The organism is Mycobacterium sp. P2_H7 (assembly GCF_056403275.1).
In genome coordinates, this window is the sequence record NZ_JBFUFU010000010.1 from 333812 (window position 1) to 387723 (window position 53912).

Annotated in this window: 60 protein-coding genes, 2 tRNA genes and 3 pseudogenes (2 of these 65 running past the window's edge); 30 read left to right on the forward strand and 35 right to left on the reverse strand. The window is 67.4% G+C overall.

Annotated features, from left to right (window positions below; all coding sequences use genetic code 11):
* The 4 genes in view from AC1DY7_RS16930 to AC1DY7_RS16945 are tightly spaced (at most 55 nt apart) and all read left to right on the forward strand, a layout consistent with a single transcriptional unit that may run on beyond the window.
* Window positions 1–97, forward strand: the 3' end of a protein-coding gene (locus AC1DY7_RS16930) for a cation-translocating P-type ATPase (RefSeq protein ID WP_477495058.1). 2267 nt of this gene lie to the left of the window's left edge; the window shows 97 of its 2364 coding nt (coding positions 2268–2364); the start codon falls outside the window, past its left edge; its stop codon occupies window positions 95–97.
* 9 nt (window positions 98–106) lie between these two features.
* Window positions 107–289, forward strand: coding sequence for an antitoxin (locus AC1DY7_RS16935; RefSeq protein ID WP_477494856.1), 183 nt, complete (start codon window positions 107–109; stop codon window positions 287–289).
* A complete protein-coding gene (locus tag AC1DY7_RS16940) occupies window positions 290–721 on the forward strand; it encodes a type II toxin-antitoxin system Rv0910 family toxin (RefSeq protein ID WP_477494857.1) in 432 nt (143 codons plus the stop codon). It begins immediately after the preceding gene.
* A gap of 55 nt (window positions 722–776) precedes the next feature.
* The gene (locus tag AC1DY7_RS16945; RefSeq protein ID WP_477494858.1) at window positions 777–1532 is read left to right on the forward strand and encodes a VOC family protein; all 756 of its coding nucleotides are present in this window, start codon (window positions 777–779) and stop codon (window positions 1530–1532) included.
* Here the strand turns inward: AC1DY7_RS16945 and AC1DY7_RS16950 are convergent.
* Together AC1DY7_RS16950 and AC1DY7_RS16955 are read right to left on the reverse strand one after the other, a co-directional pair.
* The gene (locus tag AC1DY7_RS16950) at window positions 1513–3156 is read right to left on the reverse strand and encodes an NAD-binding protein (RefSeq protein WP_477494859.1); all 1644 of its coding nucleotides are present in this window, start codon (window positions 3154–3156) and stop codon (window positions 1513–1515) included. The two genes, AC1DY7_RS16945 and AC1DY7_RS16950, sit on opposite strands and share 20 nt — an antisense overlap.
* Window positions 3157–3166: 10 nt before the next feature.
* Window positions 3167–3613, reverse strand: a complete 447-nt coding sequence (locus AC1DY7_RS16955) for a cupin domain-containing protein (protein WP_477494860.1) — start codon at window positions 3611–3613, stop codon at window positions 3167–3169.
* Between the two features lie 42 nt (window positions 3614–3655).
* Between AC1DY7_RS16955 and AC1DY7_RS16960 the strand changes: the two genes are divergently transcribed.
* Together AC1DY7_RS16960 and AC1DY7_RS16965 are read left to right on the forward strand one after the other, a co-directional pair.
* Window positions 3656–4066 (forward strand): hypothetical protein, encoded by a 411-nt coding sequence (locus AC1DY7_RS16960; RefSeq protein ID WP_477494861.1) that lies wholly within the window; start codon window positions 3656–3658, stop codon window positions 4064–4066.
* Entirely contained in the window at window positions 4059–4634 is a 576-nt protein-coding gene (locus AC1DY7_RS16965; RefSeq protein WP_477494862.1) for a GNAT family N-acetyltransferase, read from the forward strand. The genes AC1DY7_RS16960 and AC1DY7_RS16965 overlap by 8 nt, the downstream gene beginning before the upstream one ends.
* A 245-nt stretch (window positions 4635–4879) precedes the next feature.
* Here the strand turns inward: AC1DY7_RS16965 and AC1DY7_RS16970 are convergent, their stop codons facing one another.
* The 3 genes from AC1DY7_RS16970 to AC1DY7_RS16980 are packed head-to-tail and all read right to left on the reverse strand — an operon-like array spanning window position 4880 to window position 8405.
* A complete protein-coding gene (locus tag AC1DY7_RS16970) occupies window positions 4880–5728 on the reverse strand; it encodes a winged helix-turn-helix transcriptional regulator (RefSeq protein ID WP_477495059.1) in 849 nt (282 codons plus the stop codon).
* Complete coding sequence (locus AC1DY7_RS16975) at window positions 5728–7215, reverse strand: carotenoid oxygenase family protein (RefSeq protein ID WP_477494863.1); 1488 nt, start codon at window positions 7213–7215, stop codon at window positions 5728–5730. Before AC1DY7_RS16975 ends, AC1DY7_RS16970 begins: the two co-directional genes overlap by 1 nt.
* Entirely contained in the window at window positions 7215–8405 is a 1191-nt protein-coding gene (locus AC1DY7_RS16980) for an acetyl-CoA acetyltransferase (protein WP_477494864.1), read from the reverse strand. Before AC1DY7_RS16980 ends, AC1DY7_RS16975 begins: the two co-directional genes overlap by 1 nt.
* Window positions 8406–8576: 171 nt before the next feature.
* On the opposite strand from AC1DY7_RS16980, the gene AC1DY7_RS16985 reads away from it, so the two are divergent.
* The 4 genes from AC1DY7_RS16985 (at window position 8577) to AC1DY7_RS17000 (ending at window position 11514) form a co-directional block, all read left to right on the forward strand.
* The gene (locus tag AC1DY7_RS16985; RefSeq protein WP_477494865.1) at window positions 8577–8702 is read left to right on the forward strand and encodes a hypothetical protein; all 126 of its coding nucleotides are present in this window, start codon (window positions 8577–8579) and stop codon (window positions 8700–8702) included.
* Window positions 8703–8764: 62 nt separating this feature from the next.
* On the forward strand, window positions 8765–9034 hold the full coding sequence (locus tag AC1DY7_RS16990) for a hypothetical protein (protein ID WP_477494866.1): 270 nt from the start codon (window positions 8765–8767) through the stop codon (window positions 9032–9034).
* Window positions 9035–9077: 43 nt separating this feature from the next.
* Window positions 9078–10181 (forward strand): glutamate--cysteine ligase 2, encoded by a 1104-nt coding sequence (locus AC1DY7_RS16995; RefSeq protein WP_477494867.1) that lies wholly within the window; start codon window positions 9078–9080, stop codon window positions 10179–10181.
* A 211-nt stretch (window positions 10182–10392) separates the two neighbouring features.
* Complete coding sequence (locus AC1DY7_RS17000) at window positions 10393–11514, forward strand: GGDEF domain-containing protein (RefSeq protein WP_477494868.1); 1122 nt, start codon at window positions 10393–10395, stop codon at window positions 11512–11514.
* Here the strand turns inward: AC1DY7_RS17000 and AC1DY7_RS17005 are convergent.
* The 15 genes and pseudogenes from AC1DY7_RS17005 to AC1DY7_RS17075 all read right to left on the reverse strand — a co-directional run bounded on the left by AC1DY7_RS17005 (window position 11508) and on the right by AC1DY7_RS17075 (window position 23722).
* Window positions 11508–12870, reverse strand: a pseudogene (locus AC1DY7_RS17005) (cytochrome P450). The gene AC1DY7_RS17000 and the pseudogene AC1DY7_RS17005 sit on opposite strands and share 7 nt — an antisense overlap.
* Before the next feature lie 100 nt (window positions 12871–12970).
* Window positions 12971–13198 carry a hypothetical protein gene (locus tag AC1DY7_RS17010; protein WP_477494869.1) on the reverse strand — a complete coding sequence of 76 codons (228 nt, stop codon included), beginning with the start codon at window positions 13196–13198 and terminating at the stop codon, window positions 12971–12973.
* A gap of 103 nt (window positions 13199–13301) precedes the next feature.
* Window positions 13302–13374, reverse strand: a tRNA-Arg gene (locus AC1DY7_RS17015).
* A 39-nt stretch (window positions 13375–13413) separates the two neighbouring features.
* The gene (locus tag AC1DY7_RS17020; protein ID WP_477494870.1) at window positions 13414–14115 is read right to left on the reverse strand and encodes an anti-sigma factor; all 702 of its coding nucleotides are present in this window, start codon (window positions 14113–14115) and stop codon (window positions 13414–13416) included.
* Window positions 14112–14696 carry a sigma-70 family RNA polymerase sigma factor gene (locus AC1DY7_RS17025; RefSeq protein ID WP_477494871.1) on the reverse strand — a complete coding sequence of 195 codons (585 nt, stop codon included), beginning with the start codon at window positions 14694–14696 and terminating at the stop codon, window positions 14112–14114. Before AC1DY7_RS17025 ends, AC1DY7_RS17020 begins: the two co-directional genes overlap by 4 nt.
* Window positions 14693–16018, reverse strand: coding sequence for a class I SAM-dependent methyltransferase (locus tag AC1DY7_RS17030; protein ID WP_477494872.1), 1326 nt, complete (start codon window positions 16016–16018; stop codon window positions 14693–14695). The genes AC1DY7_RS17025 and AC1DY7_RS17030 overlap by 4 nt, the downstream gene beginning before the upstream one ends.
* Window positions 16008–16742: a DUF1365 domain-containing protein gene (locus AC1DY7_RS17035; protein WP_477495060.1), complete on the reverse strand. Its 735-nt coding sequence runs from the start codon at window positions 16740–16742 to the stop codon at window positions 16008–16010. Before AC1DY7_RS17035 ends, AC1DY7_RS17030 begins: the two co-directional genes overlap by 11 nt.
* Window positions 16736–18025 carry an NAD(P)/FAD-dependent oxidoreductase gene (locus tag AC1DY7_RS17040; RefSeq protein ID WP_477495061.1) on the reverse strand — a complete coding sequence of 430 codons (1290 nt, stop codon included), beginning with the start codon at window positions 18023–18025 and terminating at the stop codon, window positions 16736–16738. The genes AC1DY7_RS17035 and AC1DY7_RS17040 overlap by 7 nt, the downstream gene beginning before the upstream one ends.
* A gap of 52 nt (window positions 18026–18077) precedes the next feature.
* The gene (locus AC1DY7_RS17045; RefSeq protein WP_477494873.1) at window positions 18078–18872 is read right to left on the reverse strand and encodes a TIGR03621 family F420-dependent LLM class oxidoreductase; all 795 of its coding nucleotides are present in this window, start codon (window positions 18870–18872) and stop codon (window positions 18078–18080) included.
* Window positions 18873–18911: 39 nt separating this feature from the next.
* Window positions 18912–19979, reverse strand: coding sequence for a poly-gamma-glutamate hydrolase family protein (locus tag AC1DY7_RS17050; RefSeq protein WP_477494874.1), 1068 nt, complete (start codon window positions 19977–19979; stop codon window positions 18912–18914).
* Complete coding sequence (locus AC1DY7_RS17055; RefSeq protein ID WP_477494875.1) at window positions 19980–21206, reverse strand: Nramp family divalent metal transporter; 1227 nt, start codon at window positions 21204–21206, stop codon at window positions 19980–19982. It abuts the gene before it with no gap.
* Window positions 21207–21287: 81 nt separating this feature from the next.
* Complete coding sequence (locus AC1DY7_RS17060; protein ID WP_477494876.1) at window positions 21288–21503, reverse strand: hypothetical protein; 216 nt, start codon at window positions 21501–21503, stop codon at window positions 21288–21290.
* 8 nt (window positions 21504–21511) lie between these two features.
* Window positions 21512–21811, reverse strand: coding sequence for a hypothetical protein (locus tag AC1DY7_RS17065; protein WP_477494877.1), 300 nt, complete (start codon window positions 21809–21811; stop codon window positions 21512–21514).
* Between the two features lie 29 nt (window positions 21812–21840).
* Window positions 21841–22917, reverse strand: coding sequence for an NAD(P)H-dependent amine dehydrogenase family protein (locus AC1DY7_RS17070; protein WP_477494878.1), 1077 nt, complete (start codon window positions 22915–22917; stop codon window positions 21841–21843).
* Between the two features lie 13 nt (window positions 22918–22930).
* Window positions 22931–23722: an SDR family oxidoreductase gene (locus AC1DY7_RS17075; RefSeq protein ID WP_477494879.1), complete on the reverse strand. Its 792-nt coding sequence runs from the start codon at window positions 23720–23722 to the stop codon at window positions 22931–22933.
* Between the two features lie 463 nt (window positions 23723–24185).
* Between AC1DY7_RS17075 and AC1DY7_RS17080 the strand changes: the two genes are divergently transcribed.
* Window positions 24186–24260: transfer RNA gene (locus tag AC1DY7_RS17080), tRNA-Arg, on the forward strand.
* 65 nt (window positions 24261–24325) lie between these two features.
* Entirely contained in the window at window positions 24326–24520 is a 195-nt protein-coding gene (locus AC1DY7_RS17085; RefSeq protein ID WP_477494880.1) for a hypothetical protein, read from the forward strand.
* 17 nt (window positions 24521–24537) lie between these two features.
* Here the strand turns inward: AC1DY7_RS17085 and ku are convergent, their stop codons facing one another.
* Both ku and AC1DY7_RS17095 read right to left on the reverse strand, forming a co-directional pair.
* Window positions 24538–25419, reverse strand: coding sequence for a non-homologous end joining protein Ku (gene ku, locus AC1DY7_RS17090; protein WP_477494881.1), 882 nt, complete (start codon window positions 25417–25419; stop codon window positions 24538–24540).
* Window positions 25420–25422: 3 nt separating this feature from the next.
* Window positions 25423–25653: a hypothetical protein gene (locus AC1DY7_RS17095; RefSeq protein ID WP_477494882.1), complete on the reverse strand. Its 231-nt coding sequence runs from the start codon at window positions 25651–25653 to the stop codon at window positions 25423–25425.
* Between the two features lie 34 nt (window positions 25654–25687).
* Here AC1DY7_RS17095 and AC1DY7_RS17100 point away from each other — a divergent pair, with 34 nt between their 5' ends.
* Window positions 25688–27949 (forward strand): ATP-dependent DNA ligase, encoded by a 2262-nt coding sequence (locus AC1DY7_RS17100; protein ID WP_477494883.1) that lies wholly within the window; start codon window positions 25688–25690, stop codon window positions 27947–27949.
* 2 nt (window positions 27950–27951) lie between these two features.
* Here the strand turns inward: AC1DY7_RS17100 and AC1DY7_RS17105 are convergent, their stop codons facing one another.
* The gene (locus AC1DY7_RS17105; RefSeq protein WP_477494884.1) at window positions 27952–28404 is read right to left on the reverse strand and encodes an OsmC family peroxiredoxin; all 453 of its coding nucleotides are present in this window, start codon (window positions 28402–28404) and stop codon (window positions 27952–27954) included.
* Window positions 28401–29243 (reverse strand): enoyl-CoA hydratase/isomerase family protein, encoded by an 843-nt coding sequence (locus tag AC1DY7_RS17110; protein WP_477494885.1) that lies wholly within the window; start codon window positions 29241–29243, stop codon window positions 28401–28403. Before AC1DY7_RS17110 ends, AC1DY7_RS17105 begins: the two co-directional genes overlap by 4 nt.
* A 168-nt stretch (window positions 29244–29411) precedes the next feature.
* Here AC1DY7_RS17110 and AC1DY7_RS17115 point away from each other — a divergent pair, with 168 nt between their 5' ends.
* Entirely contained in the window at window positions 29412–29861 is a 450-nt protein-coding gene (locus AC1DY7_RS17115; protein WP_477494886.1) for a winged helix-turn-helix transcriptional regulator, read from the forward strand.
* On the forward strand, window positions 29830–30303 hold the full coding sequence (locus tag AC1DY7_RS17120; protein ID WP_477494887.1) for a hypothetical protein: 474 nt from the start codon (window positions 29830–29832) through the stop codon (window positions 30301–30303). The genes AC1DY7_RS17115 and AC1DY7_RS17120 overlap by 32 nt, the downstream gene beginning before the upstream one ends.
* A 70-nt stretch (window positions 30304–30373) precedes the next feature.
* On the opposite strand, the gene AC1DY7_RS17125 is transcribed toward AC1DY7_RS17120, so the two are convergent.
* The 3 genes from AC1DY7_RS17125 to AC1DY7_RS17135 form a co-directional block, all read right to left on the reverse strand.
* On the reverse strand, window positions 30374–30574 hold the full coding sequence (locus AC1DY7_RS17125; protein WP_477494888.1) for a hypothetical protein: 201 nt from the start codon (window positions 30572–30574) through the stop codon (window positions 30374–30376).
* 311 nt (window positions 30575–30885) lie between these two features.
* Window positions 30886–31335 (reverse strand): ribonuclease HI, encoded by a 450-nt coding sequence (rnhA, locus tag AC1DY7_RS17130; protein ID WP_477494889.1) that lies wholly within the window; start codon window positions 31333–31335, stop codon window positions 30886–30888.
* 2 nt (window positions 31336–31337) lie between these two features.
* The gene (locus tag AC1DY7_RS17135) at window positions 31338–31982 is read right to left on the reverse strand and encodes a glyoxalase (RefSeq protein ID WP_477494890.1); all 645 of its coding nucleotides are present in this window, start codon (window positions 31980–31982) and stop codon (window positions 31338–31340) included.
* 51 nt (window positions 31983–32033) lie between these two features.
* On the opposite strand from AC1DY7_RS17135, the gene AC1DY7_RS17140 reads away from it, so the two are divergent.
* The 3 genes from AC1DY7_RS17140 to AC1DY7_RS17150 all read left to right on the forward strand — a co-directional run bounded on the left by AC1DY7_RS17140 (window position 32034) and on the right by AC1DY7_RS17150 (window position 34763).
* Entirely contained in the window at window positions 32034–32843 is an 810-nt protein-coding gene (locus AC1DY7_RS17140) for an alpha/beta fold hydrolase (RefSeq protein ID WP_477494891.1), read from the forward strand.
* Window positions 32830–34002: a PP2C family protein-serine/threonine phosphatase gene (locus AC1DY7_RS17145; protein ID WP_477494892.1), complete on the forward strand. Its 1173-nt coding sequence runs from the start codon at window positions 32830–32832 to the stop codon at window positions 34000–34002. Before AC1DY7_RS17140 ends, AC1DY7_RS17145 begins: the two co-directional genes overlap by 14 nt.
* 92 nt (window positions 34003–34094) lie before the next feature.
* A complete protein-coding gene (locus AC1DY7_RS17150) occupies window positions 34095–34763 on the forward strand; it encodes an MPT63 family protein (RefSeq protein WP_477494893.1) in 669 nt (222 codons plus the stop codon).
* Between the two features lie 5 nt (window positions 34764–34768).
* Here the strand turns inward: AC1DY7_RS17150 and AC1DY7_RS17155 are convergent, their stop codons facing one another.
* Complete coding sequence (locus AC1DY7_RS17155; protein ID WP_477494894.1) at window positions 34769–35908, reverse strand: fatty acid desaturase family protein; 1140 nt, start codon at window positions 35906–35908, stop codon at window positions 34769–34771.
* A gap of 26 nt (window positions 35909–35934) precedes the next feature.
* Entirely contained in the window at window positions 35935–37008 is a 1074-nt protein-coding gene (locus tag AC1DY7_RS17160; RefSeq protein ID WP_477494895.1) for a ferredoxin reductase, read from the reverse strand.
* A 99-nt stretch (window positions 37009–37107) separates the two neighbouring features.
* Between AC1DY7_RS17160 and AC1DY7_RS17165 the strand changes: the two genes are divergently transcribed.
* Together AC1DY7_RS17165 and AC1DY7_RS17170 are read left to right on the forward strand one after the other, a co-directional pair.
* Window positions 37108–38304 (forward strand): PucR family transcriptional regulator, encoded by a 1197-nt coding sequence (locus AC1DY7_RS17165; RefSeq protein WP_477494896.1) that lies wholly within the window; start codon window positions 37108–37110, stop codon window positions 38302–38304.
* Between the two features lie 25 nt (window positions 38305–38329).
* A complete protein-coding gene (locus tag AC1DY7_RS17170; RefSeq protein WP_477494897.1) occupies window positions 38330–38731 on the forward strand; it encodes a DUF5709 domain-containing protein in 402 nt (133 codons plus the stop codon).
* A gap of 65 nt (window positions 38732–38796) precedes the next feature.
* Here the strand turns inward: AC1DY7_RS17170 and AC1DY7_RS17175 are convergent, their stop codons facing one another.
* Window positions 38797–40023 carry an MFS transporter gene (locus AC1DY7_RS17175; RefSeq protein WP_477494898.1) on the reverse strand — a complete coding sequence of 409 codons (1227 nt, stop codon included), beginning with the start codon at window positions 40021–40023 and terminating at the stop codon, window positions 38797–38799.
* A gap of 98 nt (window positions 40024–40121) precedes the next feature.
* On the opposite strand from AC1DY7_RS17175, the gene AC1DY7_RS17180 reads away from it, so the two are divergent.
* Window positions 40122–41276: an ROK family protein gene (locus tag AC1DY7_RS17180; RefSeq protein ID WP_477495062.1), complete on the forward strand. Its 1155-nt coding sequence runs from the start codon at window positions 40122–40124 to the stop codon at window positions 41274–41276.
* On the opposite strand, the gene AC1DY7_RS17185 is transcribed toward AC1DY7_RS17180, so the two are convergent.
* The gene (locus AC1DY7_RS17185; RefSeq protein WP_477494899.1) at window positions 41273–42148 is read right to left on the reverse strand and encodes an LLM class flavin-dependent oxidoreductase; all 876 of its coding nucleotides are present in this window, start codon (window positions 42146–42148) and stop codon (window positions 41273–41275) included. The genes AC1DY7_RS17180 and AC1DY7_RS17185 overlap by 4 nt on opposite strands.
* A 50-nt stretch (window positions 42149–42198) precedes the next feature.
* Here AC1DY7_RS17185 and AC1DY7_RS17190 point away from each other — a divergent pair, with 50 nt between their 5' ends.
* Complete coding sequence (locus AC1DY7_RS17190; protein WP_477494900.1) at window positions 42199–43392, forward strand: MFS transporter; 1194 nt, start codon at window positions 42199–42201, stop codon at window positions 43390–43392.
* Here AC1DY7_RS17190 and AC1DY7_RS17195 read toward each other — a convergent pair.
* A complete protein-coding gene (locus AC1DY7_RS17195) occupies window positions 43350–44552 on the reverse strand; it encodes a diiron oxygenase (protein WP_477494901.1) in 1203 nt (400 codons plus the stop codon). The genes AC1DY7_RS17190 and AC1DY7_RS17195 overlap by 43 nt on opposite strands.
* A 101-nt stretch (window positions 44553–44653) precedes the next feature.
* On the opposite strand from AC1DY7_RS17195, the gene cobF reads away from it, so the two are divergent.
* Both cobF and AC1DY7_RS17205 read left to right on the forward strand, forming a co-directional pair.
* The gene (gene cobF, locus AC1DY7_RS17200; protein ID WP_477494902.1) at window positions 44654–45388 is read left to right on the forward strand and encodes a precorrin-6A synthase (deacetylating); all 735 of its coding nucleotides are present in this window, start codon (window positions 44654–44656) and stop codon (window positions 45386–45388) included.
* Window positions 45389–45406: 18 nt separating this feature from the next.
* The gene (locus AC1DY7_RS17205) at window positions 45407–45787 is read left to right on the forward strand and encodes a phage holin family protein (protein ID WP_477494903.1); all 381 of its coding nucleotides are present in this window, start codon (window positions 45407–45409) and stop codon (window positions 45785–45787) included.
* A 13-nt stretch (window positions 45788–45800) separates the two neighbouring features.
* Here AC1DY7_RS17205 and AC1DY7_RS17210 read toward each other — a convergent pair whose 3' ends face one another.
* Entirely contained in the window at window positions 45801–47372 is a 1572-nt protein-coding gene (locus AC1DY7_RS17210) for an FUSC family protein (RefSeq protein WP_477494904.1), read from the reverse strand.
* Between the two features lie 76 nt (window positions 47373–47448).
* On the opposite strand from AC1DY7_RS17210, the pseudogene AC1DY7_RS17215 reads away from it, so the two are divergent.
* From AC1DY7_RS17215 to AC1DY7_RS17225, 3 genes and pseudogenes are all read left to right on the forward strand, one after another.
* Window positions 47449–47694, forward strand: a pseudogene (locus tag AC1DY7_RS17215) (DNA-formamidopyrimidine glycosylase family protein); the annotation flags it as partial.
* 132 nt (window positions 47695–47826) lie between these two features.
* Window positions 47827–48300, forward strand: coding sequence for a zinc finger domain-containing protein (locus AC1DY7_RS17220; RefSeq protein ID WP_477495063.1), 474 nt, complete (start codon window positions 47827–47829; stop codon window positions 48298–48300).
* 43 nt (window positions 48301–48343) lie between these two features.
* Entirely contained in the window at window positions 48344–49093 is a 750-nt protein-coding gene (locus AC1DY7_RS17225; RefSeq protein ID WP_477494905.1) for an SDR family oxidoreductase, read from the forward strand.
* Window positions 49094–49500: 407 nt separating this feature from the next.
* On the opposite strand, the pseudogene pgi reads toward AC1DY7_RS17225, so the two are convergent.
* A pseudogene (pgi, locus tag AC1DY7_RS17230) lies at window positions 49501–51066 on the reverse strand (glucose-6-phosphate isomerase); the annotation flags it as partial.
* Between the two features lie 50 nt (window positions 51067–51116).
* Here pgi and AC1DY7_RS17235 point away from each other — a divergent pair.
* The 3 genes from AC1DY7_RS17235 to modA all read left to right on the forward strand — a co-directional run bounded on the left by AC1DY7_RS17235 (window position 51117) and on the right by modA (window position 53854).
* Complete coding sequence (locus AC1DY7_RS17235; RefSeq protein ID WP_477494906.1) at window positions 51117–52574, forward strand: NAD-dependent succinate-semialdehyde dehydrogenase; 1458 nt, start codon at window positions 51117–51119, stop codon at window positions 52572–52574.
* Window positions 52575–52640: 66 nt separating this feature from the next.
* Window positions 52641–53045: a TOBE domain-containing protein gene (locus tag AC1DY7_RS17240; RefSeq protein WP_477494907.1), complete on the forward strand. Its 405-nt coding sequence runs from the start codon at window positions 52641–52643 to the stop codon at window positions 53043–53045.
* A gap of 23 nt (window positions 53046–53068) precedes the next feature.
* Window positions 53069–53854: a molybdate ABC transporter substrate-binding protein gene (gene modA / locus AC1DY7_RS17245; RefSeq protein ID WP_477494908.1), complete on the forward strand. Its 786-nt coding sequence runs from the start codon at window positions 53069–53071 to the stop codon at window positions 53852–53854.
* A 52-nt stretch (window positions 53855–53906) separates the two neighbouring features.
* Here modA and AC1DY7_RS17250 read toward each other — a convergent pair whose 3' ends face one another.
* A protein-coding gene (locus AC1DY7_RS17250) for a chorismate mutase (protein WP_477494909.1) crosses the window boundary here: on the reverse strand, window positions 53907–53912 show its 3' end. 291 nt of this gene lie beyond the right edge of the window; only the last 6 of its 297 coding nucleotides appear in the window; the start codon falls outside the window, past its right edge — the gene reads right to left on this strand; its stop codon occupies window positions 53907–53909.

The window sequence follows — 53912 nt, forward strand, 5'->3', positions numbered from 1 at the left end:
GGCGCTGGGCATCGGGTTGGCCGCGGCCGCCGTCGTCGAGGTGTTGTGGTGGATCGAGGGCCGACGGTCCGGCGAGCCCCGCAAACTGTGGCGATAAGGTGACCCCATGAGTTTTCTGGATAAGGCGAAGAACCTGATCGCCGAGAACGCTGACAAGGTTGAGGCCGCGATCGACAAGGTCGGCGACGTCGTCGACGAGAAGACCGGCGAGAAGTACCAGGGCGTCGTCGACAAGGCGCAGGAAGCGGCCAAGAACGCGGCGCGCAACATCAACCCCAACCAGTCGTAGATGGCCAAGCTGTCGGTCTCCGTCGACGTGCCGTTGCCGCCGGAGAAGGCGTGGGACGCCGCCTCAGATCTGTCCCGGTTCAAGGAGTGGCTCAGCATCCACCGGGTGTGGCGCTCGACCCTGCCCGAGACGTTGGAAAAGGGCACCAAGATCGACTCCATCGTCGAGGTCAAGGGAATGGCCAACCGGGTCAACTGGACCATCGTCAGTTACAAGCCGCCGGAGTCGATGACGCTGAACGGTGACGGCAAGGGTGGCGTGAAGGTCAAGCTGATCGCCAAGGTGAAACCGGTGGCGGACGGCTCGACCGTGCAGCTGGACATCCACCTCGGTGGGCCAGCGCTGTTCGGGCCGATCGGCATGGTGGTGGCCGCCGCGTTGAAGAACGACATCCAGCAGTCGCTGAACAAGTTCAAGGCGCTCTACTCCTGAAACCGCACAAACCATGCCGCGATGAGTTTCGCCCGCGCCACCGGTCGGTACGGGCATGACTACTCCACTCGGCGCACCCTGCTGGATCGACCTGGCGACCTCGGACATCGAGGGCGCGCAACGCTTCTACGGCGACATCTTCGGCTGGACCTTCGAATCACCCGGCCCTGACTACGGCGGCTACATCAATGCCTACGTCGACGGAAAGCCCGTCGCCGGCCTGATGCCCAACGACCCGCAATGGGGCATGCCGGACCGGTGGAGCACCTACCTGCACACCGCCGACGTGGACGCCACCCTGGCGAAGGTGACCGCGGCCGGCGGGGCCAGCTGCGGCGGGTCCATGGACGTTCCCGCCAAAGGCCGGATGGCCGTGGTGTCCGATCCCAGCGGTGGCATGGTCGGGCTGTGGCAGCCCACCGGTCACACCGGCACCGAGATCACCGGGGTGGCCGGGACACCGGTGTGGCACCAGCTGACCACCCTCGACTTCGCCGCGGTGCTCGCCTTCTACACCGACGTGTTCGGCTGGCAGGTGCAAACCGAGAGCGACAGTGACGAATTCCGCTACAGCACGGCACTATTCGGGGGTGAGCAGCTGCTCGGCGTGATGGACGGCACCGCGTTCATGGCGGCCGGCGAACCGTCGAACTGGTTCTTCTTCCTGGGCGCCGACGATGTCGACAAGACCCAGCAGCTGATCGTCGACCACGGCGGGGCCATCGTGCGCGCGGCCGAGGACACCCCGTACGGCCGGCTGGCCTCGGTCACCGACCCGACCGGCGCCGGCTTCAACCTGTCGTCGCTCTAGTGCCCTTGCCCAAGGTGGCCAGCAGTTCGCGGTACGGCCCCACCAGATAGGCGGTGTCGCCCGCGGTCAGCTGGGTGTCGCGACGTGGATGCAGCCGCGTCGCGACACCTGGCCGGGTGATCGCGATGACGCGGGTCTGGGTGGACAGATCGGCCATCCGTACGCCGTCGAGTTCACTGCCCGGCTCCACGCGCACTCCGCCCAGCATGAACGAATGCTGCCCGACGGAGAACGTGCCGAACACCTGCAGGCCCAGGGCGGCGCCGATGAACCACGGCGCGGCCAGTTCCACCGTCGAGCGCACATTCTCGAACCCGAACCGTTGCGCCACGGCGGCGCCGAGCGACCTGTCGTAGACGCGTAGCACCACCGGCTTGTTCATGGCGTGCTCGCGCAGCACGATGCCGGTCTCGATGTTGACCATGTCGTTGGCGGTCAGCACGGCCACCGCGCGGGCCTGCCCGATGCGCGCCGACTCCAGCGTCCCGGGCAGGGTGGCGTCACCGAAGATCACCGGGACGTCGAGGCTGCGGGCGGTGGCCAGAAAGCGGTTGTCCTCATCGCTTTCGATGACGGCGACGTCGTAGCCGGCGTCCACGAGGTCGCTGACCACCCGGATGCCGAAGGACCCCAGGCCCACCACGATGATGTGGTCGCGCAGGTGCCGAGCCCGGCGCAGCCCTGCCGACTGGGCGAGGCGCCGGGACAGCAGCAGGTCGGCGATGAACGCCACCAGGATCGCGGTGGTGGTGACACCGGCGAACATCAGCCCGATACCCCAGATGCGCAGCCAGGACGGTTGATCGATGAAGCTGAAATCGCCGTAGCCGACCGTCGCGATGGTCTCGGTGCTGAAGTACAGGGCGTCGATCCAGCTCATCCCCGGCGGGCGCTGATAGGTGAACCGCAGCAGGATCGTCGAGCCGATCAGCAGCGTCATCGACGCCGCGAACGCACGGTAGAACATCGGGTTGATGTCGTCGCGCAGCACCCGCACCCCGTCGGTCACCCGTCGCCATGGCCTGCGTACCTTGTTGTGGCCCAGTGGTTTCGACACGGCAATATGTTGGGCCGCCAGCTCGTCGGCGGTGCCGATCATCGCAGTCCAGTCGCCTTCGCGGACGGTGACGTCGCGGCCGGGGCACGCGGTGATCGTCGAGTCGCGGTGGATCACCGCGACCGGGGCCAGGTCGCCGTAGATGTCGCGCAGGGTGGCATCGCGGGGGACATCGGCCCCGGAGACGACGAAGTCGATGCCGGCCACCGAGATGGTGTGGGTGGTGCGATCCAGGCAGGCCTCGACCACCGACGGGGCGGCGAGGTCGGCGACGTCCAGGATGGCGCCGGGTCCGTTGCCGAACGCGACGGCCTCGCGCAGCACGCCATTGGCCAGGCGGGCCACCACCCGCACGTCAGGGCTCAGCTGCCGTGCCAGCAGGGCTATTTCGAGGTTGACGGCATCGTCGTCGCCGACGCACACCACCGCGGTGGCCGCCGGGACATCGGCGTCGGCCAGGGTGCGCGGATCCTGCAGGGGGACCACGGATGCGCCAGCACCGCGCAGCTCACCGGCGATGCGCTCGGCCAGCGCATCCGTGCCGCACACGATGATGTGGCCCTGCATGCCGCACAGATTAAGGGCTCGGAGCGGACAGCGCGAAGTCTGCGAAGTCGAATCCCGGTACCACCACGCAGCTGACCAGGGTCGGCTCCCCGTCTCGGGGCTTGGCGCGCTGCCACTGCCCGGGCGGGACCAGCACCTGCGGCTGCTCGCCCGCTGCGATATCGGCACCCAACAGCAACTCGGCCGCGGTGTCCTGGGTGGGCCCGACCTCCAGGAGCAGCGGGCTGCCCCGGTGGTACATCCACAACTCGGCGCTGCGGACGGTGTGCCAGGCCGACTGCTGACCGGGCATCAGCAGGAACAGGATGGCTGTCCCCGCACTGCGCGGGCCGGTGTACTCCGGGGGTAGCGCCGACTGCGGCGTGGTCAGCGCGCTGCGCCACGTCTCGGCGTACCAGCCGCCCTCCGGATGCGGGGACAAGTCCAGTTGCCGGGCCCAATCGGGCAGATCGGTCATGGCAACCCAGACTACGGTGACCGACCCGATAACCTGGGCCGTATGGCACGTCTGCGCCCCGGCTGGCTCGTGGCTTTCTGCGCGCTCGTGCTGATCGTGAGTGCCTGGCTGCCCTGGCTCACCACGCACGGCGGCCGAGCGACTGCCATCGGCGGCAAAGCGGGTGTCATCGAGGTGCCCCCGCCCGGTTTCGGTGTCGGGCAGTTGACGGTGCTGCTGGCCTCGACGCTCATCGTGGCCGCCGCGATGGCCGCACAGCGCCTGTCGCCGCGGCTGGCTTCGTCTGCCGCCCTGTCGCTTTCGCTGATCATCGCCGCGCTGATCGGCTGGTACTTCCGGCTGTATGTGCACGCACCCATCGCCGCGGGGTACGGGCTCTTCGTCGCTGCCGGCGCGGTGGCCGTCGCTGCCGTGTTGTCGGTGCTGACCATGGTGGCGGCGTGGGGTGAGTGAGTTCGTGAAGCCGGTGGTGCTCACCGGGCAGCGCTGGGTGACGCTGGAACCGCTCACCACCGAGCACATCGACGAGATTGCCGATGCCTGCGCCGACGGTGGTGAGCTGTGGTTCACCAGCGCCCCGACACCCGCGACGGCGGCAGACTGGGTGCGGGCCCGCCTGTCCGATCGCGACCTGTTGGCGTTCGTGGTGCGCTCGTTGGATGGCACGCTGGCCGGGTCGTCGAGCTATCTGCACATCGACGGGCCGAACCGCCGCTTGGAGATTGGGCACACCTGGTACCGCGCCTCGGTGCGGCGCACCGGGGTGAACACCGAAGCCAAACTGCTGCTGCTCGGCCACGCCTTCGACGAGTTGAACTGTATGGCAGTCGAATTCCGCACGCACTTCTTCAACGCCACCAGCCGAGCCGCTATCGAGCGGCTCGGCGCCAAGCTCGACGGCATCCTGCGCAGCCACCAAGTACTGCCCGACGGGTCTCGGCGGGACACTGTCGTCTACTCGATCCTGGACATCGAATGGCCCGCGGTGCGCAACAACCTGCGATCCCGGCTGGACCGCTAGCAGCGGACATGGTGAATCCGGTGTGCGGGTGTCCGCACCGGCCTACCGTGGAACGATCAGCGCGCTCAAGGAGGCGACCATGCCAGGACGCGACCATCACGGTCGAGACCGTGATCCCCACCTCGAAGTCGATTTCGACCAGCCCGCCGCGCGGCCGGCGCCACAGGCCCGCGTTGCCTGCGGTTGCCATTGCGGGACGTGTAGCGGCAGCGGGCACTGCCACAACATGAGCAGCGGCTGCAACGTCAGGTGAGCACGCCGATATCCCTGCCGCGCAACGGCTCCCCGCACTGATCACAGGCCAGCGCGGCGTGAAATTCGCTGCCGCACACGGTATGCGTGATGTCGACTGCCGGGCCCTCGGATTCGGCGAGCCAGCGCAGCGCCCAATCCAGCGCCGTGACCAGGACGGGCAGCACCGCGCGCCCCTTCTCGGTCAGCCGGTAGCGGGCGTCGAGGACTTCGTTGGTCACCAAAATCTGCAGCCGATCGGACAGCGAACCGGGTGGGGCGCCGAGCTGTTCCGCGAAATCGGTGAATCGGTTGGTGCCGACGAAGGCCGCGACGATGACGGCGAAGGACCACCGGTTGCCGAGAATCATCATGGTCTGGGGGAACAGGGCCGCCCGGTGGCCGTGTGACCGCCGCCGGGTGGTGGCCACCGGCATGGAACGCGCCCACGATCCGCTCGGGCCCCAGCGGGCCTCCAATGTCTTCTCGGAGGTGGTTTCGCCGCACCCGTCGCAGGTCAGGACGGGGGCGAAGGCGGCGCCACATCCGTTGTGCCGCATGGCCGGCAAGGTGTGTTCGGGTACCCAGCGACGCTCCCACGCCCAGATGGACACCAGCACCGGCCATAGCGCCCGGCCGCGCGGGGTCAGCAGATACTGACGCCCAGAGCGTTCCAGCAGCGCGTCGGACGTCATGCTTCGCAGCCGCGCCGTCAGCACCGCGCTGGATATCGGCAGTCGCGCGGCGAATTCACTGAACCGGGACGCGCCCAACAACGCCTGCTGGGTGATCAACAACGTCCACTCGTCGCCGAGCAGCCCCAGCATCCTGCCAACGGCATTGACATCCGGGCCGGGCTCCATCAGTCCCGCCAACGCCGCAGCTCCGAGCCGGGTGCCCAGGTCGAATGGGTTCCGCTCGAAACCCGTTCCGGTAGTTCAAGTTTGCACACCGGACCGTCTGACAGGCGGGCGGCGTCGAACACCAGGCAATAGGACGCGTCGGCCGTCATGTCGGTGGTGATGGTGACGAGGTAACCGTCGTCCTCGGCGCTGCTACCGATTCGGGGCGCCATCGCCGTCTCGCTGCCGTACACGCCGTCGGCGAAGGTGTAGCGCTGCTCGGATCCGGTGTGCAGGTCATGTCGTACCAACCCGTCGAACAGGAACCAGCCCGGCTTGCCCGTCGCGGCGTAGGTGTAGCGGTAGTCCCTGGCCGCATAGGACGGATTGATCATGCCGAATTCGGTGAGGCTGTCGGACAATTGCTCTTCGCGCGTCTGCCCGGTGACCAGGTTGAACCGCCAGCGGTGCAGCCGGGTCTGCATCCCGTCCAGCGACAGGTACCGGAAGAACCGTTGCCACTTGCGGTCCATGCCGAAGTCGGCGTCGTCGACGGTGGGTTCCGGTGATCCCTGGAAGAACCCGTCCAGCACGATCTCGTCGCCGTCCTCGAAGGCATTGGTGAAGTGCAGGACATAGGTGGTGTCGGCCTCGAACCACCGGACAGGCCCACCACGCCTGGGCAACACAGCGAACCGCGACGGCAGATCCCGGTGCAGACGGGGGATGTGCGCGTTGTGCTTGAGCATCTCGGCATCCCAGAACAACGGGAAATCGTTGAGGATCACATAGTTCTCGGTGAACGCCATGTCGTGTGGCAGCCGTGGGCCGGGCAGCTCGACATCGACGTAATGCACCAGAGTGTTGGTCGCGTCGACCACGCCGTAGTGCATGTACGGGGACTGCTTGCCGTAGTTGAAGAACAGCAGTTCGTCACCATCGACCTTGGGATGCGCGGAGACGCCCATATCGGCAGGGAAGCCGCCGGAGAAGTCCTCCTTGCCCAGCGCCGCCCCGGTGTAGGGATCCACCCGGTACAGGTCACCGCACTGGTAGAAGCTGGTCAGCGCCACCCCGCGGCGCACGATGACATCGGTCGACGACGCGTCCTTCATCAAGGTCCTTGCGCCCCAACCGTACTCACGCTGCGCCAGCTCGACGGGCTCGGCGATGCCCGGCCACAGCGGGCCGCCCGCCACGTTCTCGGCCAGCAGGCCGTCGGTCTGGATGAAGCGGTTGCGGTAGAACGCCTTTCCGTCTCGGAAGCCGACGATGTGCAGCATGCCGTCACCGTCGAACGGGTGATAGGTCTTGAAGGCGGGATGCAGCGGATTCTCGGTGTTGCGCAGGTATATCCCGTCCAGATCGGTGGGGATCTCACCCTCGACGGCGCGGAGGTCCTCGGCATCCCATTCGGTGGTCTGCGGGCGCCAAGCACCGGTGCGGTATGGGTGGGTGTCGTCCTCGGGCAGGGTGGACAGATACTTGGCGACGACTTCTACGTTCATCAGACCCCCTGGGAGACCACAAAACTGACAGTGGTGGCGGTGCTGCCACCGAAGTTCAACGTGCCGAACGTCGTTGCGCCGTCGACCTGATAGTCCCCGGCGGTTCCGCTCACCTGCCTGGCGGCATCGAGCACCATCCTTACCCCGGTGGCGCCGACGGGGTGGCCGCCACCGATCAGTCCGCCGCTGGGGTTGATCGGCAGCCGGCCACCGATCTCGATCTCCCCGTTCTCGATGGCCTTCCACGATTCGCCCGGGCCCGTCAGTCCGATGTGGTCGATCGCGAGGTATTCACTGGGAGTGAAGCAGTCGTGCACCTCGAACCCGTCGACATCGTCCAGGGTGACCCGAGCGCGGGTGAATGCGTCCAAGACGGCACTCCGGACATGCGGCAGCACATAGGGATCCGCGGCGGCGCGGTCCAGCTTCTGCTGCAGTCCGAGTCCGACGGTGCGATGCCCCCAGCCGTCGATACGCCCGAGCGGACGCGCGTCGGGGTGCTCCCGCAGATAGCCGTCGGTCACCAGTACGACGCCGGCGCCGCCGTCGGTCATCTGGCTGCAGTCCATCCGCCGGATGCGGCCCTCGACCACCGGGTTGTCCGCATCGGGTGCCCAGTCCCGCGTCTGCGCGTTCGGATTGGCCTTCGCGTTGGCGTAGTTCAGCGTGGAGAGGGCGTCGAGGTGGATGTCGTCCAGGCCGTATCGGCTGTCGTACTCGTCGGCGATCCGGGAGAACATGTACGGCCACATGAAGGTGGCGTCCGCGCCTTCGCGTCCGGTCCACGCGGCCGCGCCGAGATACCGCGCGGCGGTGTCGCCGGGCACCGTTTTCTCCAGTTCGACGCCGAGCACCAAGGCGCTGTCGTAGTTCCCGGCCCGCAGGTCGGCGATCGCGGCGAGCACGGCGATGCTGCCCGACGCGCAGGCCGCTTCATGCCGGGACGCGGGGATGTCCCAGAGCCCATCGTCGACGGAGGCCGGCATGGCGCCGAGGTGCCCCTGTCCGGCGAACATCTCGCCGAAGGCGTTGGCGACGTGCACGACGCCGATGTCGACTGGTCGGGTTTTCGCGGCGGCCAGCGTTTCACGGACGACCTCGGCCGTCAGGGCAGCGACGTCGGCGCCCTCACGATGCAGGTTGCGCGCGAAGTCGCTCTGATAGCCGCCCAAGATCCAGACGCCGCCCATGACCGCGACGCTACTACAACTAACAGAGTTATTCGGGAAGATTCTTCGGCGAAAAGTGTCGACTTCCGAGGTCGCCGCAACTCATACCGTTGTGAAGACGACAGGATTGGGCGCGGGCGATTCGGGGAACCCACCCAGCAAATCGGTAGGGGGAGAGATCAGATGATGGAAATGGCGATCTTCGCCGCTGGCATGACCAGCGGCGTTGCGATGATCAAGCTGTTCGTCAGCATCAATCGGTCCGGCGAGCAGGCTATCGAGCGGATGCGTCAGCAATGGGAAGCCGGTTCCCGCTGACGCGTTTTTCGCGTACCCGACTACTCGCATCGCCGGCGGGATGACTTCATAGCCTCGGATACATGAGCACCGCGTCATTCGGGCACCACCACCTGCCCGTTCCTGCTGCGTCGGGGGCGCTTCTGGCCACCGTCGCGACGGTGGTTCTGCTGTTCGGCGGCGGGGCGCTGCTCACCCGGCACCCCGCCGCGGGTTCCGCGCCCGGCGGCGCCGCGTCCTATCACTCAGGTGCCCAGCCGGTGCCCGCCTGTTCCTCGGATGTCCTGCACGGCGCCGCAGATCCGCAGGTCTATCCGGCGGTCGCGCGCCCCATCCCACGGCGGGTGTGCTGACCGGTCCGGTTTGCGGGCACGCCACCTGGGGGAATCCCCGGACATGGCTGAACATCCGACGGTCGGCGTGGAAGAGGAATTCCTCCTCGTCGACCCCGGCACCGGTGAACCCGTGCCCCGCAACCGCGAGGTGGCGGCGCACGCCGAACGCCGCGGCATCGACTTGCAGCTGGAGCTGACCAGCTGCCAGGTCGAGACGACCTCCCCGGTGGCGCACAGGGCCGAGGAGTTGCGCAGCGCGCTGTCCGCCTTGCGCGGTGGCGCGGCGAGGGCGGCAGACGAATCCGGTGCGCGCCTGCTCGCGGTGGGGCTACCGCCAACTGTGCCGCGGGAGTTTCCGCTCACCGACAAGCCGCGGTACCGGGAGATCGGCGAGCGGTTCGGCATGATCGCCCATGAACAGGGCATCTGCGGCTGCCATGTGCACGTCGCCGTCCCCGACAAGGCGACCGGCATCGCGGTGAGCAACCGGCTGCGGCCGTGGTTGCCCACGCTGCTGGCGCTGTCGGCCAATTCCGCGGTGTACCGCAGCGCCGACACCGGGTACGCGAGCTGGCGCAGCGTGTTGTGGGCGCGCTGGCCCAGTGCCGGGCCGCCGCCGCATTTCGAGTCCGCCGCGGAGTACGACGCGCTGGTCGAGATCATGCTCGCATCCGGCGCCGCGCTCGATGACGGCATGGTCTATTGGGACGTGCGCCCGTCGGCGAAGTTCCCGACCGTCGAGGTCCGCGTCGCGGATGTGCCCGCGACGGTCGCCGACACCGTCCTGCTGGCGGCACTGGTGCGCGCCCTGGTGATGACGGCGCTCGACGACATCCAACAGGGCCGGCCGGAGAAGCCGCTGTCGTCCCACGCCCTGGCCGCCGCGTATTGGCGAGCGTCGCGAGATGGCTTGGGCGGCTTCGCCGTTGATCTGATCGACAGCCACGCGCTGGTGCCTGCACCGCACATGCTGAGAACGATGGTCGAGCGGGTGACGCCGGCGTTGGAGGCTGTCGGCGATCACGACACGGTGACCGCAGAGGTGCGGCGCGTGCTGGCCGAGGGCAATGGTGCCACCCGGCAACTGGCCGCGTGGCAGCGCCGCGGCGACGTGTCCGATGTCATCGACGACGCGGCCCGCGCGACGCTGGCCGGCGTCGGCTGAGTGGTGGCCGCACCGAAATTAGCTGCACCGGGACCCGTTCCCCTTGTCGCTACAATCGTCGCAGCCATGTTCGTCGCGCAATGCCACCTGAGCTTGCTGACCGAGCGTGGCCGACTGTCATTGAGTGCCCGTCGCGCGCGGCGGATCCACCAGGTCAGTCGATGTCACGCAGGTGGATACCGGGGCGGCCCGGTGATGGTGGGGGATTTTGATGCCGTTGCGCTCACATCAGCAGCAACGTGAAATCCTGGACGGGTTGCGGCTGCGGGAGAATATTTTCCGGTACGCGATCGCCGGTTTCGTGCTGTTGTTCGGCGCCATCGGTTTGCTCGCCCTGGCATCCGCGGACGGTCCGCGGTCGCCCGCGGCGCGCATCGTGGTCGTGGCGGTGTGCCTCACCACCATCCCCGTCTCGTTCGCGGTGACCCGCCTGCACCTGGGTTCCATCTGGTGGCCCAACCGCGCCCAGTGGCAGCCGGCGCCGACCATGTTCGTCGTGTACGCCGACCTCGGGGTCACCGCGGTGCTCGCCGCATTCCACGACGCCGGCACCGCCCTACTCATGACGGCGCTGTTCGCGGTGGTCAGCGCGTACGCCGCGCATTTTCTGACCTCGCTGCCGCGCCTGCTGCACGTTGCGTTCACCAGCGTGGTGATCGTCTGCTTCGGCGTGCAGGCCATCACCAGGGGTGATGTCGACCTGGCCGGCGGCATCGTCAGGACGGCTGTGTTGCTGCTGGCGGTGCACGGCACGGTGTTCCTGCACAGCCTCTACACCAGCGACATCCGGCTCGCGATCGCGCGCAACCACATCGCCGCTACCACCGACCCGCTGACGATGCTGGGCAACCGGCGGGCATTTCAGGCGCGTGCGACGCGGCTGATCGACAACACCCCGCTCGGGGTGGACGTCTTGATCGTCGACGTCGACCACCTCAAAAAACTCAACGACAGTCACGGACACGCCCACGGCGACGAGGTTCTGCGCCGGGTCGCGGCCGGGATCACCAATACCTTTGGGCTGTCCGCTGTTTCGGCGCGGCTCGGCGGTGACGAGTTCGCCGTCGCCGTGGCCGCCGATCCGCACCGCACCGAAGATCAGCTCGCACGCGCCCTCTGTGAACTCCTGGCCACGGAAGGCATCGACGTGAGCATCGGCGCCGCGCGGGGCGACGGCTCGGTCGCCGAGCAAGGTGCCGAAGCGGCGTTGTCGCACCTGTTGAAGATCGCCGACGAGCGGATGTACGCGGGCAAGCAGCGCCGTCGCAATGGTAATATGCCACGGCCGCAGACTCATTCGGACGATATGTCCGGCAGTGGCGACTGTCAGTAGTCGATGACGGCGGAGTCCTTGCGTTCGGTGATGGGACGCGCGAGTTCCTGTTCGTTGCAGATCCGCTGCAACTCCTCCAGCGTCTCGTCGAGGCCGGGCCCCAGCGGCTTTCCGGGGGTGAATGTCGCCGGGAGGTGCTTCATGCCCTGGATGACCCCGATGGTCTCGTAGTGCTCGGTCCCGCCGGGGTCGCACACGTAGTCTGGCATCCGGTCGAGCACCGCCGTGAGCATCGACTTGAACACCGTGCGTGCGACGTTCGAACCGACGCAGCGGTGCACACCGATGCCGAAGCTGAAGTGCCGGTTGCCCTTACGGTCGAGGACGATGTCGTTGGGCTTGTCGAACACCGCGGGGTCGCGGTTGGCCATGGCCCAGGAAATCCACAGGCGCTCACCCTCTTTGAACCGGGTGCCCTCGAACTCCGTGTCACCGGAGAAGGTCCGGCCGTCGCCGGGCGCGGGGGTGTAGAAGCGTAGGAACTCCTCGGTGGCGGGGTCGAGCAGGGTGTCGCGGTCGTCGCTGAGCAGCTCACGCTGGGCCGGATGCTCGGATAACCACTCCAAGGCGTGCGCGGTCAGCGCGGTGGTGGTGTCGAAGCCGCCCCCGATGATCAGGCCGAGGTTGCCCGCGATCTCCAGATCCGGTGCGGGTTCGCCGTCGATCCGCAGTGCCAGCAGCGCGTTGATCATCCCGGGCCGCGGGTTCGCCCGCACCTCCATCATGGTGGTGATCAGATCCATCCCCATCTTCCGGGTCATCTCGGCGACGCGGGGCGCGTCCGGCGAGTGCTCGGGAGTGGACACCGACAGGTGGCTGGGTTCGCTGTAGACCGGCCACTTCTTCAGCTCGATACCCATCATCGCCAGCGTCAGCACGGCCGGCACGATGTTGGCGAGGTCATCCACGAAGTCGATCCGGCCCGACGCGATCTGCTCGTCGAGTGCGGCGCGCACGATCTCGTCGATGAACGGCCGCCACCGCTTCACCGCGGCGGGGGACAGGTACGGGTTCAACACGCTGCGGTACTGGCTGTGCTCGGGCTCGTCCATTTCCAGGATGCCGCCCCGGGTGACTGTGGCCCGCTGCGCCTTCGGGATGGTGATGCCCTGGTAGGGCGTCTGCCCGGTCAGGTCGTGATGGTTTGACACGACCGGGCACCGGGCCATCTCGAAGACTTCTCTGCTGCCGGCCGCGACCCCAATGCCCGCCGTGCGTCTCCGTCCACGCCATCGGACACCTGGCCTGCATGTCCTCGGTGATCGAATCGAACTTCAACCGGTACTCCGGCGTATGGCGATCGAAGTGGTAGCTGTTCCGCTTGCGGTCGTCGGCGGTGGGTGTCTCGACGCTCAAGGCTTGTCTCCCTGTGCTTTCAGCTGCGGTGCGATGAACCTACGTTCACCATCGCTGAGTCGGCGGAGATCCGGGAGGGAATCGGCGTTGTCGCCTCAGTTCAGCGCCGAGTCCGGACCCGGCGTGGCGGGCCCGTGACGCGGGACCCCACCGCGCGCTGGAGTTCACCGGCGGCTAAGAGCGTGACCAGACTCAATGCTTGTTTGGCCAACGCCGATCGAGAGGTGCGGTGATTCCAGGACGGCGCCTTCGACACGGAGCGCCGACCGACGACGAATCCGAGCAGCGAGGCAGCCGCCAAGGCGGCGGCCATCCCGAGGAACGTCATGCCGACAGCTTTCCCGGCTGCGGTCGCAACGCGGTCACGAACGGGGCACACCTCGGGCAACCGGCTGGCTCCGGCGGAATGCTGCACCGGCTCCATCGGAAAGTGCCCCCGGCATGATTCGAACATGCGACACCGGCTTTAGGAGAGCCGTGCTCTATCCCCTGAGCTACGGGGGCCCGGGACGGTGGAAGCTTACCGAAGCCGGGCCAACAGGCCTAAGTCAATGGCAGCTGGGCGAAGATCGGCGTGGTCGGCGCCGTCGAACCCTTGCCCGGTTCGACGGTGAACGCCAGCGCCGTCGCGTCACCCAGATCGGGCAGCACCGCGGTGGTGGAGGGTGCCACCGACGCCGAATCCATGGTTCCGGCGGACTCCGGGCCGGCCCCGCGCAGCAGCCACATCTGGTAGACGCTGCCTGATTCGGGCGGTGCGACGTTGTTCATCACCAGCACGCCGGCGTTGCGTTCCTTGGAGAACACCACGGTGGCGGTACCGCCGGTGGGGATGGGCCCGGACACGGTGCGCACGTCGGGCGCGGCGAACACCTGCTGGGCGGTCGTCGGTGTGGGCGCCGGCGGCCTCAGTGCCACGCCGATCCCGATGCCACCGGCGGCCACGACGACGGCGGCCGCGGCGGCCAGCGCGGCGTTACGCCAGCGGCGCGGCCGAAGCTCGCGCACCACTCCCGGACTGACCGCGGCCAGGACCCGGTCCCGCAGGTACGCCGGTGGCTCCAGCGCTGTTGTGGCCGACACCCGGGCCATCGATTCACGAACCGCGGCGACCTCGTCGGCGAACTGACGCGCCACTTCAGGCGGAGCGTCAGCCAAGTGGCGTTCGACTTCGCCGTCGTCGACGGCGTGCAGCGCGTACGGCGTCGCCAGCGTCATCACTTCGTGCTCTACGGGCCCGGTCATGCCGCCCCCAGGCAATTACGCAGTGCGCGCAGGCCGTCTCGCATGCGCGATTTGACGGTGGCCAGGTTGGCCGAAAGTCGTTCTGAGACCTGCCGATACGTGAGGCCGTTGTAGTAGGCCAGGTCGATGCACTCGCGCTGCACTTCGGTCAGTGAACCGAGGCAGTCGGACACCCGGCGATGTTCATCGAGGGTGATCACCGAATCGGCGACGTGGTCGGTGGGGGTGTCGACGTTGGCGGCGCCGTAGCGGGACTCGCGCTGGGTGGCCGACTGCTCGGCCCGCACCCGGTCCACCGCGCGGCGGTGCGCCAGCGTCATCAGCCAGGCCATGGGTGAGCCCGCCGTCGGGTCGTAACCTCCGGCGTTGTGCCACACCTGCAGGTAGATCTCCTGGGTGGTTTCCTCGCTGTACCCGGGATCCCGTAATACCCGGGTGACCAGGCCGAACACCCTGGATTTGGTGTGATCGTAGAACGCGGCGAACGCCTCGGCGTCGCGACGGGCGACCCCGCGCAGCAGAACGTCGAGGTCGGTGGTCACGAGCCGTAGCCTAGCGGCAGGCAGGACCATAATTGTCATGTGGGCACGAATTCCCCGGTCGTTTCGCGGCAGCCCGCAAGCGGGAGGTTCTCCCTGCCCGCCGGCACAAACGTCCACTGGACGACGTCGAGATAGCCGGCCCGGAATCCCGCCTCGGAATACGCCAGGTACAGCTCCCACATTCGCACGAACACGTCGTCGAACCCCAAGCCGCGCACGGCCTCCCGGCGGTCCAGGAATCGTTCCCGCCACAACCGCAGCGTCTCGGCGTAGTGCAGTCCCATCCAGGACACGTCGACAGTGCGCAAATCGGTGTGCTGCGCGGTGATGTCGGCGATGGCCTGCTCCGAGGGCAGCAGGCCGCCGGGGAAGATGTACTTCTGGATCCAGGTGTAGGTGTGCCGGCTGGCCAGCATGCGGTCGTGCGGCATGGTGATGGCTTGGATACTGACGCGACCCCCCGGTCGCACCAGTCGGTTCAGCGCCTGGAAGTAGGTGGGCCAGAACTGGTAGCCGACCGCCTCGATCATCTCGACAGAGACCACCGCGTCGTACTGTCCCTGCACGGCGCGGTAGTCCAGCAATTCGATGGTGACGCGGTCGGACAGGCCTGCGGCTGCGACCCGGCGCTGGGCGAGGCGCTGCTGCTCGACGGAGAGTGTGACCGAACGGACGTGCGCGCCGCGGCCGGCGGCCCGGATGCACAGTTCGCCCCAACCGGTCCCGATCTCGAGGACTTCGCTACCGGCCCGAACCGCGGCTGCGTCGAGTAGTTGGTCGATCTTGTTGTGCTGTGCGGCAGGCAGATCCGCCCATGTGGCGGGCTGTTGGCCGAACAGGGCGCTCGAATAGGTCATGGTGTCGTCGAGGAACTCGGCGAACAAGTCGTTGGACAGGTCGTAATGCGCGGATACGTTCGCCCGGGCCTGGTTCGGGTGGTTGCGCTGCGAACGCGGTGCGCGGACCACAGCCAGGTGGCGGAACCGTTGCAGGGCAGGGGGAACCAACTCGGCCATGGATTTGGCGAAGGCGGTCAGCACCCCGGCGACATCCGCCGATGTCCACTCACCGGCCATATACGACTCACCGAACCCGATCAGGCCGTACCGTCCGATCCGGCGGGCGAGGGCGTCCGGACGATGGATGACCATGGTGGGCAGGGTGGGATCGGCGGCGCCGACCACCGTGCCGTCGGGATAGCTCAGCCGGACCGGCAGGCGTGCGGCGGCGCGACGGAACAGCCGATCGGCGATGACCGCCGAGACGGTGTTCAGCGGACCGGACGGCCGCGCTGCGACGTCGGGCCAACGGCCGGAGTCGACGGTGTGAGAAGCCTCGAAACCACTGATATCAATGCTCACCGGCGGGTGCTCCTTCACTCTTCGCGCGAGGCCGGGGGGTCAGGGGAACCCGGCGCAGCCACAGATAGATGCCGTGCATGCGGATGGCCACTGCTCCGCTCAGCGGGGCCAGGGGGGCGATGAACTGCAGGCGCAGCACTTCGGCGACGGTGACCCTGCGCCGGCTGCCGTGCACCGTGGCCACGAAAGTCGGGTGGTCGTCGCGGTGCAGTGAAATCGCCACGTCCAGTTCAGATCCCGGCAGCGGAGCCCGGACCCGGTAGTGACCGTCCGTCCCGTTGAACGGGGACACGTACATGCGCTTGGTCACGTGCGTCGAGGCGTCCGGGTCCAGCAGATAGGCGTGCCGATCACCGTAGGTGTTGTGTACCTCGGCGATGACGCACCGCAACCTACCGCGCTGGTCGTGGCACCAGAACAGGCTCAACGGATTGAACACGTAACCCAGCACCCTGGCCTGGAACAGGGCGGTGACTTTGCCGCCACCCAGATCGATGTCCTGAGTGTGCAGGTAGGCGTCGACCCGTTGCCGCAGTGAATCTTTCGGGTCACCGTCCAGGTGGTCGCGCGGGTCGAACCGGGCGAAGGCCTGCAGCCAGCGCGGCAGCCGCGGCGGCTGGTCGATGTCGATGTACCAGCTGTAGCCGCGGTGCTCGAAGGAATGCCCCACCGGTGCGCGGCGCACATGGGTGATCCGGGTGCGATACAGCGCGGACGTCACGATGAGAGTGCCTTTTCGGCAACGCCTGACGGCCAGGCCGCGCCGAGTCGCTGAGCGGCGCGGAAGCCGGCCGCCGCGCCGTCCTCGTGAAATCCCCAACCGTGGTAGGCGCCGGCGAACACCACCCGGTCGTCATCCAGCGCGGGTAGAAGTGCCTGGGCGGCAACAGATTCCGTGGTATAGGCGGGATGGCTGTACATCATCTCGGCCAGCACGCACGCCGGGTCGACGCGGTCGCGCCCCCCGAGGGTGACCAGATAACGCTTTTCGCCAGTCAGGCGCATCAGCCGGGTGATGTCATAGGTCACGGTGACGGCATCGCTGTCGGGACCGGTCAGGTAATTCCAGGAAGCCCGTGCTCGCGGGTGCATGGGCAGGATCGACGAATCAGTGTGCAGCTGTGCGTAATTGAGGCTATAGGGGATGGCGCCCAGCACCGATCGTTCGGCGACGGTGGGTTCGGCCAGCATGAGCAGTGCCTGATCGGGATGGGTGGCGATGACGACAGCGTCGAACTGTCGGGCCGGTCCGTCTGCGGCGGCGATGGTCACTCCGCCGTCATGGCGCAGCACCGAGAGCACCGGCGCATTGGTCAATGGTTCGTAGATGCGGTCGACGATCGCCGATACGTAGGTGGCCGAGCCGCCGGTGACGGTCCGCCACGTGGGGGACCCGAAAACCGAGAGCATGCCGTGGTGCTGCAGGAAGACGAACAGGTAGCGGGCGGGGTACTGCGGCGCGTCGCCGGGCGGGCAAGACCAGACGGCAGCGACGAGTGGCTTCATGAAGTGCTCGGCGAAATAGCGTGAGAAGCGGTGCCGCTCGAGGAACGCGCCCACGGTCTCCCCGGTGTCGTTGCCGTCCAACAGTTCGGTGGCCAGCCGGTGAAACCGCCTGACCTCGGCCAGCATCCGCAGATAGCGTGGCCGGGTCAGGCTGTTCCATGAGGGAAAGAGTCCGCCGAAACCCCTCGCTCCGGCATACTCCAATCCGCTCGTGTCATCGCGCACCGACATCGACATGTCGGTGTCCTGCACCGCGATTCCGAGTTCGCCGAACATTCGGCACAACGTCGGATAGGTGCGGTCGTTATGCACCAGGAACGCGGTGTCGAGGGCGACGGTGCCTCCCGCACCGTCGTCGACGTACTGCGTGTGGGCGTGGCCGCCGAAGCGGTCATCGGCCTCGAACAGCGTGACGTTGTCACGTGCCGACAGCACATAGGCGGCAGTCAGACCGGCGACACCGCTGCCGATCACCGCGATGGACCGGCCGCCCGGATGGATGTGTTGCACATCCGTTTATTCGGCGCCGCCCGCTTCGTGGATGGGGCCGGTATCAGCGCAGCGCGGATATCACCTCGCCGAACGCTTCGGCCTGCGCGGACTGCACCACGAAGTAGCTGACCCCGTGTTCGTCGCGCAACCGGCGCAGTTTGTCGGCCTGGTCGGCGACGGTCCCGGACAGCACCCCAGGGCTGGCCAGAAGTTCCTCGTCGGTGGCGTCCGGGGCGAACCGCCGCGTCATCTTCAGATTCGGAACCCCGGAACCGTCTGTCGGTACCGCGGTGATCGCCACGTTGAGCTCGAGGTCGTCGAAGCGGTCGCCGGCCGCTGCGCGCAGGAACGCGACGCGGTCGGCCAGAGCACCGGTGACACCGACGGTGGTGGCCCACCTGGCGGCGACGGTGAGCAGCCGGTCGCCGCCGCCGGCGATCACGATCGGCGCGGCGGGGACGTGTTCGGCAAGATAGGCGGTGACGTGTTCCAGGTACTCGATGCGTTTACCCGCGCTGGGGAAGGGCAACTCGGCGGCGTCGAACTCCTCCTTCACATAGCCCGCGCCCAGGCCGACCTCGAACCGGCCACCGGAGATGTCGTGCAGGGTCTGCACATCCCGGGCCAGCAGCGCCGGCTTGTAGAAGCAGGCGTTCAGTACGAACGTCCCGACGCGTAGCCGCTCGGTGGCCGCCGCCACGGCGGTCAGCGCGGGGAACGGCGCGGCGACGCCCAGATGGTCGGGGACCAGGAGCACGTCGTAGCCGAGGTCCTCGGCGCGCCGCGCTTCGTCCCGGACGAACGCCGCCGAGGTTGCGTCACGCATGCTGAAGCCGAATCTGAAGTCATGTGGCATGACGCGATGCTATGCGTAGCGGCTGGCAGGACAAGCGCGTCAAGCGGTTTGGGGCCAGGACCGCGCCGCCGCGGCCAGCCCGCGGACCAGCGCCGAGGTCGCTGGGGTGAGTCCGTCCGGTCCGGCCATTCCGCTGCGTGGGCTGATGCCGCGCACCCGGGGTGGTAATTCGAGTTGGGCGCCCCCGTCGCGGGCCCGGTTCACCGGGTTGTCCGGGTGTAGGCCGCGCAGTTCGCGGGGGATGGCGTCGAGGTCGGTCACCACCTGATGGCCGGGTATCGACAGGTGCCGGGACAGGTGGGCGGCCAGCGTACGGTTCCCGCCCCCGGCGAGCAGCTGATTGCTCCGTCCGATGCGGCCGTAGCCGTGGAGGGATACCACGACGTCGACGTGGTGCAGGAACGCCGCAAGGTGCTCGGACTGCGCCGGCAGGTACCGCGCTGAGGCCAAGTGGTGTGGATACCCGGCCGGGTGGCGCACCACGTACGAAGATGCGCCGCCGGCCTGGGCGGCGCGCTCGGCGATGACGTCGGTCATCCGCTCCAGCCCGCCGCCGTGGATCGCCAGGAAGCCGAAACGCGATCGCAGCGTGAGGGATTCGGTGACCGCCGGGTCGGCCAGCAGCGCCGTGAGTGACTGCGGTGCCGATGCTTGGGTGGTCCGGTCGCGGGTGGGCCAGCCGGCCGGATCCCAGCGGTGCAGGAAGTCGATCCAGGCGTGCGGCAACCCGTGATGCAGGGCGCCGGTGATGACCCGCTCCAGATAGCCGGGCCGCGGCGGTCCGGGTTCGACGCGGGGGTCGATGTATACCCAGGCGTCGCGAGGGCCGTCGGCGGTGTGGATCACCAGGCGGTCGCGCCGATAACGCACGGGCACGCCCTCGGCGCTGTCCAGCGTTGTCAGGTCGCTGCCGCTGACCCGCCACAGCACGCCGTGGACCAGGGCGCCGTCCAGCGGCTCGACCGTGGCCACCCCGCGTTCGTTGATCAGCCAGTCGTGATCGGTCAGTGTCGCCGGCTGCGGGTCGGTCGCGTCGGGGCAGCGCCGCGCCATCTGGTCCACGCAAAGGTTGGACCCGTACGCAAAATAGATGTGCGACAAACTCATTCAGCCCCGAACCGTCAGATAGATCAGGACGATGTTGAGCACGATGATGATGCCGGCCACCAGCCAGCCCAGCGCGGTGGTGACGCGGTGGTTCACGTCGTCGCCCATCAAGGTCCGGTTACTGGTGAGGCGGACCAGCGGGATGAGGGCGAACGGGATGCCGAACGAGAGCACCACCTGGGAGATCACCAGTACGCGGCTCGGGTCGACGCCGATACCCAGAATGAGCAGCGCCGGGATCAGGGTGACCACGCGGCGCAGCAGCAGCGGATAGTTGCGGCGCAACAGTCCGGACATGATCATCGCCCCGGCGTAGGCGCCGACCGATGTCGAGGCCAGGCCGGAGGCCAGCAGCCCGATCGCGAAGAACAGGGCGACCACCGGGCCCAGGGTCTCGGCCACCGCGGCGTGCGCGCCTTCGATCGAGTCGGTGTTGTCCATGCCCTGCAGGTTGGTGGCCGCGACCAGCAGCATCGCGAGGTTCACGGCGCCGGCGACCAGCATCGCGATCCCGACGTCGATGCGGGTGATCCGCAGCATCCGCCGCCGCGGCGCCCCGGCCTCAGGCCGGCCGTGCCGATCGCGGGCCAGCCCCGAATGCAGGTACACCGCGTGCGGCATGACGGTGGCGCCGAGCATGGCGGCTGCCAGCAGGACGCTCTCCGGCCCGGCGAACTGGGGGAGGAAACCCCCGACGACGGCGCTGGGGCCGGGGGGCTCGACGAACAGGCTGGTGAGGAAGCCGATGGCGATGATCAGCAGCAGTCCGGTGATCACCCGCTCGAACACCTGCTGACCGCGCCGGTTCTGCAGGGCCAGCAGCAGCATCGACACCACGCCCGTGATGATCCCGCCGACCAGCAGCGGCAGATCGAACAGTAGATGCAGGGCGATGGCGCCGCCGACGACCTCGGCGAGGTCGGTGGCCATGGCCACCGCCTCTGCCTGCAGCCAATAGGCGATCCGAGTGGGGGTGCGGGTGTGGTCGCCCACCGATTCCGGCAGCGAGCGCCCGGTGACCAGCCCGAGCTTGGCCGACAGATATTGCACCAGCCCGGCCATGATGTTGGCCACCAGAATGACCCAGACCAGCAGGAAGCCGAACTGGGCACCGGCGCTGACGTTGGCAGCGACGTTCCCGGGGTCGACGTAGGCGATGGCGGCGACGAAAGCGGGTCCGAGCAGGTACCAACCCGGCCGCACCCGTGTCTGCGTGTCCTGCGCCAACTCACCCTCTCTTCTATCCGGCGGTTCGAATAGAAAAGTTAGGGTAGCCGAAACCTCCGCGTGGTCACCACTCGGGCCATGTCAGCCGAGTCCGATGACGATTCCGCCGCCCCCGTAGGGCCAGCCGTAGAACGGGCCGTTGAAGGTGTTGGGCGGGGACGTGACGATCTGGGTGTGGCCGGATGACGCGCACTGCGTCGTCGTCGGGCCGGTCTGGACGCACTTCGGTGCCGCCGCCGCGTTCGGGGCGGAAATGAACGCGACGGCGAGTAGAGCCGGTATGAGTAGGAACCACATGGGGCCTCCTAGCGGCGGCCGCCACCGCCACCGTGGAAGCCACCCTCGTTGCCGCCGATGATCAGGGCGGGTCCGTAGAACTCGTCGTCCCAGGGGTACGGGTAGGTGGGCTCGGGCGGGGAGGCGTTGAGCTGAACGTTGCCGGGCGTCGCGCATTCGGTTGCGCCGCCGCCCATCTCGTTGCCGCCGACACTGGTGCACGACGGCAGGTTGGAATTGGAGCTGGAGTCCGGGTCGGCTGCGGCGGAGGGTGCGAGCACCACGGCGCCGGCAGCCAGGAGTGAAGCCAGGACGAACATTGACCGCATAGGCAGGCCCCTCTCATCGAACTCGGGCGTTAAATCCCAGCGTACAACCCTTTCCCGGTGATCAGCGGCAAGTCCAGAGTGGTGACGATGCCCGACGGTGCGGCCACGACGGCGGGGACGGCGTTGACGACGCGGGCCGCGGTGGCCACCAGCCCGGCGTGGTTGTGGTCGCCCTTGCGGCTGCTCAGACAGAGGTCTAGCGCGTAGGACGGTTCACCGGTCACCTCGATCCGGTACGAGCCACCCTCCTGTGCGGGCTGCGGCCATTCCGGGCACAGATCGGCCCGCAACCGGGTGACGTGCTCGAGGACAACGGCCGGGTGGCCTTTCACCATGCCGCGCACCTCGAACCGCATGGCCGCGGTGCTGCCCTTCGGGATGTGGCCGGAGGCGATGTCGAAGTCCTCCGGGGCGGGGATCCGCACGTGGGTCTCGGTGACCTCGTCGAGTTCGACGCCCAGGCCGGCGGCGAGCTGACGCACCACCGAACCCCAGGCCAGGCTCAGCACCCCGGGCTGCAGCAGCATCGGCAGGTCGTCGAGTGACTTGCCGAAGCCCATCACGTCGAACATGACCGTGGCGCTGTCGTAGGTGGCGTAGTCGACGATCTCCATGCACCGGATCTGTTCGATGCTCTGGCAGGTGCCCGCAAGGGCAAGTGGCAGAAGATCATTCGCAAATCCAGGGTCGATGCCATTGATGAAAATGCTCGAGTCGCCCGCTTTCGCCGCGTCCTCGATGGGCTGGATCAGTTCGGCGGGCAGCACCTGCCACGGGTATTGCAGGAACACCGCCGCGCTACCCACCACGTTCACGCCGGCGGCCAGGATCCGGCGGTAGTCCTCCAGCGCCTCGGGCAGCCGGTTGTCGGCCATCGCGGTGTAGACGGCACATTCGGGTTCGGTGGCCAACACCTCGCCGAGGTCGGTGGTGGCGATGATTCCGGTCGAGGCATCCAGACCGGCAAGCGTTCCGGCGTCCTGACCGGCCTTGGCAGCCGAGGACACCCACACGCCGGTGAGCTCATAGGCCGGGTCGGTGATCAGCTGGCTCAGCGCGTGCCTGCCGACATTTCCGGTGCCGATCGCGGCGACTTTGATGGCCATCTCTTCGTGCTCCTTAAAGATCCGGGATGGGGAGGTCGAGATTGGGGAAGGTGAGGCCGCCGTCGACCTCGAGAGTCTTGCCGGTCAGATAGGATCCGGCCGGCGAAGCCAAATAGACTGCGGCGGCGGCGATATCGCTGGGATCGCCCAGTCTGCGCATCGGGGTGGCCTTCTCCATCGGATCGCGCAGGGCGTCGTTGGAGGCGACGATATCCAGCGCGGAGGTGAGGATGGACCCGGGCGCGATGGCGTTGACCCTGATTCGCGGGCACAGGTCGAGCGCAGCCAGACGGGTGTAGTGCGCCAACGCCGCCTTGGCGGTGCCGTAGGCGACGAAGGCGCGGCCGGCGAGCCGCCCCATCGTCGAGGTGATGTTGATGATCGAGCCGCCGCCGGAGTGCTCCAACATGAGCGGCACCGCGGCCTGTGTGAGCGCGTGCGCGGTGCCCACGTTGAACGTGAACGCGTCCTTGAGGTCCTTGGTGGAGGTGTTCAGCAGCGGTCCCGGCATGGTGCCACCGACGTTGTTCACGACGATGTCTAGTTTCCCGAACACACTGACCGCCTGGCCCGCGAGCTCCGCGGTGGCCTCGGGATGCGCGAGGTCGGCCACGACGATGTGCGCCTTGCGGCCGACGGCGGCGATCTGAGCCGCGACCTCTTCGAGCTGGGCCTGCGTCCGTGCCGCGATCACCACGTCCGCACCGGCTTCCGCGTAGGCGACCGCGATGGCGGCACCGAGTCCGCGTCCGGCGCCGGTGACCACCGCGACTTGATCGTCGAGCCGGAATTTGTCCAGAATCATGGCTTGCCTCGTTTCTTCTCCGGCGCCACGGTAGCAAGGCGTGTGCGCGACCGGGGCGACTTTCTGTAACACGTTCTAATTATGTCGTTGGCTGCCAGATCGGTAAATCGTTGGCCGCGGCCGCTACCCTTTCCTCATGTCCGTTCCGGTGCTGTCACCAGTCGTGGCCGAGTCGAGTGCTGTCGGCTCGGTCCCTTCGGCGTGGGCAACGGACGACAGGAAACTCCGGCGCGATCGCTATCGCCGCACCGCGAGGCCCGAGATCTCCACAGCTGGGCGCGTCATCCGACACGCCTAGCTTTCGGCATGCCGCGATGAACCCGTTCTCCCAGTTCAGGGCCATTTTTTGGGGTTGACGGCGACGTCCTTCGCGGGTTTACTTGGTGCCTGTCAGTCGATGGGTTGCATCAATCACGCTGGGACAGAACGTGTTCCGACGAAGATGCGGCGCATCGAAAGTCACACCGCCGTAGCTCAACGGATCCAGAGCGCCTGATTTCGGCTCAGGGGGTTGGGGGTTCGAATCCCTCCGGCGGTGCCGATCGCGGCAAAAGCGTTGTCCGCATGGGAAATCAGAGAGAGAGAAGGAGGGTGATCGTGTTGATGAAGTTTCCGGCTGTGCTGGTGCTGAATGCGTCCTACGAGGCCCTCGATCTGGTGGCCTGGGAGAACGCGGTGGTGCTGGTGGTCCGGGACAAGGCGAGAATCCACCAGGCGCACGAGTCCGGTGCCGTCGTCCACTCGGCGCATCTGGCAGTGCAGCGCCGAATCTGGCGCGAATTGTCCAGTGCGGGCTGAGGACGGGGAGGCCGCCGCTATTTCTTGGCGGCGGCCTTCTTGGCCGGAGCTTTTTTCGCGGCGGCTTTTTTGGCCGGGGCCTTCTTCGCAGGCGGCTTCTCGCCGTCACCCTGGCGGGCCTTCACGCTGGCCTCCAGTTTGGCGAGCAGATCCGACACATCTTCTGACTCGTCGAGGTTGGCCGGCTGCTCCTCGGTGGTGAACGCCTCGCCGCCTTCGAGCTTGGCCGCCACCAACTCGCGGAGCTCGTCCTGATAGGTGTCGTGGAACTGTTCGGGCTGGAAATCGTCGGTCATCGATTCGACGACCTGGCTGGCCATCTTCAGCTCGGCGGGCTTGATCTCGACTTCCTTGTCGAGCACGGGAAAGTCCGGGTCGCGGATCTCGTCGGGCCACAGCAGCGTGTGCACCACCATCACCTGGCGCTTGCTGAAGTCCTTGACCCGCAACGCCGCCAGCCGTGTCTTGTTGCGCAGCGCGAAGTGGACGATGGCGACGCGATCGGTGGAGGCCAATGTCTGTGCCAGCAGCACATAGGATTTCGACGACTTGGAGTCCGGTTCGAGGTAGTAGCTCTTGTCGTACATCAGCGGATCCAGTTGGTCGGCAGGGACGAATTCGACCACCTCGATCTCGCGGCTGCGTTCCTCGGGCATGGTGGCGATGTCCTCATCGGTGATCACCACGGTCTGACCGTCGTCGGACTCGTAGGCACGCGCGATATCGCGGTATTCGACCACCTCGCCGCATACCTCGCAGGTGCGCTTGTAGCGGATGCGGCCGTTGTCCTTGCCGTGCACCTGGTGGAACTTGATGTCATGGTCCTCGGTGGCGCTGTACACCTTCACCGGGACGTTCACCAGACCGAACGCGACCGAACCTTTCCAGATCGACCGCATCGGCTACACCGCCGGAATCTGGCCAGGGTTCAAGCCGACGGGGGTGTCCGGGTTCGCGCCGGGCGAGGAATCGGAGTGGGTGAACACCTGCGAAGGCGCCGACCGGCAGTTGTTGTCCATCGGCGTCTGGTCGCCTGAGCAGTAGGGCACCAGGTCGGCAGGGTCCGCGCCGGCGGCCGAGGCCCCGGCGATCGCGATCACGGCCAGTAGGCCCGCCACGCAAAGTCGCCTCACAACTCCACGGTAACAGCAGGAATACCGTATAGGGATGGAGCGCTTCGGGCGGGTGCGACTGACCAACCCCGACAAGGTGCTCTATCCGGCCACCGGCACCAGCAAAGCCGAGGTTTTCGAGTACTACCTGGCCGTTGCCGACGCCATGCTGCCGCACATCGCGGGCCGCCCGGTCACGCGCAAACGGTGGCCCAATGGGGTCGGGCAACCCGAGTTCTTCGAGAAGCAACTCGCGTCGTCGGCGCCGGACTGGTTGGGCCGCGGCTCGGTGACCCACAAGTCGGGCACCACGACTTATCCGGTCATCGACACCCGAGAGGGGCTGGCCTGGATAGCCCAACAGGCCTCGCTCGAGGTGCATGTGCCGCAGTGGCGATTCGAGAATTCGAAGCCCGGACCGGCGACCCGCATCGTCTTCGATCTCGATCCCGGCGAGGACGTGACATTCCGGCAGCTGTGCGATGTCGCACACGAGGTGAAGGGGTTCGTCGAGGACATCGGGCTGACGGCATATCCGCTGACGAGTGGGAGCAAGGGCCTGCACCTGTACGTGCCGCTGGCCGAACCGATCAGCTCGCAGGGCGCGTCGGTGCTGGCCAAGCGCATCGCGGTGGAGCTTGAGAAGAGCATGCCCAAACAGGTCACCGCCACCATGACCAAGAGCCTGCGCACCGGAAAGGTGTTCCTGGACTGGAGCCAGAACAGTGCCGCGAAAACCACCATCGCGCCGTACTCGATGCGGGGTCGCGACGAGCCGACGGTGGCGGCTCCGCGGACCTGGGACGAAATCGGGGACCCCGATCTGCGGCACCTGCGATTCGGCGAGGTGCTCGAACGGCTCGAGCGTGACGGAGACCTGCTCGCCGGACTCGATGCGGCGCTGCCGGGCGCCGACAAGCTGACGACGTACCGCAGCATGCGCGATGCGGGCAAGACGCCCGAACCGGTGCCGCAGGCGCCCCCGGCCGTGGGGAACGACAACACGTTCGTCATCCAGGAACACCACGCCCGACGGTTGCACTACGACTTCCGGCTGGAACGCAACGGGGTGCTGGTGTCCTGGGCGGTGCCCAAGAACCTGCCGGAGACGACATCGGTGAACCACCTCGCGGTGCACACCGAAGACCACCCGCTGGAGTACGGGACGTTCGAGGGGGCGATTCCCAAGGGCGAGTACGGCGGTGGCGAAGTGTTCATCTGGGATTCCGGGACGTATGAGACCGAGAAGTTCCGGGACAACTCGCCCGACGGCCCCGACAAAGGCGGCGAAGTGATCGTCACTCTGCACGGGACGAAGATCCAGGGCCGCTACGCGCTGATCCAGACCGGCGGAAAGAACTGGCTGGCGCACCGGATGAAGGAGCAGGCCCAGCCGACACCGGCCGATCTCGCGCCGATGCTCGCGACCCACGGATCGGTCGAGAAGATGAACTCGGTCGTGTGGGCGTTCGAGGGAAAGTGGGACGGCTACCGGCTGCTCGTCGACGCCGATCACGGTGCACTGCAACTACGTTCGCGCAGCGGCCGGGATGTGACCGACGAGTATCCGCAGCTGCAGGCGCTGGCCGCGGACCTTGCCGACTACCACGTCGTTCTCGACGGTGAGGTGGTCGCCCTCGACGGCAAGGGCGTACCGAGCTTCGGTGAGATGCAGAACCGGGCGCGCTCGACACGGGTGGAGTTCTGGGCCTTCGACATCCTGGCACTCGACGGACGATCGTTGTTGCGCGCCAAATACTCCGATCGCCGACGCATCCTGGAGACGCTTGCCGACGCGGGCGGCCTGATTGTGCCCGACCCCATTGCCGGTGACGGGGCCGAGGCACTGGAGTACGCCAAGGCCCACGGTTGGGAGGGGGTGGTCGCCAAGAAGCGTGATTCCACCTATCAACCGGGCCGGCGGTCCGCGTCGTGGATCAAGGACAAGTTCTGGAATACACAGGAAGTGGTGATCGGCGGCTGGCGCGCGGGAGAGGGCGGCCGCACCAGCGGGATCGGCGCGCTGCTGGTCGGGGTGCCCTCTGACGAGGGGCTGCAGTTCGCAGGCCGGGTCGGAACGGGCTTCACCGAGAAGATGCTCAAGGAGCTACGGGCCACGCTGAAGCCACTGGAGACCGACGAGTCCCCCTTTACCGCAAGGCTTTCCGGTCCCGATGCGAAGGGCGTTACCTACGTTCGCCCGGAATTGGTCGGGGAGGTGCGCTACAGCGAGCGGACGTCGGATGGCCGGCTGCGCCAGCCCAGTTGGCGGGGGCTGCGGCCGGACAAGACGCCGAGTGAAGTTGTGTGGGAATAGGCTCAGGTTGGGCCGTCGAGAGTGGCGTCCAACGTGATCGGCACGTGCAGGATCTTGGAGATGGCGCAAAGCCGGCGGGCTTCGTCCGCGAGGCTCTGGAACACGTCGTCGGTGATGCCGGGCAGGTCGGCGCGGACGATGAGGTGAATGCCCTCCACGGAGTAGCCGTGCCCGTCGGATCCTTGGGTGTCGGTACCCATGGTCAGTTGTGCGGTGGTGCTGATGGTCTCGACCGCCACGCCGTTCTTGCGGGCGATGTTCGCCAGCGCATGGTTGTAGCAGCCGGCGTGGCCGGTGACCAACAACTCTTCCGGGATGGCTCCAGTCGCGCCTTCGAACCGGCTGCCATAGGTGTACGGCGCTTCGTGGACGGTGTCGCTCGTATCGGTGGACAGCGTGCCGTTCCCGTCGAAGAACGAGCCGGCCCACTGGGAGCTGCCGGCGACGACCGTCATCGCGTCACCTCGGCGATGTCACTGCCGAGCCGGTATTCGATGGCCGTCCGTTCCTGGAGCCCGGCGCCGAATAGGGATGTGGTGACCGATTGGAATCCTGGGGTGCTCACCGCCGACCAGAAGGCATCGGAGTGCCGCGGATATTCGCTGTCGGGCAGCCGGGTGTACTCGTTGACGAACGCCTTGATTTCGCCGAGTGCGCGGTGGTCCCAACGGGACACCCGGCGGGCATAAGAGGTGACGAATTCTTCGAACTGCTCGTCGGGCAGGGCGCGATTGACATAGCCGTACAGTTCGGCCGTGGCGCCGTCGAAATCGGCTCCGCCGAGCAGGATTTCGAAGGCGCGGCCGCGGCCGACCAGAGCAGGGAGGCGCCCTGCGGCGCCGCCGCCGGGCACTGCGCCGAACCCGATCTCCATCTGCCCCAGGATGGTCCGTTCGCGGCTGGCGAACCGGATGTCGGTGGCGAGTGCGAACTCGCTTCCCGCGCCGCGGGCGATGCCGCGCACCGCACTGATGGTGACTGCGGCGAGTTTGCTGATCCGGACGGTGACGTCGACCCAGGCGGCGTAGCCGGTGGGGCTCGGGAGTGCCTCTGTCGCAGCATGATCCGCCGCCAGATCGTAGTGGGCCAGGAAGAAGTCGGGATCCTCGCTGTCGAACAGGACGACGTTGACGGTGTCGTTGCTCTCCAGTTCGGTGATCAGTTCCTTGAGGTCGCGGATCATCTCGGTGCCGATGACGTTGACGGGTGGATTGTCGAAGGTGACCCGCCACAGCGTGGGGGATTCCTCGGTCAGTCGAAGGTGGGTGGGTGCGAAGTCGTCCACGAAGGGCATGGCCAGAACTGTAGCGCTCTTACTTTGATTTGCATAGTCAGGTCGGCGAGAAAGCAAGAGGGGAAGGACTCCTAATGACGTGACGGCATCACGATTCGAACCGATTCGGCACTAGCGCACCGTTTATCTGGCTTGAATCAGCCAAGTCAGATAGGTACTCTCACCTGGGTGGCACCGAAGAAGCTCGAGGACTGGAAGTGCTCCGTCGGACGAAGCATGACGGTGCTCGGCGAACGATGGACAATCATGATCCTGCGTGAGGCCCTCCTGGGGACGACTCGTTTCGCCGACTTCGAGAAGAATCTGGGACTGCCTCCGGACCGTCTCACCGATCGACTCGCCACGTTGGTGGAGTACGGCGTGATGACCAAGGACTCCTACCAAGAACCCGGTCAACGCAGACGCCCCGCCTACCACCTCACGCCCGCGGGCAGGGAACTACATGTGCTGATCGGCGTGCTCCAGCAATGGGGAGACAAGCACCTGCCCCGTCCGGAGGGCCCAACGATGGTGCGCAAGGCGCGACGTACCGAGCGGCCGGTGCACGTCGCCTTCATCGACGATCTCGGCTACGAGATCCCCGCTGATGACGTGGAGACGATTCCCACCGGAAACTGAAAGTGGTCAGCCCGGTTCTGCCGTCGGAGCGGGCGTAGCGGTCACCTCGGGCGAGGCCTTGGTCGTCGCGGGAGTGGTCGGTACGTCGTTGCGCGAGGTCTCCGGTGTGCTGTCGCCGCCGGGAGCCGCCGGCGAACCCGTCACGCCGGGTTCCGTTGCCCCGGTGGGCGATTCTGTCACCGGAGTCGACGGCGCGGCCGACGAGGCCGGCGGGGGAGTCGCCGATGGCGTCGTGGTGACCGCACTCGATGACGGCGTCGTGGAACTGCTCGACTCGCCGCCCTTGTCGCTGCCACCGCAGGCGGCGGTCAGCAGACCCACTGCTACGGCCGCCGACAGCGCGGCGACGGTGGAAGCGCAACGGGCAGATCGCATCGACTTCATGGCGTACCAATCCTTTTTCGGGGCGTTGTCCCGGAATGGCCCGGAGACGTCCTGTTGAAACAGGCCTTTGCGTCAGTTAATGGAAAGTTCACAGACCGACGGTCGCGGCGGCTCGGCTTCGGAGTCGCTCAGGCGCGTCGCAGCCGACGGACCTCGGCCACCGATCTGCTGACCGCAGCCACCACGGGCGCGCCCATGATCATGCCGAGCAGACCGGCGATGGTGCCCCCGATCATCGTCGCGAGGAGCACGCCGACGGGGTGCAGACGCAAGGACGAACCCAGCGCCCAGGAACTGACCGCGCTCTGCACGGTGCCATTGGAGACCACGAACGACGCCCCGAGGATGAGCGCTGCGCTCGGCCCACGGGCGAAAGGCGAAGCCGCTGAAGCGCTTCCGAAACCGGTTCGAGCACGATCCCCAGAATGACGGCAACCACCAGGGGGACCAGAATTCCACTCACCGCACTCAGGCCGGCGGCGGCCACCGTGGTCAGCGCGATGATGCCCAGCACCGACCAGCTGGTGACACCCGCTCGCCGGATCAGTGCGGACAACGACGCAGATCCAGCCTGGTCAGCCACGGGAACTGATTCTGCCCCATGCCCCGGTTACCGGGGGCGTTCAGCACTCGCCGTCGGTCAGCGTGCGGAGATCGCTTCCTGCATGCCGCGGGTGGCCAGCTCGTCGGCCAGCTCGTTGTCCCCGACGCCCGAGTGCCCCTTCACCCAGAACCACTCGACCTCGTGCCGGGCGCAGGCGGCCTGCAGCCGCTGCCAGAGGTCGACGTTCTTCACCGGCTGCTTGGCTGCGGTCATCCAGCCGTTGCGCTCCCAGCCCAGCACCCACTTGGTGATGCCGTTGCGGACGTAGGTGCTGTCGGTGTAGAGGTGGACCAACACGGGCCGGGTCAGCGCTTCCAGCGCCATGATCGGCGCGGTCAGTTCCATCCGGTTGTTGCTCGTCTCACCCGGCTCGCCGCCGCACATTTCACGCACGTGCTCGCGGTGGCGCAACACCGCACCCCAGCCGCCGGGTCCCGGATTGGGCCGGCACCCGCCGTCGGTGTGGATGATCACGGGGTCGGTCACGCCTAGACAATAGGTGCCGAAACAACAGGTGCCGAAATGAGCGCCGTGCGCACCGACATTCCGAGCGCCCGGTGGTCGAGCGTCGTGATCCGCCGGCCGGGCTGCACCGCATCCTTGATCGGGGTGGTGCGGTCACCGAAGTACGCGGCGCTCGCGTCGATGTCGGCGACGGTGTAGGTGATTCCCCATAGCGACGACGGTCCCTTGCCGGTGCCGGCCGGTGACCCGACGACCTCGATGATGACGGTCCCGAACCGGAAGAAGATCTGCCGGATCGCTCGTCCGCCGAGTTCGCCGTCCCGTTCGCGGCGTGGCTGCACCCCGATGGCGGTCAGCGCCGCCACCGTGCGCGCCAGATCGGGGGACAGCAGCACGACGTGATCGATCGCGGTGACGCCGTTGACGTGCGTGTCGGCGTGCGGGACGGGTGCGTCCGACGCTGTGGTCGGAATGCCATCGAGCGCACCCTCGGAGGACATTCCGCGCAACGACCACCCGAGGATGCCGGTGCCACGGTCGCGTCCGACCAGCCGAAAGGAGACGTCGCCGACCAGGCTCACCTGGCCGGACACCGTGAAACCGGCATCAGCCCAGACCTCGGCGGGGTCGGCGACCTCGATCTCGTCGACACTGACTCGCGCGCCCATGAACGCGAGAGTACTTCGCGGTCGGACCCCGTCCGCTTCTACAGTGAGCCGGTGGACGTTCTCAAACGGAACAACGTCACCATCGTCGGTGCCGAACGCGGACCGGTGCTGCTGTTGGCGCACGGCTTCGGCTGCGATCAGCAGCTGTGGCACCCCGTCGTACAGCGCCTGCGATCCGCGTATCGGATCGTGCTGCTCGACCACGTCGGCTCCGGGGCGTCGGACCCGCGCGCCTGGGACGAGGCGAAGTACTCGGCGTTGGGCGGGTACGCCGAGGACCTCCTCGACGTGGTCCACGCCCTCGATCTGAGCGACGTGGTGCTGGTGGGCCATTCCGTCGCGGCGATGATCGGTGCGCTGGCCGTCATCGCCGAACCCGAGCGGTTCGCCAAACTGGTCATGGTGACCCCGTCGCCGCATTATCTGAACGACGGGGACTACCGGGGCGGCATGTCCAGGGCCGACGTCGACGAACTGCTGGAGTCCCTGGATCTGAATTACCTCGGCTGGTCGCACGCCATGGCGCCGCACATCATGGGCAACCCCGACCGTCCCGAACTCAGCGAGCAACTCGAGGCCACGTTCTGCCGCACCGATCCGGCGTATGCACGGGTCTTCGCCAGGACCACCTTTCTGTCCGATAACCGAGACGACCTCGGCGCCATTCCGGTGCCGACGCTGATCATCGAATGTGCGCACGACGCCATCGCGCCGCGTGGGGTGGGCGCCTACGTCCATGACCGGATCGCCGACAGTGAACTGATCACCCTGGATGCGACGGGCCACTGCCCGCACGTCAGCGCACCCGATGCGACGGCCGCCGCCATCGCGACGTTCGCAGGCGGGCATGAGTCCCGCTGAGGTGGGCGACCACGATCTCTGGGAGAACGCGCCCAGCGGTCACTTCGTCACCGATACCACGGGTCGAATCCTGCGCGCCAACAACACCATTCGTGACTGGCTCGGATACCCGGACAAGCACGCGCTGCACGGCGCCCTCATCACCGATCTACTGACCGTCGCCGGACGCGTGCACTACGAAACCCACTTTGCTCCGCTACTGACGATGACCGGCCGCCTGCAAGGCGTCACCCTCGATCTGGTCGACGCGGCCGGGCAGCGGCTGCCGATGTTCCTGACCGCCAACGTGAAGGCCGATGGCGAGGGGAAGCCAGAGATCCTTCGCATCACCGCGGTGGACGCCTCCGACCGGCGCGCATACGAACTCGAGTTGTTGGGCGAACGGGCCAGGGCGGAAATGGAATCCCGGCGCGCCCGGGAGTTCGCCGAGACGCTGCGCAAGTCACTTCTGCCGCCGGTGTTGTCGCCACCGCCGGGGCTGGAGGCCGCCGACTACTACTACACCGCATCCGTCGACGACGTCGGTGGGGACTTCTACGACCTCTTCCCGCTGAGTCACACGACGTGGGGCTTCTTCATCGGCGACGTCATCGGAAAGGGTGTCGAAGCCGCAGTGGTGACCGGACTGACCCGCTACGTATTGCGTTCGGCGGCAGTCTCCAACGACGACCCGGTGGAAGTACTCCAGAACCTGAATTCCGTGCTGGGCCAGCGGCTCGGCATCGCCCCCCAACGCACCTTGTGCACCGTGATCTACGGCAACATCCGCCAAGCCGGCGACGGCGTCGACGTCGAATTGGCCAGCGGCGGGCATCTGCCGCCGCTGCTGTTCGCCGCCGACGGTTCCGCGTACTACGCCGACACCATCGGCGGTCACGCGGTGGGCATGACCGAACAGCCGCGGTTCGTCGCCCACACACTGCACCTGGGACCAGGAGACACGTTGGTGCTCTACACCGATGGGCTCACCGAGGCGCTCACCGGAGTCGGGCGGGAGCGGTTCGATGACGACGGTGCGCTGCTGGCGAGTGCGAAGGGATGGTCGCCGGTGAGCGCGCAGCAAGTCGTCAACAGGATTCACACGCTGCTCGACAGCCTGGGCTCCGGGGTGCAGGACGATTCCGCGGTGCTGGCCTTCGGCGTCCCCGCCAAGCCATAGCAGTCTGCCGAACGGCCTCCGGGCGCAGCGGTAATGCGGTTCAATCGGAGTGCAACTCCCCGCGAAACACCCTGTGACCTCGAGGAAGAGTAATGAACCTGACGAAGCGCACGCTCGCTGCGGTCGCGGTCGCGACCCTATTCGGTGCTGTGGCCGTCGCGCCGGCCTCCGCGATCGACAACATCAAACCGTTCGGCCAGCAGGAGACCATCGACAGCGGTGGCTCCGCGATCGGCTACACCGTCGCCGGTCTGAAACCGAGCTCGGACGCGATTCCCTACCCGGTGGCCGGGCAGTTGTATGAGGCCACGGTGACGGTCGACGCGGTGCGGGGTGCGGTCAGCCCCGTCATCCCGTTCTTCAACGCGCGCGCCGAAGACGGCGCCACCTACCGCGTGCTGTCCAACATCTTCACGCCACAGGGCCTCAGCGGTGGAACCGTCCTACCCGGCGACAGTTCCAGGGGCAAGCTGTATTTCGATGTGGTGGGGCCGCCGCCCAACAGCGTCGTCTACAACAACGGGGACCACGATCTGCTGGGCTGGGTCCGGGTGGACGGGGCACCGGACATGGTGTCCCCGGTGGACCCCGGATCGACGTCCGAGCTGGCGCCGCTGCCCGCCGAGAACGACGTACAGGGATCCACCGGCCCGGACTTCAACAGCCCCAACATGACAGCGCCTTCTCAGAACGGCCTGGACGAGATCACCGCCATCGAGGGCCCGAACGTCGGCACCCATTCCGAAGGCGGGCACCACTAGATCGGTCAGGCTGCCACGGGGACGCGCTGATCTCGCTCGGAGGACCGAGAACCCAGCATGTCGTTGGGCAATGACAGCCGAATGACCTTGCCCCAGGCGGACGCGACCTGCTTGACCAGCGGGCCGCTGGTGTAGGTCAGCCCGTACCGCTCGAAGATGTCGCGCACCTGCGGGGCGATCTCGCCGTACCGATTACTCGGCAGGTCCGGGAAGAGGTGGTGCTCGATCTGGAAGGACAGGTTGCCGCTCATCAGGTGCATGAACCGGCTGCCGCTGATGTTCGCCGAGCCGAGCATCTGGCGCAGATACCACTGGCCGCGGGTCTCGCCGTCGATGCTGTCGTAGGTGAAAGTCTGTACGCCCTCGGGGAAGTGGCCGCACATGATGACCGAGTGTGTCCACACATTGCGCACGACGTTGGCGGTGAGGTTGGCCGTCAGCGTGGTGACGGCGCTGGGCCCCGACAGCAGCGGGTGCACGACGTAGTCGCGTAGGCCCTGCGTGCCGATCTTGCGCAGGGTGGCCTTCACCCGGGACCGGAAGGCGGGGTTGCTGCGGCGTTCGGCGGTTTTCAGGTTCTTGCCGAGCTTGAGGTCGTAGGCGGCGATTCCGTACTGGAACATCACCGCGTTGATCGCGTTCCACAGCGGCTGGCCCAGGTGGAAGGGACTCCAGCGCTGGTCCTCGTCGACCCGCATGATGCCGTAGCCGAGGTCACCGTCCTTGCCGAGGACGTTGGTGTAGGTGTGGTGTTCCTCGTTGTGGGCGTGCTTCCACTGCTCGGCCGGTGAGGCGTTGTCCCATTCCCACGTGGTGGAGTGGATCTTCGGGTCGCGCATCCAATCCCACTGGCCGTGCATGACATTGTGGCCGATCTCCATGTTCTCCAGGATCTTGGCGGCCGACAACCCGGCGGTACCCAGCCACCAGGCGGGCGGGAACAGCGAGAAGAGCAGCACCGCCCGGCTTCCCGCTTCCAGTCCGCGTTGGGCCTTGATGACGGTGCGGATGTAGTGGGCGTCGTCTGCACCGCGGGTGTTCAGGACACCCTGGCGGATCGCGTCCAGTTCGCGGCCCAGGTCCTCGATGTCGTCGGCGCTCAAATGCGCGACGGGGCTGGTGGATTGGTTCTGAATGGCGGTCATGGTGTCCTCCGATGGATGAGGGTTGGTCAGATGTCGAGTTCGCAGGAGCCGGCGGCGGTGGAGACGCAGGTCTGCACCAGCACCCCGGCGTCGGGGGAGCCGATGGTGACGTCGCCGTTGCGCACATCGCGGACGGCGCCGTTGCGCAGCGGAACGACGCAACCGAAGCAGACGCCCATCCGGCAGCCCGACGGCATCAGCACGCCGGCGTTCTCGCCGGCTTCCAAAAGTGTTGTCGCGGCTGCGGTATCGGTGGTGGTCCCGCTCTTGGTGAAGGTGACCGGGCCGCCCTCGCCGCCGCCGACGGCCGGCAGGGTGAAGCGCTCGGTGCGCAGCTGATCGGCAAGATCGCGCTGGGCCCAATGGTTTTCGAGGTCGTCGAGTAGTGCCGCCGGCCCGCAGGCCCAGGTCTGCCGCTGCGCCCAGTCCGGCACCAGCACGTCGAGATCGGCTGCGGTCAGTCGCGCCGCCGTCGCGGTGTGGTGTTCGATCAGGCGGATTGCTCCGGATTCGGCGAGGCGGCGCAGTTCTGCGCCGAAGATCACGTCGCCCGGTGTCCGCGCGCTGTGCACGACGACGGCGTCGGACAGCGCGGTCAACTGGCTGCGCAGCATGCCCATCACCGGGGTGATGCCGCTGCCTGCGGTGACGAACAGCGCCTTTCCCACGTGTGGCCGCGCCACGATGAAGTCGCCGGCGGCCTGATCGAGATGTACGACGGTGCCCGGTCCGGCTTGGGTGGCAAGGTGATTCGACACGATGCCGCCGTCGATCGTCTTGACCGTGATGGTGAGGTGGCGGGTGTCCGACACCGGTGAGGTGAGCGAGTACGTGCGCCACTGCCGGACACCGTCGATGTCGATGCCGAGCCGGACATACTGGCCGGCGAGGTGTCCCCGCCAGCCGCGCCCGACCCGGATGCGCACGGTCACCGCGTCGGCGGTTTCGGGCGTGACGGCGTCGATGCGGCCACGCAGGTCACGTGTGCTGCCGAGCGGGTCGATGAGGTCGAGGAAGTCCCGCGGCACCAGGGGTGTGGCCACCATGTGGGCGACGGCGCGCAGCGGTCCCCGTCGAACGTTGGCGATGGCTGAAGTCATGCCATCCATCTTGATTGTCTTTGAGCGCGAGTTCTCGACATCATTGTGTGAAACTGGATGTGGTTTTTATTCGGAAAGAACAAATAGAATGGTGAGCTGATGGGTACCGACGACCGAGTCGTGTGGGCGCCGCTGCCGGAAGCCGTCTCGGCGGCCATGGCTGCGGTGCTGCCCGCCGTCGCCGAGCGGACCGTCGCAGCCGTGGTCAGCGACGTGCCGAGCTACGCCGACGCGTTCAGTGGGCGAACCGGACAGAACATCGAACGCGCCGTCCAGCAGTCCCTGGCCGCCTTCCTGCAGCTGGTTTCCCGAGGTGACGACCCGGACACCTCGCCGTCGGTGCAACCCGCGCTCGACGGCGCCTTCGCTCTGGGCCAGGGCGAAGCGCGACAGAACCGGTCCACCGATGTGCTTCTCGCCGCATTCCGCATCGGAGCCCGCACCGCGTGGCGCGAATGGAGCGCCGTCGCCGTCGCTCACGCCGTGCCGGGTGACCAGCTCGCCGTCTTCGCCGAGCGGGTGTTCGCCTACATCGACCGACTGTCGGCGGCCAGCGTCGCCGGCCACGCCGGCGAACTCGCCAAGTCCGGGCTCGCCCGGCAGCGGCACCGGGAAAACCTTGCTCGCCAACTACTTCGGGGAGCGCCACTGGAGGATCTGCTGGCTGCGGCCGACCGCGCCGAGTGGCGGCCACCGCAGACGTTGACGGCCGTCGCCGTGCCGCGCGGATCGGAACGCCGGGTCGCCGGTGTGCTGAACACCTCCGGGCTCGAAGTCCCCGAGGACGCACTGCCCGCGCTCACGCGGCCCGTCACGGTGGTCTTGCTCGCGGACGGATCGATGGTGCGCCGGCAGTTGGACATCCCCGGCGTGGTCATCGGACCCGACCGCCCGTGGGCGCGGGCCGCCCAATCCGTGGCGCGGGTGCTGCGCGCCGTCGACCTGTGCGCGGCGGACGCCGAACCGTTCGACACCGAGAAGCATCTGACCGCACTTGTGCTGCGCTCCGATACGGACGCGCTGGCCGACTTGCGGGCCGCCGTGCTCACGCCACTGGACTCGCAACGACCCGCGGTGCGCGACAAGCTGGCCGAGACGCTACGGGCCTGGCTGCTGCACCAGGGTCGCCGCGACGACGTCGCCGCCGCGCTGTTCGTCCACCCGCAGACGGTTCGGTATCGCCTCGGGCAGTTGCGCGAACTCTACGGCGACTCGCTGACGGATCCCGACGTCGTCGAACAACTGGTGATTGCGCTGGCAGGAGACACCCCGGGGGATCGCAGGGTGGCACCGTAGCCCGGTCGGTGCCACTGTGGTTCCCATGAGTAGCCCAGAGACCCCGGAAGAGACCGCCGGCCAGTACAGCGTCGACGACGACGATCAGCTGACGCAGGAGGACACCTTGCTCGACCGCGGTGTCGACGATCTCCTGGACGAGGGCTACTCGCCGCCGGAGAAGTGGCGTGAGCCGCGTGAGCACGACACCCTCGACGAGTTCCTCGATGCCGAAGTGCCGGATCCGTCGATGCAACTGGATGAGACCTTTGTGCCGGACGAGCAGGCCGGCGATGACGAGGTGGGTGGCCGGCGCTCAGGCCGGCTCGTCGCCTCCAACGAGGGATCGGGCGCGGACGAGGACTCGGAACTGATTGGCAGCGACGTGGGCATCGACGGTGGCGCGGCCTCCGCGGAGGAGGCTGCCGTGCACGTCATCGACGACTAATCACGCGGCACGAGCGTGCGCACAATGCCAGTGATTGCGGCGCGCCACTGTGCAGACGCGCACGCTCACGGGGTAGTGGTGGTCGAGGTGCGGCGCTGCAGCAGCACGGAGAACGTCAGCACAACCAGGCCCGCCACGGACAGCAGGGCGCCCGCCGCCGCGGGTGCGGTGTAGCCGTATCCGGCGGCGATCACCACGCCGCCGACCCAGGCGCCGGTGGCGTTGGCGATGTTCAGCGCGGAGTGGTTCAGCGCCGCGGCCAGCGTCTGCGCGTCGTGGGCGACGTCCATCAGCCGGGTCTGCAGGGCAGGCCCGATCGCGGAGCCGGCCGTCGCGATGAGGAACAGGCCGAGCAACGCTGTCCACGGATTGTGCGCGGCGAAGACGAAGAGCGCGAGCACCACGCCGAGCGCGATCATCGACACGTACAGCCCGCGGATAACCGAGATGTCGGCCATCTTGCCGCCGGCCAGGTTGCCGATCACCATCCCGAGGCCGAACGCCATGAGCGCCAGGGGTACCAGGGCGCGCGGCAGGCCGGCGACATCGGTCATGGTGGTGGACACGTAGGTGTACACGGCGAACATGCCTCCGAAGCCGACCATGCCGACCAGGAGCGCCAGCCACACCTGCACCCGGCGCAGCGCGCCGAGTTCGGTGAGCGGGCTGGTGACGTGCATATTGCGCAGCGGCGGCACCCAGAACCACAGCGCGACCAGAGTCACCAACCCGATGGCCACGACGAGTCCGAAGGCGCTGCGCCAGCCGAAATGTTGGCCCAGGGCCGACGCGACGGGAACGCCGAGGACGGTGGCCACGGTCAGCCCGGTCAGGACGTAGGCGACGGCCTTGGCGCGGTTGCGCGGTCCCATCAGGTGCGCGGCGATCAGCGCGGCGATGCCGAAGAAGGCGCCGTGCGGAATGCCCGCGACGAAACGGGCCGCCATCAGGGTGCCGTACGTGGGCGCGAACACGCTGGCGAGGTTGCCGATGACGAACATCGTCATCAGGCCGAGCACCAGGGTCTTGCGATTCATCCGTGCGGTCAGCGCGGCGATCAGCGGGGCGCCGATCACGACTCCGAGGGCATACGCGGAGATGACGTGGCCGGCGGTCGGCTCGGAGATGTGCAGGCTGGCGGCGATGTCAGGGAGCAGACCCATCGCGACGAACTCGGTGGTGCCGATCCCGAAACCGCCCAGGGCCAGTGCGAACACAGCCAAGGAACGCACCGTCGGGTCGGGTGCGACGACGGAGTTGGGCCGGTGGGGCCGGGCGGCGGTTCGGGACACCCGATCAGCGTAGAACCACTTACGACTTACGGGCAACTTACTTTTGTATCAATCATGCCAAAGTGGCGGAACTTACGTTTTCGGTGTTCAATCGGGTGATGGCCACCGCCGGCGACATATTCACCCTGATCAGGGAACGCGGCGACACCACGCGTGCCGATATCGCCGCCGTGACCGGCCTGTCCCGGACTGCTGTCTCCGCGCGCATCGCGGCGCTCACCGACGCCGGACTCGTTCTGGAATGTGAGCAGGCGCCCTCGACCGGTGGGCGGCCAGCCACTCCGGTGAGTTTCAACGCGGCGGCCGGCGTCGTGCTCTCGGTGTCCGTCGGCATCAGCCGCACCCGGCTTGCCGTCTGCGACCTGGCCGGAGCCATCTTGCGGTTGTCGGATATCGATCAGGAGGTCGCCCTGGGCCCCGACGACCTGATGCCCGATGTGGTCAAAGGTCTCGACGTGCTGCTCGACGAGCACCCGGGAGCCCAGGTGTTCGGTATCGGGTTGAGCCTGCCCGGCCCGGTGGACCGCGAACGTGGCTGCAGCCGGGACTCGCCGATTCTGCGGGGCTGGGACGGGGTGGAATTGCGCCAGTATTTCGCCGGGGCGTCCAGACTGCTCGATGCCCCCGTCATCCTGGACAACGACGCGAACGCGATCGCCCTCGCCGAGCGAGGCGGAGAACTCGAAGGCCACAGCGACCTGCTGGTGCTCAAGGCATCGACCGGCCTGGGCGCGGGCATCATCGCCGGCGGTGCACTGCAGCGCGGGGTCTCGGGTGCGGCAGGGGAATTCGGCCACAACAAGATCGCCGCCGCGGCGGGCCGGCCCTGCCGGTGCGGGGACACCGGCTGCCTGGAGACCGTCGCCGCCGGTTGGGCGATCGTGCATGAACTGCAGCAGCAGGGTTACACCGTCCGGCACCTGCGCGACGTCGTCGAACTGGCCAACGGCGGGGACCCGGAGACCCGCCGGATGATCCGCGACAGCGGACGCCATGTCGGCGAGGGCATCGCGCCCGCGGTGAACCTGCTCAACCCCAAGGTGCTCGTCATCACCGGCGACATGGCCGGCGCGTACGACATCTTCGTCGCCGGATTGCGAGAAGCGTTGTACGGCAACGCCACCGCGATGGCGACCCGCGAGCTTGAGGTGGTGGCCTCGGCGCACGGCGGTGAGGCGGCGCCCGTCGGCAGCGCCGCGATGGCCCTGGACGAGGTGCTCAGCGCGCGCGCAGTGGATGCGCTGCTCGCTTAGGCCTTCGCGATGACGTTCTCGGCGAACCACTCCAGATTGCGGATCTTGGCGTCCAGCGGTTCGGTGTCGTCGCCCATGATGTAGGGCACCCGGAAGCCGACGATCACATCGGTGACGCCCTTGTCCTCCAGGCGTTTCACCCCGTCCAGTGAGAACCCGTCGATCGAGATGACGTGGATCTGGAACTCGTCGGCAAGCCCGATGCGCTCCTCGGTCTCGCGGTACTGCGCAAGCTTCTTCAGTAGCGGGTCGAGTTCCTCGGGATCGCCGCCGCCGTGCATCCAGCCGTCATTGCGCGCGGCGCGTTTGAGCGCGGCGTCGGCATGACCACCGATGAGGATCGGCACCGGCTTGGTGGGCGCCGGCGTCATCTTGATGCTGGGGATGTCGTAGAACTCGCCGTGGTACTCGAAGTACTCGCCGGAGGTGAGGCCGCGGATGACGTCGATGCATTCATCCATCCGCTTGCCGCGCTTGGCGAACGGCACACCCATGATCTCGTAGTCCTCGGGCCACGGACTGGTGCCGACGCCGAGACCGAGACGATTGCCGAACAACGCCGCCAACGACCCGGCCTGTTTGGCGACCAGCGCCGGCGGCCGGATGGGCAGCTTCAGCACGAAGATGTTGAAGTGCAGCTTGGTGGTGACGGCCGACAGCGCGCCGATCAAGGAGAACGACTCGATGAACGACTTGCCGTCGAGAAATTCGCGGTTGCCGTCCGCGGTGTACAGATACTTGGAGTCGGACACCTCCGGGTAGGCGATGCTGTCCGGGATGGTCATCGCGTGATATCCGGCCTCGTCAGCGGCCTTCGCCAACGGGATGTAGTACGTGGGATCGGTCATGGCTTCCGCATAGGTGAACCGCATGGAGCCGATACTAGAACACGTTCTAGTTCTCCGAAGCGGAACGGTCGGGCATGATCAGCCACGTGCCCGCTTGGCTCAATCGCAACGTCCGCGTGCTCTCCGCCGTGTCGTTCCTCCAGGACACCGCCAGCGAACTGCTCTACCCGCTGCTGCCCATCTACCTGACCACCGTGCTGGGCGCGCCGCCCGCCGTCGTCGGGGCGATCGAAGGGGCCGCCGAGGGCGCGGCAGCGCTGACCAAACTCGCGTCCGGTCCGCTGGGTGACCGCTTCGCGCGCCGCCCGCTGATCGCCACCGGGTACGGCATGGCCGCCCTCGGCAAGATCATGGTGGCGGCCTTCGCGTCCTGGCAGGGCGTTCTCGCAGGTCGGGTGGTCGACCGGCTGGGCAAGGGGCTGCGCGGCGCGCCGCGGGACGCTCTGCTGGTGGTCGATATCGACGACGCGCACCGCGGTCGGGTGTTCGGCTTCCACCGCGCCATGGACACCTTCGGGGCCGTCGTCGGCCCGCTCATCGGGCTGGCCGGTTACGAACTGCTGGACCACCAGATCGCGCCGCTGCTCTGGGTGGCGGCGGTGCCCGCCGTGCTGAGTGTCGCGCTGGTCTTCCTGGCCAAGGAACGCAGACGCCCCGTGTCCGCCCAGCGGCCGCCCATCTTCGCGCGCGTGAAAGATCTGCCGCGGCGGTACTGGCGCACGACCGGTGTGCTCGTTGCGTTCGGAATCATCAACTTCCCCGACGCACTACTGCTGCTGCGGCTCAATGAGATCGGATTCTCGGTCGTCGAGGTGATCTTGGCCTACGTCGGCTACAACGCGGTCTACGCACTGAGCAGCTATCCGGCCGGCGTCCTGGCCGACCGGATCGGCCGGATCCCGGTGTTCGGCATCGGGCTGGTGTTCTTTGCCATCGGTTACGCCGGACTGGGGCTGACCACCGACCCGGTGGCCGCCTGGCTGCTGATCGGGGCGTACGGACTGTTCACCGGCTGCACCGACGGCGTGAGCAAGGCTTGGATCTCGTCATTGGTCGGCCCCGACCTGCAAGCCAGCGCGCAAGGCGTGTTCCAGGGTGCCGGCGGGTTCGCGATCCTGATCGCCGGTGTGTGGGCCGGGCTGGCGTGGGGTGCGGACGGCACGCTGCCGTTGTTGATCTCCGGTGGGCTCGGCGCCGTGTTCGCCATCGCGCTGCTGACGTTCGGCTACACCAACCGGAAGGGTGGGGCGCCCGCGCCGGCGATCTGATAGCCGCCCTGCTGGGTGCGTTCCATGCACCGGCCCGTCACAGTGTTGCCGTCGATGACGACGGTGACGGCGCCGCGCGGCGTCTGCGCCGGGGCGTCGAACACGGTGCCCTGCCAGTGGTACCGGCCGTCGATCGGCTCGAGGTGCCCGGTGAGCCGGACGCGGACGGTCTGGCCGTCGACGGTCGCGGGACCGTCGTAGACGTCTTCGACGAACTCTCCCTCGGCCTCTTCGGTGAGGGCCGCGGCCGGGCCCGTCTTGGCCAGAAATCCGCTGCGCCGCCAGATTCGGCGGGCGATGGGGCCCATCAGGCCGACCTCATCCAGGAACGCGGCCAGCGGGGCGAACCCGGCGATCTGGGTTTCGTGCCGGTGCGCCGAGGCGCGGGCCATCCGGCGCGCGGCCCGTGCATCCAGACCGACCCGTGCGTACTGCACCTTGTTGGTGAACAGGAAACGGAAGAACAGGCCGCCGGCGCCGTTGAGGTTGCCGATCCAGAAGCGCTTCCACCGTGACATGGACGGGGCGCGCTTGCGCAGGCCGTCGCGCGCGAACTGGATGTGGCGGGCTTCCTCGGTGACGTGAATCCGCATGAGGCGCTGCACCATTGGCTGCAACTCGGGATCATCCATCATCTGCCGCTGCAGCGAGTCGAAGATCTCCTCGCCGATCAGGGCGGCCAGCCACAGCACCGAGCCGCGGAAGATGAACGGCAGCCCGTTGATGATGACGCGCTGATACAGCCTGGGCCGCACCGGATCCGCGCCGACCTTCGCGATGGCCTTGCCGAACATCACCATGTGCCGGGTCTCGTCGCCGAGTTCGGTCAGCTCGTAGTGGGTGGTGGCGGCCGTCGGATCCTGATGCATCATCTTGCGCAGCAGTGCCTGGTTCAGGATGTTCTCGAACCAGATGCCGGCCGAGAGCGTGTTCACCAGTTCCTGGCGGGACAGCTCGATCTGCTCGGCCCGGCTCATCGCGTCCCACATCGGGGTGCCGTACAACGACACCACCTTGGGCGGCAGGAAGAACTTGTCCGCATCGAGCGGGGCGTCCCAGTCGATGTCGACGATCGGAGCGTAGGACTTACGCACCGATCCCTTCAGCAGCCGCTCTGCGAATTCCGCACGCGTGGTTTGCGATTTGAGCGAAGCCGTCATCGTCGACGTCCTTTCGGGTCAGAATTCGAAGCTACGTCCGCGCGACGCATTTAGTCAATACCCGCGGTACCGGATAAATCGTTTCCGCTAGCCTTCTGCGGGTGCGCACCATCCATGTCATCGGTATCGGCGCGGGCGACCCCGACTACGTGACGACGCAGGCCATCTCGGCACTCAATGACACCCAGGTGTTCTTCGCCATGGACAAGGGCGAGACGAAGGACGATCTCGTCGCGCTGCGCCGGCTGATCTGCGACCGGTTCATCGCCGAACCCGGGTACCGCTTCGTCGAACTGCCCGACCCCAAGCGGGCGACCGAAGGCGACTATCGCGACAACGTCTCCGAGTGGCACGCCGCCCGTGCTCGGCTGTGGGCACAGGCCCTGCAGACCGAACTGGGACCCGACGGCGTCGGCGCCTTCCTGGCCTGGGGCGACCCGTCGCTGTACGACAGCACGCTGCGCATTCTGGAGCGGGTGTCCGAGCACGTCGAGTTCGACTTCGACGTCATCCCGGGCGTCACCGCGATCCAGGCGCTGACCGCGCGACATCGCATCGCGCTCAACGACATCGGTGCACCGGTGCTGATCACCACCGGCCGTCAACTGCGCGAGAACGGGCTGACCACCGACGCGGTGGTGATGCTCGACGGCGAGTGTTCATTCCTGAGCTGCCCGCCGCAGACCCGGATCTGGTGGGGCGCCTACCTCGGGACGCCCGACGAGCTGCTGGAGTCCGGCACCGTCGGCGAGGTCGGTGAGCAGATCGTGGCGCGCCGCGCCGAGGCAAGGGAGCGGCACGGCTGGATCATGGACATCTATCTGCTGCGCGCCTGACCCTGGCAGGATCGAAGAATGGGATCTTTTCTGCTGCGGGCCGCGCTGACCGGACTCGCGCTGTGGGTGGTGACGCTGTTCGTGCCGGGCATGACCTTCGTCGGCGGTGACAGCACCGTCCAGCGGGCCGGCATCATCTTCGTCGTCGCTGTCATCTTCGGCCTCGTCAACGCCGTCATCAAGCCGATCGTGCAGATCATCTCGATACCGCTCTACATCGTCACCCTGGGCCTGTTCCATGTGGTCATCAACGCGCTGATGTTGTGGATCACCTCGAGGATCACCGAACACACCACGCACTGGGGTCTGGTCATCGACGACTTCTGGTGGACCGCGATCTGGGCCGCCATCGTGCTCTCGATCGTCAGCTGGGTGCTGTCCCTGGTGGTACGTACCTGAAAGGCCTTGCGCCTCAGCCGTGCTCGGCCTGCCAGCAGGCAGCCAGCGTGCGATAGGCGTCATGCTCGGCGGCCGCCACCGTCGGCCACAACCGCTCCGCGGCGTCCCGTTGGGCGGCCGAACCGCCGACGGCGCCCTGATAGGCGTCGAGCATCGCCATCGCGCGCAGTTGCAGATCGCGACGGTCTGCCCGGGCCGCGGCAGTGGTGACCGCGCCGGACTCCAGGTGTGAGGTGGTGGCCGCGATCGCGGCAGCGGTGGCGTCGATGGCTTCGGTCACGGGGGCGTGACCGCGGTGGCGGATCGCGATCCGGTACACCAGAAGCGCTGCCGCGCATCCGATCACGGTGTCCAGCCCACGGGCCAGTAACAGGTGGCCCACATCGTCCACCGGGCGCCCGCCGGACGCGATGGTCAGGGCGATCGGGGTGATGAACACCACCGCGATCGCGTAGTTGCGCACCACGAACATCTCAATGGTGAACTGCAGCAACGCGATCACCGCGACCAGCCACAGGCCCTGCGGATGCCAGGCGAGGATCAGGCCGGCCAGCGCGAGTCCGATCCATGTGCCCACCAGTCGCTCGACGCCGCGCTGCACAGTGCGCAACCAGTCGAAACCCTGGGCCAGCATCAGCACCGCGGCCGCCATCGCCCAGTAGGCGTGATCGATCGACAACACCGATGCCACGGTGCCCGCCACGGCGACCGCGATGCCGACCCGTAGTGCGAGCCGGAAGGACTCCGAACCCGGTGTCACGGCCCGCCGCAGCAGGGTGAGGTTGCCCGGACGGCCCAGCGGCAGCTCCGGGGTGGCGTCGGCGTACGCAGAGTCATCTATATGGGGCAGCGACTCACCGCGGTCGACGGCACCCATCGCCGCCGCGAAAACCCGGTGCAGCCGGTGATTCTCGGCCCGGAGGCGTTGCAGGGTGCCGTCTGGCCGCGGCGTGGCCGGTTCGAAATTGACCAGCGTCACCCAGGCCTGATGCAGCGCCCGCGCCGCCAGATGCCGGTCAGTGCTTTCGGCGGTGTCGAGGTAGCGGGCGACGGCGACACGCGCCGCGTCCACCGCCGCATACTCCGGGCGACGGGGTCGCCACAGCGCCGCGACCATGTGTGCCATCCACGCGAAAGCCCCGCCGGACAACACCAATGCGCCGATATGCCACGGGGTCAGGTGAGTGGCCGCCGTCGCGGTTCCGGCCGCACAGCCCAACACGAACATGTAGGCCCCCGGCGGGCCGACGCTCAGCGCATGGCATACCAGGGCGGCCACCGTCGCGATCACCGTGATGGTCGCCAGTCCGAGCGCCGGTATCCGGGCGGCCCAGTCGCCCAGGGCCACCGCCGCCGCGAAACTCAGGGCGACGACTGCCAGGTAACCGGCGCGGTTGAGATACGGGCGGCCGCTGCCGTACAGCGCGGTGAAGCCACCGATGGTGGCGACGAGGCCGGCCGCGGTATCGCCGGCCAGCCAGCCCGTCAGTACGGGTACCGCCATGCAGATGCCGGCCCGCAACGCGAACGGCCAGCGCGTCGGGGCGGGATTGAGCACCAACAGGCGGCGCAGGTACGGCAGCACATGCCGACGATATCCGTGCCTCCGCCCTGGAACATTTCCCCGTCGCTGCGCTCGCCCGGAATGACACACTGGAGACATGCCCGAATTGCCCGAGGTCGAGGCACTCGCGGATCATCTGCGCCGGCACGCCGTCGGACGACAGGTCACGCGGGTGGACGTGGCGGCCCTGTCGGTGCTCAAAACCTTCGACCCGCCCGTCACCGCCCTGATCGGGCAGGCCGTGACCGGGGCCGCGCGCTGGGGCAAGTACCTGGGTCTGCAGGTCGGCGAGCTGTACCTGATCACCCACCTGTCCCGGGCGGGCTGGCTGCGCTGGTCGGACAAGCTCGCCCCGACTCCGTTGAAGCCGGGCAAAGGGCCCATCGGTCTGCGCGTGCATCTCGACGGGGAGGGGTTCGACCTGACCGAGGCCGGCACCCAGAAGCGCCTCGCGGTGTGGGTGGTCACCGATCCCATGTCCATTCCGCAGATCGCCGCGCTGGGTCCGGACGCGCTGTCGCTGGGACCCACGGAGCTTGCCGAGGTGCTGGCCACCCAGACCGGCCGGATCAAGACGGTCATCACCGATCAGAAGGTCATCGCGGGTATCGGCAACGCGTACAGCGACGAAATCCTGCATGTGGCAAAGCTTTCCCCGTTCGCCGGCGCGTCGAAGCTGACGGCCGATCAACTGGGCGCACTGCACGACGCGATGGTGTCGGTGCTCACCGATGCCGTGACCCGGTCGGTGGGCCAAGGCGCCGCCACCCTGAAGGGTGAGAAGCGGTCCGGGCTGCGGGTGCACGCGCGTACCGGGTTGCCCTGTCCGGTGTGCGGGGACACCGTGGCCGAGGTGTCGTTCGTCGACAAGTCTTTCCAGTACTGCCCGACGTGCCAGACCGGTGGAAAGAAGCTGGCCGACCGGCGGATGTCCCGGCTGCTCAAGTAGCGACGGGTTCCGGTCAGTTATCTAACTGGGTTATTCTGCTGCCATGACTCGCCAGAAGATCCTGATCACCGGCGCCAGCTCCGGATTGGGCGCCGGCATGGCGCGCGCCTTCGCCGCCCAAGGCCGTGACCTGGCCCTTTGCGCGCGAAGGACCGAGCGCCTGGATGAGCTCAAGGCGGAGATCGCCGCCAAGCACCCGCACGTCAAGGTGGCCGTCGCCGCACTGGACGTCAACGACCACGAGGCCGTGCCCCGGGTGTTCGGTGAGCTTTCCGACGCGTTGGGTGGCATCGACCGGGTCATCGTCAACGCAGGCATCGGCAAGGGCTGGCCGCTGGGCGAGGGCAAGCCGTGGGCCAACAAGGCCACCATCGAGACCAACCTGGTCGCCGGTCTGGTGCAGATCGAGACCGCGCTGGAGATGTTCAAGAAAACCGGCGGCGGGCACCTGGTGCTCATCTCCTCGGTACTGGGAAACACCGGTGTTCCTGGCACCAAAGCCGCCTACTGCGCCAGCAAGGCCGGGATGACCTCGTTGGGCGAATCGCTGCGCGCCGAGTACGACAAGGGCCCCATCAGCATCACCGTCATCGAACCCGGCTACATCGAGTCCGAGATGACGGCCAAGTCGGCGTCGACGCTGCTGATGGTGGACAACGAGACCGGTGTGCGCGCGATGGTAAACGCCATCGAGAAAGAGAAGGGCCGCGCCGTGGTTCCCGGCTGGCCGTGGGCGCCGTTGACGCAGATCCTGCGGCTGCTCCCGCCCAAGTACACCAAGCGTTTTGCGTGAATCTTTTTCGGACGCGTGGTTTAACGCCCTCCGGAGGCTGGGTAGTCAATGAAGCATGATGGTGAAACTGATGAAGATGACGCCCCTCCTGTTCGCAGGCGCTGCCGCTGCTGGAGCCATCGCGCTTGCCCCGGCTGCTACCGCTGAGCCTGCCCCAGGCTGCTACAACCCGGACGGCACGCCGTGCACGCCGTCCGCCGGCCCGCAGGGCGCCGGTGCTGAGGTCCCGGGTGGTCCGGGTGCTCAGGCCAGCCCCGACGGTCATGTGTCGGCACAGGTTCCCGGCGGCCCGTGGGCCGAAGCCGGTCCCGGTGGCGGCGTGGCCTGCATCCCCGGCGGCCCGTGCCGGACCATTCAGCTCCCGGGCTGATCCGTCCCTGAGTGATTTCGGCGCGCTCACCCGCGATGACCACGGGTGAGCGCAGCAGTGCTTTGGCTTGTGTCTTGCCCAGTTCGACGCCCCACTGGTCGAACGAGTCGATGCCCCAGATGACACCCTCGGTGAACACCTGGTGCTCGTAGAGCGCGATCAGCTGGCCGACCACCGACGGCGTCAGCTTGGTGGCCAGGATCGACGTCGTGGGCCGGTTACCGGGCATCACCTTGTGCGCCACCACGTCCGCAGGCGTGCCCTCGGCGGCGATCTCCTCGGCGGTCTTGCCGAAGCCGAGCACCTGGGTCTGCGCGAAGAAATTGCTCATCAGCAGGTCGTGCATGCTGCCGGTGCCATCGGCTGTCGGGAGGTCGTCTGTGGGTTGGCTGAACCCGATGAAGTCGGCCGGAATCAGCCGGGTGCCCTGGTGCAGCAGCTGGTAGAAGGCGTGCTGGCCGTTGGTTCCTGGTTCGCCCCAATAGATTTCACCGGTACTGGTCGTCACCGGTGAGCCGTCGGCCTGGACGGATTTGCCGTTGGACTCCATGGTCAGCTGCTGCAGGTATGCCGCGAACCGGGACAGGTCGTTGGAATACGGCAACACCGCACGCGACTGTGCGCCGAAGAAGTTGTTGTACCAGAGCCCGATCAGACCCAGCAAGACCGGCGCGTTCTCGGCCAGCGGCGCGGTGCGGAAATGTTCGTCGACCAGGTGGAAGCCCGCCAGGAACTCGGCGAAGCGCTCCTTGCCGATGGCCGCCATCACCGACAGGCCGATGGCCGAGTCCACCGAATACCGGCCGCCCACCCAATCCCAGAAGCCGAACATGTTCGCCGTGTCGATACCGAAATCGTCGACCAGGCGCTTGTTGGTGGAAACCGCCACGAAATGCTTGGAGACGGCCGCGTCGCCGAGGACATCGGTCAGCCAGCGGCGTGCGGCAGTGGCGTTCGTCAACGTCTCCAAGGTGGAGAACGTCTTGCTGGCGATGATGAAAAGCGTTGTAGCGGGGTCGAGTCCGTCGAGTTTTGCCACCAGATCGGCAGGGTCGACGTTGGACACGAAGCGGGCCGAGACGCCGGCGTCGGCGTAGTGACGCAGGGCGTCGTACACCATGACGGGCCCGAGGTCCGAGCCGCCGATGCCGATGTTGACGACGGTGGTGATGCGCTGGCCGGTGGCTCCGGTCCACTCGCCGGAGCGCAGCCGGTCGGTGAAGTCACCCATCGCGTCGAGCACCTCGTGCACGTCGGCCGTGATGTTCTGGCCGTCGACGGTGAGTGCGGCACCGCGGGGCAGGCGCAGCGCGGTGTGCAGGACCGCGCGGTCCTCGGAGGTGTTGATGTGCTCGCCGGAGAACATGGCGTTCCGGCGGCCTTCCAGGTCAGCGGCTTTCGCGAGATCGACCAGCAAATCCAGGGTTTCGCGGGTGACGCGGTGCTTGCTGTAGTCGATGTAGAGGTCGCCGACGGTCAAGGTCAGCTCGGTGCCGCGGGCCGGATCCTCGGCGAAGATCTCCCGAAGATTCTTCGGTGCGATGGCCTCATGGTGGCGCGCCAGCGAATGCCATGCGGCCGTTGCGGTGATGTCAGCACTCATTCTTCAGACCTTAGTGCGGTATGCGTGTCGAGGGTGTACATGATGGATGTATGCGCACCGAACACTTGGCAGAGCTCATTGCATCCGTGCCCACCGGCCTGTGGATCGGCGGTGAAGAGCGCGCCGGCACGTCCACGTTCGAGGTCCACAATCCCGCGACCGACGAGGTCATCACCTCCGTCGCCGACGCAACCGCCGCGGACGGGATCGCCGCCTTGGACGCCGCGGTGGCGGTGCAGGCCGACTGGGCGGCCACCCCGCCCCGTGAGCGCGGCGAGATCCTGCGCTCCGTCTTCGAAACCCTCACTGCGCGAGCCGAAGACGTCGCGACGCTGATGACACTCGAGATGGGTAAGGTGATCGCCGAAAGCCGCGGCGAGGTCAAGTACGGCTCCGAGTTCTTCCGCTGGTTCTCCGAGGAGGCGGTGCGCATCGGCGGCCGCTATACCCACAGCCCGGCCGGCACCGGCCGCATCGTCGTCACCAAGATGCCGGTGGGCCCCTGTTACGCCATCACCCCGTGGAATTTCCCGCTGGCGATGGGCACCCGCAAGATCGGCCCGGCGCTGGCCGCGGGCTGCACCATGCTGGTCAAGCCCGCCCAGGAAACCCCGCTGACCATGCTGCTGCTGGCCAAGCTGATCGACCAGGCCGGACTGCCCAAGGGTGTGCTGTCGGTGCTGCCCACCTCGAACCCGGGTGCGCTGACCACCGCGCTGATCGACGACGGCCGGCTGCGCAAGCTGACCTTCACCGGCTCCACCGGCGTCGGCAAGGCGCTGGTGAAGCAGTCGTCGGACAAGCTGCTGCGCACCTCGATGGAGCTCGGCGGCAACGCGCCCTTCGTGGTGTTCGACGATGCCGATGTGGACGCCGCCGTCGAAGGTGCGCTGCTGGCCAAGATGCGCAACGGTGGCGAGGCGTGCACCGCGGCCAACCGGTTCCACGTCGCGAACGCGGTGCGCGTGGAGTTCACCGAGAAGCTGGTGAAGCGGATGGGTGAATACCAGCTGGGCAACGGCCTGGACGAGTCCTCGACGCTGGGGCCGCTGATCTCGTCCAAGCAACTCGGCATCGTCAACACCTTGGTGTCCGACGCCGTGGAGCGTGGCGCCGAGGTCGCCGTCGGCGGTGAGGCGCCGGCCGGGCCGGGCAATTTCTTCCCGGCCACCGTGCTGGCCGACGTGCCCGCCGACGCCCGCATCCTCAAGGAAGAGGTGTTCGGGCCCGTCGCGCCGATCGCCGGCTTCGACACCGAGGAAGAGGGCATCGCCGCGGCCAACGACACCGAATACGGTCTGGCCTCCTACATCTACACCCAGTCGCTGGACCGCGCGTTGCGGGTGGCCGAGGCCATCGAGTCCGGCATGGTCGGCGTGAACCGCGGGGTGATCTCGGATCCGGCCGCGCCGTTCGGTGGGGTGAAGGAGTCCGGCTTCGGTCGTGAGGGCGGCACCGAAGGCATCGAGGAGTACCTGGAGACCAAATACATCGCCTTCACCCCCTGACCGTTTGATTCCGCATCCGCGGAGTCAAATATGTGAATCATCCGTGAATGCGGATACGATCCTGCGGTGCCGACAATCCGGGTCCGCGAGGCTGCCGAACTGCTGGGTGTCAGCGATGACACCGTTCGGCGCTGGATCGACGACGGCACCGTCACCGCGGGCGTCGACGAATCTGGCCGCAAGGTGCTCGACGGCGCGCAATTGGCCGCGTTCGTCCGCGACCACGCCGGGCGGGTGCCGCAGGATCCCGTCGCGATCGGCAGTTCGGCGCGCAACCGGTTCGCCGGTCTGGTCACCAAGATCGTCTCGGACACGGTGATGTCGCAGGTCGAGTTGCAGTGCGGCCCGTTCACCGTCGTCTCGCTGATGAGCACCGACGCCGTGCGCGAACTCCACCTCGAGCCGGGCAGCGTCGCGGTCGCCGTCGTCAAGGCCACCACCGTCATCGTCGAGACCCCAGGAGACAAGTAAATGAAGCGGATTCTCTCGATTAAATGAAGCGGATTCTCTCGATCGCCGCCGCAGGCCTGGCCGCCGCGGCACTGGTCAGCGGATGCGGCTCGGATACGTCGACGAGCGGCACCACGTCGAGCGGTGCGGCGCCCGCCCAGCATCTCGTGGTGTTCGCGGCGGCCTCGCTGAAGAAGACTTTCACCGACATCGGCGAGCAGTTCAAGACCGACAATCCGGGTGCGACGGTGGAGTTCTCGTTCGCCGGTTCTTCCGACCTGGTGACGCAGCTGATCCAGGGCGCCAAGGCGGACGTGTTCGCCTCCGCGGACACCAAGAACATGGACAAGGCTTCCCAGGCCGGGCTGCTGGCCGGCGATCCGGTGAACTTCGCGACCAACGTGCTGACCATCGCGGTGGCGCCCGGTAACCCCAAGGGCATCAAGACTTTTCAAGACCTGACCAAGCCCGGCCTGAACGTGGTGGTGTGCGCGCCGCAGGTGCCGTGCGGGTCGGCCACCAAGAAGGTCGAGGACGCCACCAAGGTGATGTTGGCGCCGGTCAGCGAGGAGACCTCGGTGACCGACGTGCTGGGCAAGGTTTCGACGGGTCAAGCCGATGCCGGGCTGGTGTACGTCACCGACGTCGCGGGCTCGGGCGGCAAGGTCGAGGGTGTGGCGTTCCCGGAGTCCTCCGGCGCGGTGAACACCTATCCGATCGTGACGCTGAAGACCGCGGCCGACTCGGCCCTGGCGCACAAATTCATCGACCTGGTGACCGGCGAGGCCGGTCAGAAGGTGCTGGACCAGGCTGGCTTCGGCAAGCCTTGAGGGGAGGTTTCGGCGCGCTTACCCGTGCTCAGCTCGGGTAGGTGCGCCGAAATCAGCT

Bases quoted from the DNA above. Each gene is read 5' to 3' on its own strand.
- AC1DY7_RS17065 (WP_477494877.1), bottom strand. From the start codon at position 21,811: ATGCGGTCAATGTTCGTCCTGGCTTCACTCCTGGCTGCCGGCGCCGTG.
- AC1DY7_RS17000 (WP_477494868.1), top strand. From the start codon at position 10,393: ATGCCGTTGCGCTCACATCAGCAGCAACGTGAAATCCTGGACGGGTTG.
- modA (WP_477494908.1), top strand. From the start codon at position 53,069: ATGAAGCGGATTCTCTCGATCGCCGCCGCAGGCCTGGCCGCCGCGGCA.
- AC1DY7_RS17135 (WP_477494890.1), bottom strand. From the start codon at position 31,982: ATGGGCGCGCGAGTCAGTGTCGACGAGATCGAGGTCGCCGACCCCGCC.
- AC1DY7_RS17020 (WP_477494870.1), bottom strand. From the start codon at position 14,115: ATGACCGGGCCCGTAGAGCACGAAGTGATGACGCTGGCGACGCCGTAC.
- AC1DY7_RS17050 (WP_477494874.1), bottom strand. From the start codon at position 19,979: ATGAGTTTGTCGCACATCTATTTTGCGTACGGGTCCAACCTTTGCGTG.
- AC1DY7_RS17070 (WP_477494878.1), bottom strand. From the start codon at position 22,917: ATGGCCATCAAAGTCGCCGCGATCGGCACCGGAAATGTCGGCAGGCAC.
- AC1DY7_RS17155 (WP_477494894.1), bottom strand. From the start codon at position 35,908: ATGACCGCCATTCAGAACCAATCCACCAGCCCCGTCGCGCATTTGAGC.
- AC1DY7_RS16980 (WP_477494864.1), bottom strand. From the start codon at position 8,405: ATGGGCGGCGTCTGGATCTTGGGCGGCTATCAGAGCGACTTCGCGCGC.
- AC1DY7_RS16955 (WP_477494860.1), bottom strand. From the start codon at position 3,613: ATGACCGATCTGCCCGATTGGGCCCGGCAACTGGACTTGTCCCCGCAT.
- AC1DY7_RS16950 (WP_477494859.1), bottom strand. From the start codon at position 3,156: ATGCAGGGCCACATCATCGTGTGCGGCACGGATGCGCTGGCCGAGCGC.
- AC1DY7_RS17045 (WP_477494873.1), bottom strand. From the start codon at position 18,872: ATGCCACATGACTTCAGATTCGGCTTCAGCATGCGTGACGCAACCTCG.
- AC1DY7_RS17010 (WP_477494869.1), bottom strand. From the start codon at position 13,198: ATGACGTTCCTCGGGATGGCCGCCGCCTTGGCGGCTGCCTCGCTGCTC.
- AC1DY7_RS16960 (WP_477494861.1), top strand. From the start codon at position 3,656: ATGGCACGTCTGCGCCCCGGCTGGCTCGTGGCTTTCTGCGCGCTCGTG.
- AC1DY7_RS17060 (WP_477494876.1), bottom strand. From the start codon at position 21,503: ATGTGGTTCCTACTCATACCGGCTCTACTCGCCGTCGCGTTCATTTCC.
- AC1DY7_RS17185 (WP_477494899.1), bottom strand. From the start codon at position 42,148: ATGCGGTTCACCTATGCGGAAGCCATGACCGATCCCACGTACTACATC.
- AC1DY7_RS17120 (WP_477494887.1), top strand. From the start codon at position 29,830: ATGACGTGGAGACGATTCCCACCGGAAACTGAAAGTGGTCAGCCCGGT.
- AC1DY7_RS16970 (WP_477495059.1), bottom strand. From the start codon at position 5,728: ATGGAGCCCGGCCCGGATGTCAATGCCGTTGGCAGGATGCTGGGGCTG.
- AC1DY7_RS16945 (WP_477494858.1), top strand. From the start codon at position 777: ATGACTACTCCACTCGGCGCACCCTGCTGGATCGACCTGGCGACCTCG.
- AC1DY7_RS17165 (WP_477494896.1), top strand. From the start codon at position 37,108: ATGGGTACCGACGACCGAGTCGTGTGGGCGCCGCTGCCGGAAGCCGTC.
- AC1DY7_RS16940 (WP_477494857.1), top strand. From the start codon at position 290: ATGGCCAAGCTGTCGGTCTCCGTCGACGTGCCGTTGCCGCCGGAGAAG.
- AC1DY7_RS17160 (WP_477494895.1), bottom strand. From the start codon at position 37,008: ATGACTTCAGCCATCGCCAACGTTCGACGGGGACCGCTGCGCGCCGTC.
- AC1DY7_RS17085 (WP_477494880.1), top strand. From the start codon at position 24,326: ATGAAGTTTCCGGCTGTGCTGGTGCTGAATGCGTCCTACGAGGCCCTC.
- AC1DY7_RS16985 (WP_477494865.1), top strand. From the start codon at position 8,577: ATGGCGATCTTCGCCGCTGGCATGACCAGCGGCGTTGCGATGATCAAG.
- AC1DY7_RS16935 (WP_477494856.1), top strand. From the start codon at position 107: ATGAGTTTTCTGGATAAGGCGAAGAACCTGATCGCCGAGAACGCTGAC.
- AC1DY7_RS17180 (WP_477495062.1), top strand. From the start codon at position 40,122: ATGGCCACCGCCGGCGACATATTCACCCTGATCAGGGAACGCGGCGAC.
- AC1DY7_RS17075 (WP_477494879.1), bottom strand. From the start codon at position 23,722: ATGATTCTGGACAAATTCCGGCTCGACGATCAAGTCGCGGTGGTCACC.
- AC1DY7_RS17235 (WP_477494906.1), top strand. From the start codon at position 51,117: ATGCGCACCGAACACTTGGCAGAGCTCATTGCATCCGTGCCCACCGGC.
- AC1DY7_RS17110 (WP_477494885.1), bottom strand. From the start codon at position 29,243: ATGCCCTTCGTGGACGACTTCGCACCCACCCACCTTCGACTGACCGAG.
- AC1DY7_RS17225 (WP_477494905.1), top strand. From the start codon at position 48,344: ATGACTCGCCAGAAGATCCTGATCACCGGCGCCAGCTCCGGATTGGGC.
- AC1DY7_RS17150 (WP_477494893.1), top strand. From the start codon at position 34,095: ATGAACCTGACGAAGCGCACGCTCGCTGCGGTCGCGGTCGCGACCCTA.
- ku (WP_477494881.1), bottom strand. From the start codon at position 25,419: ATGCGGTCGATCTGGAAAGGTTCGGTCGCGTTCGGTCTGGTGAACGTC.
- AC1DY7_RS17170 (WP_477494897.1), top strand. From the start codon at position 38,330: ATGAGTAGCCCAGAGACCCCGGAAGAGACCGCCGGCCAGTACAGCGTC.
- AC1DY7_RS17205 (WP_477494903.1), top strand. From the start codon at position 45,407: ATGGGATCTTTTCTGCTGCGGGCCGCGCTGACCGGACTCGCGCTGTGG.
- AC1DY7_RS17190 (WP_477494900.1), top strand. From the start codon at position 42,199: ATGATCAGCCACGTGCCCGCTTGGCTCAATCGCAACGTCCGCGTGCTC.
- AC1DY7_RS17220 (WP_477495063.1), top strand. From the start codon at position 47,827: ATGTCCATTCCGCAGATCGCCGCGCTGGGTCCGGACGCGCTGTCGCTG.
- AC1DY7_RS17025 (WP_477494871.1), bottom strand. From the start codon at position 14,696: ATGACAATTATGGTCCTGCCTGCCGCTAGGCTACGGCTCGTGACCACC.
- AC1DY7_RS16990 (WP_477494866.1), top strand. From the start codon at position 8,765: ATGAGCACCGCGTCATTCGGGCACCACCACCTGCCCGTTCCTGCTGCG.
- AC1DY7_RS16975 (WP_477494863.1), bottom strand. From the start codon at position 7,215: ATGAACGTAGAAGTCGTCGCCAAGTATCTGTCCACCCTGCCCGAGGAC.
- AC1DY7_RS17100 (WP_477494883.1), top strand. From the start codon at position 25,688: ATGGAGCGCTTCGGGCGGGTGCGACTGACCAACCCCGACAAGGTGCTC.
- AC1DY7_RS16995 (WP_477494867.1), top strand. From the start codon at position 9,078: ATGGCTGAACATCCGACGGTCGGCGTGGAAGAGGAATTCCTCCTCGTC.
- AC1DY7_RS17195 (WP_477494901.1), bottom strand. From the start codon at position 44,552: ATGACGGCTTCGCTCAAATCGCAAACCACGCGTGCGGAATTCGCAGAG.
- AC1DY7_RS17105 (WP_477494884.1), bottom strand. From the start codon at position 28,404: ATGACGGTCGTCGCCGGCAGCTCCCAGTGGGCCGGCTCGTTCTTCGAC.
- AC1DY7_RS17145 (WP_477494892.1), top strand. From the start codon at position 32,830: ATGAGTCCCGCTGAGGTGGGCGACCACGATCTCTGGGAGAACGCGCCC.